The organism is Calothrix sp. NIES-3974, from assembly GCF_002368395.1.
Taxonomy (GTDB): Bacteria; Cyanobacteriota; Cyanobacteriia; order Cyanobacteriales; family Nostocaceae; genus NIES-3974.
In genome coordinates this window covers 5,478,788-5,536,458 of sequence record NZ_AP018254.1, presented here as the reverse complement: position 1 = coordinate 5,536,458, position 57,671 = coordinate 5,478,788, and the positions used below count along the sequence as shown (strand labels likewise).

Annotated in this window: 42 protein-coding genes and 1 pseudogene (2 of these 43 running past the window's edge); 17 read left to right on the top strand and 26 right to left on the bottom strand. The window is 40.9% G+C overall.

The window, feature by feature from the left end:
• Nucleotides 1–1,055, top strand: the end of a protein-coding gene (locus CDC37_RS22020; RefSeq protein ID WP_096625156.1) for a zinc-dependent metalloprotease. Its footprint begins 1,855 nt before the window's first position; 1,055 of the gene's 2,910 nt are visible here — the last part of the coding sequence; the start codon falls outside the window, past its left edge; its stop codon occupies nt 1,053–1,055.
• Between the two features lie 13 nt (nt 1,056–1,068).
• Here CDC37_RS22020 and CDC37_RS22015 read toward each other — a convergent pair.
• Nucleotides 1,069–2,636: pseudogene (locus CDC37_RS22015) on the bottom strand (phytoene desaturase family protein).
• 453 nt (nt 2,637–3,089) lie between these two features.
• A complete protein-coding gene (locus CDC37_RS22010) occupies nt 3,090–4,136 on the bottom strand; it encodes a dihydroorotate dehydrogenase-like protein (RefSeq protein WP_231943146.1) in 1,047 nt (348 codons plus the stop codon).
• A gap of 855 nt (nt 4,137–4,991) precedes the next feature.
• Here CDC37_RS22010 and CDC37_RS22005 point away from each other — a divergent pair.
• Nucleotides 4,992–5,708 carry an alpha/beta hydrolase family protein gene (locus tag CDC37_RS22005; RefSeq protein ID WP_096625152.1) on the top strand — a complete coding sequence of 239 codons (717 nt, stop codon included), beginning with the start codon at nt 4,992–4,994 and terminating at the stop codon, nt 5,706–5,708.
• Nucleotides 5,709–5,735: 27 nt separating this feature from the next.
• Here the strand turns inward: CDC37_RS22005 and CDC37_RS22000 are convergent, their stop codons facing one another.
• Nucleotides 5,736–6,332 (bottom strand): hypothetical protein, encoded by a 597-nt coding sequence (locus tag CDC37_RS22000; RefSeq protein WP_096625150.1) that lies wholly within the window; start codon nt 6,330–6,332, stop codon nt 5,736–5,738.
• A 424-nt stretch (nt 6,333–6,756) separates the two neighbouring features.
• Nucleotides 6,757–8,055: a hypothetical protein gene (locus tag CDC37_RS21995; RefSeq protein WP_096625148.1), complete on the bottom strand. Its 1,299-nt coding sequence runs from the start codon at nt 8,053–8,055 to the stop codon at nt 6,757–6,759.
• 846 nt (nt 8,056–8,901) lie between these two features.
• Here CDC37_RS21995 and CDC37_RS21990 point away from each other — a divergent pair.
• From CDC37_RS21990 to CDC37_RS21975, 4 genes are all read left to right on the top strand, one after another.
• Complete coding sequence (locus CDC37_RS21990) at nt 8,902–9,327, top strand: lysozyme inhibitor LprI family protein (protein ID WP_096625146.1); 426 nt, start codon at nt 8,902–8,904, stop codon at nt 9,325–9,327.
• A gap of 311 nt (nt 9,328–9,638) precedes the next feature.
• Nucleotides 9,639–10,544 carry a phosphate/phosphite/phosphonate ABC transporter substrate-binding protein gene (locus tag CDC37_RS21985; RefSeq protein WP_096625144.1) on the top strand — a complete coding sequence of 302 codons (906 nt, stop codon included), beginning with the start codon at nt 9,639–9,641 and terminating at the stop codon, nt 10,542–10,544.
• Complete coding sequence (locus CDC37_RS21980; RefSeq protein ID WP_096625142.1) at nt 10,541–12,730, top strand: ATP-binding protein; 2,190 nt, start codon at nt 10,541–10,543, stop codon at nt 12,728–12,730. Before CDC37_RS21985 ends, CDC37_RS21980 begins: the two co-directional genes overlap by 4 nt.
• Before the next feature lie 285 nt (nt 12,731–13,015).
• Complete coding sequence (locus CDC37_RS21975; protein WP_096625140.1) at nt 13,016–14,299, top strand: sensor histidine kinase; 1,284 nt, start codon at nt 13,016–13,018, stop codon at nt 14,297–14,299.
• A gap of 314 nt (nt 14,300–14,613) precedes the next feature.
• Here the strand turns inward: CDC37_RS21975 and menH are convergent, their stop codons facing one another.
• The 12 genes from menH to CDC37_RS21915 form a co-directional block, all read right to left on the bottom strand.
• Nucleotides 14,614–15,393 carry a 2-succinyl-6-hydroxy-2,4-cyclohexadiene-1-carboxylate synthase gene (gene menH, locus CDC37_RS21970; RefSeq protein WP_231943145.1) on the bottom strand — a complete coding sequence of 260 codons (780 nt, stop codon included), beginning with the start codon at nt 15,391–15,393 and terminating at the stop codon, nt 14,614–14,616.
• Nucleotides 15,394–15,511: 118 nt separating this feature from the next.
• Entirely contained in the window at nt 15,512–15,955 is a 444-nt protein-coding gene (locus CDC37_RS21965) for a hypothetical protein (protein ID WP_096625136.1), read from the bottom strand.
• Nucleotides 15,956–15,964: 9 nt separating this feature from the next.
• Complete coding sequence (locus CDC37_RS21960) at nt 15,965–16,717, bottom strand: HEAT repeat domain-containing protein (protein WP_096625134.1); 753 nt, start codon at nt 16,715–16,717, stop codon at nt 15,965–15,967.
• A gap of 103 nt (nt 16,718–16,820) precedes the next feature.
• Entirely contained in the window at nt 16,821–17,645 is an 825-nt protein-coding gene (locus CDC37_RS21955) for a HEAT repeat domain-containing protein (protein ID WP_096625132.1), read from the bottom strand.
• 415 nt (nt 17,646–18,060) lie between these two features.
• Nucleotides 18,061–18,285, bottom strand: a complete 225-nt coding sequence (locus CDC37_RS21950) for a phycobilisome linker polypeptide (RefSeq protein WP_096625130.1) — start codon at nt 18,283–18,285, stop codon at nt 18,061–18,063.
• A gap of 128 nt (nt 18,286–18,413) precedes the next feature.
• Nucleotides 18,414–19,283, bottom strand: a complete 870-nt coding sequence (locus CDC37_RS21945; RefSeq protein WP_096625128.1) for a phycobilisome linker polypeptide — start codon at nt 19,281–19,283, stop codon at nt 18,414–18,416.
• Between the two features lie 166 nt (nt 19,284–19,449).
• On the bottom strand, nt 19,450–20,265 hold the full coding sequence (locus CDC37_RS21940; protein WP_096625126.1) for a phycobilisome rod-core linker polypeptide: 816 nt from the start codon (nt 20,263–20,265) through the stop codon (nt 19,450–19,452).
• Between the two features lie 268 nt (nt 20,266–20,533).
• A complete protein-coding gene (gene cpcA / locus CDC37_RS21935; protein ID WP_096625124.1) occupies nt 20,534–21,022 on the bottom strand; it encodes a phycocyanin subunit alpha in 489 nt (162 codons plus the stop codon).
• A 122-nt stretch (nt 21,023–21,144) separates the two neighbouring features.
• Complete coding sequence (locus tag CDC37_RS21930) at nt 21,145–21,663, bottom strand: phycocyanin subunit beta (protein WP_096625122.1); 519 nt, start codon at nt 21,661–21,663, stop codon at nt 21,145–21,147.
• Nucleotides 21,664–22,367: 704 nt separating this feature from the next.
• Nucleotides 22,368–22,871 carry a CHAT domain-containing protein gene (locus tag CDC37_RS21925; RefSeq protein WP_330220851.1) on the bottom strand — a complete coding sequence of 168 codons (504 nt, stop codon included), beginning with the start codon at nt 22,869–22,871 and terminating at the stop codon, nt 22,368–22,370.
• 168 nt (nt 22,872–23,039) lie between these two features.
• Nucleotides 23,040–23,372, bottom strand: a complete 333-nt coding sequence (locus CDC37_RS21920) for a response regulator (RefSeq protein WP_096625118.1) — start codon at nt 23,370–23,372, stop codon at nt 23,040–23,042.
• Nucleotides 23,373–23,437: 65 nt separating this feature from the next.
• Entirely contained in the window at nt 23,438–24,592 is a 1,155-nt protein-coding gene (locus CDC37_RS21915) for a GAF domain-containing protein (protein WP_157780816.1), read from the bottom strand.
• Nucleotides 24,593–24,707: 115 nt separating this feature from the next.
• Between CDC37_RS21915 and CDC37_RS25045 the strand changes: the two genes are divergently transcribed.
• The 5 genes from CDC37_RS25045 (at nt 24,708) to CDC37_RS21890 (ending at nt 30,194) form a co-directional block, all read left to right on the top strand.
• Complete coding sequence (locus CDC37_RS25045; protein ID WP_096619923.1) at nt 24,708–25,100, top strand: helix-turn-helix domain-containing protein; 393 nt, start codon at nt 24,708–24,710, stop codon at nt 25,098–25,100.
• Nucleotides 24,998–25,654 carry an IS630 family transposase gene (locus CDC37_RS24585; protein WP_330220810.1) on the top strand — a complete coding sequence of 219 codons (657 nt, stop codon included), beginning with the start codon at nt 24,998–25,000 and terminating at the stop codon, nt 25,652–25,654. The genes CDC37_RS25045 and CDC37_RS24585 overlap by 103 nt, the downstream gene beginning before the upstream one ends.
• A 76-nt stretch (nt 25,655–25,730) precedes the next feature.
• Entirely contained in the window at nt 25,731–26,582 is an 852-nt protein-coding gene (locus CDC37_RS21900; RefSeq protein ID WP_096625114.1) for a class I SAM-dependent methyltransferase, read from the top strand.
• Between the two features lie 748 nt (nt 26,583–27,330).
• Complete coding sequence (locus CDC37_RS21895) at nt 27,331–29,118, top strand: variant leucine-rich repeat-containing protein (RefSeq protein WP_096625112.1); 1,788 nt, start codon at nt 27,331–27,333, stop codon at nt 29,116–29,118.
• Between the two features lie 71 nt (nt 29,119–29,189).
• On the top strand, nt 29,190–30,194 hold the full coding sequence (locus CDC37_RS21890; protein ID WP_096625111.1) for an ATP-binding protein: 1,005 nt from the start codon (nt 29,190–29,192) through the stop codon (nt 30,192–30,194).
• A gap of 246 nt (nt 30,195–30,440) precedes the next feature.
• Here CDC37_RS21890 and CDC37_RS21885 read toward each other — a convergent pair whose 3' ends face one another.
• From CDC37_RS21885 to CDC37_RS21845, 8 genes are all read right to left on the bottom strand, one after another.
• Nucleotides 30,441–32,063, bottom strand: coding sequence for a TrbI/VirB10 family protein (locus CDC37_RS21885; RefSeq protein WP_096625109.1), 1,623 nt, complete (start codon nt 32,061–32,063; stop codon nt 30,441–30,443).
• A 754-nt stretch (nt 32,064–32,817) separates the two neighbouring features.
• Entirely contained in the window at nt 32,818–33,483 is a 666-nt protein-coding gene (locus CDC37_RS21875; RefSeq protein ID WP_096625105.1) for a hypothetical protein, read from the bottom strand.
• Nucleotides 33,484–33,520: 37 nt separating this feature from the next.
• On the bottom strand, nt 33,521–34,318 hold the full coding sequence (locus CDC37_RS21870; protein ID WP_096625103.1) for a hypothetical protein: 798 nt from the start codon (nt 34,316–34,318) through the stop codon (nt 33,521–33,523).
• 245 nt (nt 34,319–34,563) lie between these two features.
• Entirely contained in the window at nt 34,564–35,547 is a 984-nt protein-coding gene (locus CDC37_RS21865; RefSeq protein ID WP_231943513.1) for a hypothetical protein, read from the bottom strand.
• Nucleotides 35,548–35,774: 227 nt separating this feature from the next.
• The gene (locus CDC37_RS21860; protein ID WP_096625099.1) at nt 35,775–36,725 is read right to left on the bottom strand and encodes a hypothetical protein; all 951 of its coding nucleotides are present in this window, start codon (nt 36,723–36,725) and stop codon (nt 35,775–35,777) included.
• A 1-nt stretch (nt 36,726) separates the two neighbouring features.
• Nucleotides 36,727–39,468: a hypothetical protein gene (locus CDC37_RS21855; protein ID WP_096625097.1), complete on the bottom strand. Its 2,742-nt coding sequence runs from the start codon at nt 39,466–39,468 to the stop codon at nt 36,727–36,729.
• Nucleotides 39,422–39,790, bottom strand: coding sequence for a hypothetical protein (locus CDC37_RS21850; RefSeq protein ID WP_096625095.1), 369 nt, complete (start codon nt 39,788–39,790; stop codon nt 39,422–39,424). Before CDC37_RS21850 ends, CDC37_RS21855 begins: the two co-directional genes overlap by 47 nt.
• Before the next feature lie 128 nt (nt 39,791–39,918).
• On the bottom strand, nt 39,919–40,428 hold the full coding sequence (locus CDC37_RS21845) for a hypothetical protein (protein WP_096625093.1): 510 nt from the start codon (nt 40,426–40,428) through the stop codon (nt 39,919–39,921).
• Between the two features lie 901 nt (nt 40,429–41,329).
• Between CDC37_RS21845 and CDC37_RS21840 the strand changes: the two genes are divergently transcribed.
• Nucleotides 41,330–43,489: a PhoX family protein gene (locus CDC37_RS21840; protein WP_096625091.1), complete on the top strand. Its 2,160-nt coding sequence runs from the start codon at nt 41,330–41,332 to the stop codon at nt 43,487–43,489.
• 469 nt (nt 43,490–43,958) lie between these two features.
• Nucleotides 43,959–48,113: a beta strand repeat-containing protein gene (locus tag CDC37_RS21835; protein ID WP_096625089.1), complete on the top strand. Its 4,155-nt coding sequence runs from the start codon at nt 43,959–43,961 to the stop codon at nt 48,111–48,113.
• A 468-nt stretch (nt 48,114–48,581) separates the two neighbouring features.
• Here CDC37_RS21835 and CDC37_RS21830 read toward each other — a convergent pair whose 3' ends face one another.
• Together CDC37_RS21830 and CDC37_RS21825 are read right to left on the bottom strand one after the other, a co-directional pair.
• On the bottom strand, nt 48,582–49,409 hold the full coding sequence (locus CDC37_RS21830; RefSeq protein ID WP_096625087.1) for a metallophosphoesterase: 828 nt from the start codon (nt 49,407–49,409) through the stop codon (nt 48,582–48,584).
• 50 nt (nt 49,410–49,459) lie between these two features.
• Nucleotides 49,460–51,646 carry a DEAD/DEAH box helicase gene (locus CDC37_RS21825; RefSeq protein ID WP_096625085.1) on the bottom strand — a complete coding sequence of 729 codons (2,187 nt, stop codon included), beginning with the start codon at nt 51,644–51,646 and terminating at the stop codon, nt 49,460–49,462.
• Nucleotides 51,647–53,659: 2,013 nt separating this feature from the next.
• Here CDC37_RS21825 and CDC37_RS25615 point away from each other — a divergent pair.
• The 4 genes from CDC37_RS25615 to CDC37_RS21810 form a co-directional block, all read left to right on the top strand.
• Entirely contained in the window at nt 53,660–53,794 is a 135-nt protein-coding gene (locus CDC37_RS25615) for a hypothetical protein (RefSeq protein WP_255408871.1), read from the top strand.
• A gap of 9 nt (nt 53,795–53,803) precedes the next feature.
• A complete protein-coding gene (locus CDC37_RS25610) occupies nt 53,804–53,938 on the top strand; it encodes a hypothetical protein (RefSeq protein WP_255408870.1) in 135 nt (44 codons plus the stop codon).
• 771 nt (nt 53,939–54,709) lie between these two features.
• The gene (gene hetF, locus CDC37_RS21815; protein ID WP_096626522.1) at nt 54,710–57,274 is read left to right on the top strand and encodes a cell division protein HetF; all 2,565 of its coding nucleotides are present in this window, start codon (nt 54,710–54,712) and stop codon (nt 57,272–57,274) included.
• Nucleotides 57,275–57,337: 63 nt separating this feature from the next.
• On the top strand, nt 57,338–57,671 hold the 5' portion of the coding sequence (locus tag CDC37_RS21810; protein WP_096625081.1) for a Uma2 family endonuclease. Its footprint extends 266 nt past the window's final position; only the first 334 of its 600 coding nucleotides appear in the window; its start codon is at nt 57,338–57,340; its stop codon lies off the right edge, out of view.

The window sequence follows — 57,671 nt, the reverse complement described above, 5'->3', positions numbered from 1 at the left end:
AAACTAGTCCCCAGGGTGAGTATTTTCCCCAGACAGTAGGTGTTTATGACGAATGGGCAATTAGATACGGATACACACCCATCCCCGCAGCTACAACCAAAGCCGAAAAACCCGCTTTAGAAAAAATAGCCAGCGAATCCTCTTCAAAACCCGAATTCAGTTATGCTACCGATGAAGATATCTATGACCTCGACCCGACGGTAAACGCTTGGGATAACAGCAGTAATGTCTTGCAATATTCCCAATGGCAATTAGATAATTCACGGCGGTTGTGGGAATTATTGAATAAAGGTTATCCTATCATCGGCGAAAGTTATAGTGATGTCAGCGATCGCTTTATTACTATTTTGCTTAATTACTTCCAAAACATTTACTTTGCCAGCAAATACATTGGTGGCCAATCTTTCTACCGTGTGCGTCCCGACCAAAACCAAACCAACCGATTACCCTTTGAAGCCGTACCCGTGGAAAAACAACGACAAGCACTGAAAGTATTGCACAAATACGTGTTTGCCGAAGATGCCTTAAACTTTCCTCCCGAATTATTAAATAAATTAGCCCCTTCCCGATGGCGACACTGGGGTGTAAATTTACGGGTGGGTAGACTGGATTATCCTATCCATGATCTAGTTCTGTTTTTGCAAGGTTCCGTCCTCTGGGATTTACTTTCCCCAGACCGTTTAACCCGTCTCCAGGATATGGAACTGAAAAACACCACCGCCAAATCCCTGACGATCCCCGAACTCTTTGATACCTTAGAAAGGGGAATTTGGACAGAAGTACTGCAAGCCAAAAATCGAGACATTAAAATTTCCAGTCTCCGACGAGGTTTACAACGACAGTACCTCGATGCATTAACGGTCATGGTGCTACGCAAAGAATCACCCTATGAAAGATTCCCGGAAGATGCCCGTACCATTGCTTGGTATAAACTCAGACATTTGAATGACAAATTGAAGGCAGTCACAGGTAAAGATGATTACACTAAAGCCCATATTTTAGAAACACGCGATCGCATTGATAAAATCCTCGATGCCCGATTACAGTCGAATTAAGCAGCAGGGATGTTCAAATCAACTCAATTTCCCTTAACATTTGTAAATGGTCATTTACAGATGCGAGGGTATTGGCTGTAATCATTCCACTAGCTGCTACTGCTGGTAAACCGATACCGGGGAAAGTGGAATCACCACAACAGAGTAAACCCCGTAGGGGGTTTTTCCGGTGGGAAATAAGCCTGTTTGGGCGGAAATTGCTGGCCCGTAACTGCCTCGATGACGACGTAGGAACCTTGCATGGGTTAATGGTGTTCCCACCAAACTTACTTCCGTGCGCTGCTGGATATCGGGAATTATTTTTGCGATCGCCTTCCACATCACCTCTGACCGAGCTTGTTTCTGTTGTTGGTATGCAGGGGTATGGCGTTTCATCCCTGACCAGAGGTGGTAGGGTTCGTTACCAGGTGTATAGGCATGAATTACGTGTTTACCCGGTGGTGCCAGGGATGGATCAAGGGTGGAAGGTATGGATAGAACTACGACGTTTTGGGGGGTGGTAATGCCTAAATTCCAGTCTTCCACAAAAATATAATGACATGCCAAATCAGCTGGTAATCCTTGGGCATCAATACCTAGGTGTAAATGCATAAAGCTGTCACATTCGGGTGTCGCTTCCCGTTGACGGCGATACTGGGGTGAAATTGCACCATCCGGAATTAGTTTTAAGGTGTCCCAAATGGAGGCATTGGAAATCACAGCCTTTTTGGCGTTGATCTCCATCCCATTCCGTAATTTTACACCCGATGCCCGTTTATTTTTAACCAGTATTTGCTCCACATGGGCATTGAGATATAGTTTTCCTCCGTGTTTCCGTAAACCCTGAACTAAGGCATCCACTAAAGCCGCACTACCTCCCAGAGGATAATCTAATTTAACCCCCGGTTTGTACCAATCTGCAAACATAAATGCCACTTCTGCGGCTGATGTATCCGTTGCTGGTAAACCGGAAAGCAAAAAACACAATAAATTCAACCAGTTATAGATAAATTCGTCCTGAACTACCCCTCGTAATAGGGGAGCAAAAGCCCCTGTCAATTTGCTCACATTCACCGCATGTTTGGCTAAATTACCCAAAAAAGGCATAATAGTGCGTATTGCACCCAAATCCCACCGTAAAGCCGCAGGTGGAATTGCTACCGATGCTTGGGAAAAGGGAGCCATCATTGCCTGTAGATTCTGCCATTCCTCCACAGCAGTTTCCCCCCGTAAATCCCGTAACACCTGACAAAACTGTTCTGCACCTACGGAAGCGGGAAAATATCCCTCCGGAACAAAACAGCCCCAAGTATCATAATTAACACATGGCAGTTCCACACCGATGATATCCAGAACTTGGCGCAGGGGATTGGGGGAAGGAGCAGATAAACCGGAATATAAAGAAGGACCAGAGTCAAATTGATATCCATCCCGTTCAAAACCGTGAGCTGCACCCCCAGGGATAGTATGACTTTCGCACACCACAACACGAAAACCATAATAGCCCAGCAATGCAGCCGCACTTAAGCCACCAATACCGCTACCAATCACAATAATATCGGTGTCGGTGGTGATAGTTTCTGTGGACACTTGCAACTCCAATCAAGGTTTGCTCGATTATACCAAGATAATTACTAATTCGTAATTTGTAATTCGTAATTCGTAATTCGTAATTCTTAATTTGTAATTAACAGGACTTAAGTGATACCAATTTAATGTAAAGTTGCACATAATTTGAACCCACTCCTTCACCTACGGAGAGGGAGAAATTCCGTCCCCTCGTCGTAGCAAGTTCCCGTAGGGTAATTGGGGAGGGTTCAGGTGGGGTTCTTTCTATGCGTCTTCATATTAAATTGGTATAATATGCATACTATTTTGAGGTCGTAGTGAGGACTTTAGTGCTTGCTGGAAAATAGGGAGTAGTAGAGAAAAACCACTTTCATTTGTTCTGGTGTCTGCATTGCATATTACGTAGCTTGCTTCCCGCGTAGCGGTTATTACGTAGACGCGTATCAGCTTACCGTAGGCTAATACAAATTACGAATTATTTTGATTTTAACCAAAATAATAGGATGTGTCGTGGGCTAAAGACCATTCTGGTTTAAAGGTTTTCAGGGATTGGATGTATTGAACGCGCTCAAAGGTTTGGGGATTGAGGTTATTTTGGTGACTCATTATTCCTTGAAATTGACTGATGGCGGAAAACTCATGTTGTTCCATCCATGCACATAATTCTAGTTCTATTTCCTTAATCTGTTTAATTCCATGCAACAGCAAGGTGGAGCATAGCATCGTGACATCTGCACCAACCATAATTAATTTCACTGCATCGTGTCCCCGATGAATACCACTGGTAGCACCTAAATTCGCAGCTATTTGTCCATATAGAATGGCTATCCAACGCATTGGTAATCGTTTTGCTTGGGGAGAACTTAAGAATACATTGGGTTCTACTTGGAGTTTATTTAAATTAATATCTGGTAAATAAAACCGATTGAATAAAACCAATGCATCTGCTCCCGCAAGGTCTAGTTTTTTGGCTAAATTTCCCACATTTGTGAGGAAAGGATTGAGTTTAACTGCAATGGGAATTTTCACCGCAGCTTTCACTGCTTGTAATATATCCAAATAATTTTGCTCAATTTCTCCGCTGGTTAAGTTAATGTCGGTGGGAACGATATAAATATTCAATTCTAATCCATCGGCACCAGCTTGTTCGATATAGCGAGCATAATTAATCCAATTACCCAGGGAGGTGCAATTCAAACTGGCAATAATTGGGATATCGACTTTTTGTTTTGCAGTGCGAATTAACTCGATATATTCATCTGGACGGGTACGAAAAGTTGGCGATTCGGGGGAATAAGCCAAAGAAAACATATGTTGTCCAGAGTTATACTTGGCTTGATAATTATCTTGTTTACTTGCTGCTGGGATTTGCTCTTCAAAGAGGGAATAAAGAACTACAGCTCCCGCTCCCGCATCCTCCATTCGCATAATATTACTAATATCTTCCGACAAGGGCGATGCACTTACAACTAAAGGCGATCGCAATGTCATTCCCATATAGGAAACTGATGTATCTACCCCATAATTCATCATGTCGTCTCCACCCAATTTTTCAGTATGATTTTGAATTTGCTTCTCCTACAAATATATAAATAAAGTTTGAGGATTTTGTGAGGATATCCATCAGGATAATCTCAGTCTGTAAATAGGAAAATTTATGGTTTTGATGAGGTCGTAGATCCGGGAGCAGGGAAAACTACTGTTATCTGTTTTTACTGTCAGCAGTACATCACAGCGACTCACTTGCGACTTCTACCATTTCCCAAAAATGTTTATACATTTTCTCCTCCTCCTTTTGTTGCTTCCCCTACTCCCCCTCTGAAGTAAATTGCAGGGATTTGCTTCAAATAACGTGAGTTCGATCAACCTCACCCCAACCCCTCTCCGCAGAACGGAGAGGGGCAGAAAATTCTGTGGTTTTAACCAAAAATCAATTTTTCCACAGCCTGTATCCATTTTGGAGAGAGGTTATTTGAATCTGTCGAATTCACGTTCAAATAGGGATGATTCCGGATTTCTGATTGAGGAATGGATTAATTATCCTTAATACTTCCTACTGACTATTCCCTACTTACCGTCGGTTTTAAGAATTTTTGAGAAATCTAGGTGATGAACTTTTATAAATAGATTACGGATATTAAAGCTCAAAGCTTAAGAGAAAGAGAAATTCAGTTTGATTCTCCGCAAATTAACTTAAGGTTAAAACTATAAAGAGAAATTATTTACTCGATTGCGCTAGTAGTCTAACAAGTCCACTTTACTGGGTAATATTATTTACTACTCCCTGTTCCCTACTCCCTATTCCCTGACTTCCACCCAGCATTTTGAGTTTGGTGGAGTATTAGAGTTTGCATCTACATTCATTCACCGCTTGAGAGGCGAAACACAATGTATCAAAAAAATATATTCGATGTTGAAGAACAAATTGTTCATGTTGACCTGGGTCGGCAGCAATTAGAGGGAGAATTAATTATACCTGTCAATGCGGAAGGGATGGTTGTGTTTGTGCATGGCAGTGGTCATAGCCGTTACAGCACTCGTAACCGTTATCTCGCCCATATTTTTCGTCAAGCAGGATTGGCAACCTTACTCATTGATTTATTGACGAAAGAAGAGGAAATTATTGACCAAAGAACTAAGCATTTTTACGGTAATGTAGCTCATTTTTCATCCCGATTAGTTACCGTTACCGATTGGCTAAAGGTAAATCCCTTCACACGCAACTTACAAATTGGTTATTTTGGCGATCGCAGTAGTGGGGTGACTGCTTTAATTGCTGCATCAGCACAGAAAAGCGCAGTCAAAGCTGTTGTCACCCGCGGTGTCAAAACCGATTTAGTTGGTATAAATATCGCCTCATTGCTTGCTCCAACTTTATTAATTGTTGATGGTCACGATTTACAAGCAATATCAGCCAATAAATATATTTTTGCCCAAATTCCCACACAGCAGAAACAATTGGAAATCATTGGTGATGGTAATCAATCCTGGGACGAAACCTCAATGTTGCGGGAAATCGGGAGACTCGCTAGCGGTTGGTTCCAGCAATATCTCACATCCACCACCAATGATGATTTTCATCTCTACGCCATGTCCTTGTTCTAAAGCAAGGGAGATGGGGAAAAGCTGATTTTAAAGACTTATGCACTCATTACTCTGAACACGAGTTGAACAGTTAACTGTACGTCGCAGTTTTTTCAAAACTTCGGCGACTTTTTTAAATTCCGCTAATTCACTCAGAGCAATTAGGTTACTATCACCAGTTTGACTGACAATCTGATTATAAATTTTAATTGCCGCATTCAGTTGATTAATATCCACGGATTGGGAGTTAAATAAAGCTTCCAATCTAGCGCTTAGTTCTGTTGTTAAATTAACATCGACTCCAACTTTGGTAAATGCGTCGATGACTTGCTGTTTTGCGAAGGTAATATTATCACCTCGAATCAAAGCGATCACCGTACTATCCTGATTTTGATTACTATTAAAAATCTCATTAATGCTTTTATTTAAACCTGACTGCACCTGGTCTGTCACAATGATGTTATCACCTTGAAATACAATTCCTGGATTCGGTGTGGCAATACCTGGATTTACTGGTGCAAAAGATGAATCTATTGCAGCTCCGCGAATAATTGTATCTCCAGCTAAGGAAACAGGAGCGAAGTTCAGTAAGGAGGAAATACTAACCAGTCCAAAACCAACTTGAAAAATGAATTTGTGACGCATATACCAAAACAAAAATTGAGGATAGAATTTAGTTGGAAGAGTGTGAGTGGGGAGTAATACCGTTTTACTTTAGAGTTGATACCTAACGGGGAGCAAGGATGTGGGAGAAGCGAGGGGAGAAACTGTATCAAAATTTTTGTAAAATGGTATCCGGCAAGAATTAACAGCTAAATCTGTGACTTCTAACCAAACTTTAAGGCTTGCTCAAAACCACTTTATGGAACAAGTTCAACAGCAAAATTGAAAATAAATTCATAATTTTTTTGACTTTTTACTTTCATATTTTTACTTTATAAACTGCTGTAATCCTGCATTTCTCATGGGTGAACCGTAAACGTTGAGTAATGACTTAATTTCCTTTCTCTTCCCTACTCCCTGAAAGTTTTAGGGTTTTGTGAGAAACCTGGGTGACAGAGTATGAGGATTAGAAACGGAAACCGGAACCAGCAATAATGGATAGACCTGATCCAAAATTCAAGTTATCGGTGACATCGGTGTAAATTGCATTAATCACCAGGGGAATATTTTTAATCGGGACAACGGAAACACCCAAATTCAAACGATTTCCTGTCCAACTACCAACCAGAGATGCTTGGGGGATTACCTGTAACCCAACACTACCAAAGACATTCGGAGTGTCTTGACCGTCTGCAAATGCACCCTTGGAACGAAATGCACCACTTCCAACACCAACTGAAACCGTGAGGGGTAATTGATGGTTCGGATTGTCAGGTTGGAGAGGAATTGATGTCGTCACAACTCCGTACAAAGTCGGACGGGTTCGATCCGTATCTCCCCAACGAATCGGATTAGACCAACCAAAAGCAACAGCAGTACCTCGACCAATGAAACGGTGTAATTTAAAGCCAATGGTTCCACTATCACCAAAATCAAAGTCATTTGCATCCCCGATACTGGTAATATTGAAATTGAATTCAATCCCCAGAGAATTTACCGGGTCTCCTTCTCCAAAACCAAAGGACAAGGAACCATCAGTGCGATCGCGTTTACCATCTAATGGAAAGCTGACACCACCCCCAATATAGGCTTGACGAGAACCAACTCCATACGCAGTCGGTGTTCCAGCACTGGAGGACGGTGATGCAACTGGTGGTTTTCCTCTGACAATGACTGGATCAATGGGGTCAATTAGTAATTGCTGACGGAGTTTATTTATCTCTCCAAAGGTATCTCCCACCACTCCGGAAGAATCTGATTGAGCAATGATTTGTTTTTGCTGACGGGATGTTTTTAACTTGGTAATTACATCATCCGTGGTTCCAGGGGATGGGTTTTCACCTTTAGTTACAGGGTCCATTTCCGGAATGGAAACGCGTTTTAATTTGGTGATTAAAGCTGTAGTTCTGGATTTAGTCAGTTCGGTCAAATCCGGTTTTTCCAATTCCGTGGTTAATTTTGGTGCTTGGACTTCACTTAAATCCCGCAAATCATGATTCGGGTGACTATTAGTGTTGGTTTGTAATCTTTGACTGATGGCTTCAGCTTGCAAACGGTGTTGTTTAATTTTAGTGGCAATATCTATCTGCTGGACTGGTAATTGCTCTGTAATTTGTGACTCCCTCCCAGATAGGTCGAAATCGGGAGAAACCGCTGCATCCGCATTTTCCCCAGGAATGGTAATGATTCCAGTGACACAAATTACACTAATTGCTAGCCATTCGGGACAATTAAATAGATAATTAGTATTAAGTTGTTGACTCAATTTGACTCTTCCTCACACTCTACTTACATACACTTAGCTTCCAGGTATTAGGTGTATGTTATGGTTAAAATCTCCGAAAATGTTCAGTATATACACTTAAAAAATCATTCTTTATTGAGAAAATAATTAATCTTTCAAGTAATTATTTTTTCGGCGGAAATGATTTGGTGATGACTGTATTTATGATGATGAAATTTTGATTTTTGTTACATTTGTTTGTTGAATATTGCTCGTGAAAATATTTTTACAAATTGACAAAGGGGAATAAAAGGCTGAGGTAAGGGTTGTAAAACATTGATTTGATTCGTGGCAAGATTTTCATCGATTTTGGGTAGCTTGGTGGGGGTCAATCATGGCATAATTTTTCACGAATGACAAGAGTCCCATACCAATTCATGTTACTTATACTTGGTGTACAAGCTACGTAATTGAAAAAGCTAGATATAGCAATAATTTCATCGATTATATCTGTTGTCTCTATACGGGACAAAACTCGGATTTCTCACAAATTCCTCAAACTTTCAGTGAGTAGGGAGTAGCAGGAAAATCAACCCAATACTCAAGGCTTATCACTCCCTCGTGAGAAATGCAGGAAAAGCTTGTAAAGCGTTATGGTTAGATTTTATTCGTTTTATTGTTCTCAATCTGGACTCAAAAACGGGTAATTTTATTTATGTCCCACAATTTTTGTCCTGTACTTAGAAAAACTTCAGGAACATATTAAAAATATGTGATTTTTTTAGCAACTATATTCAGTATTAGTCTGCAACTATTTGGGTAAGAGAACAAATAAATAAACAAAGTGCAGGAATATCTTCCGCGAAATCATAGAAGAGTAAAAAGAATATGCAACAAAATGTTAACTGGCGTATTAGCAGCATTATATCAGCATCAGCAATTGTAACTATATGTATTTTGTTTAACCTATTAATGGGGAAACAGCTTGAGGTAATAGCACAACAAACTAACTGTGCTAATCCCGGTAGTAACGTAGAATGGAAACTTTGTACTGCAAAAGCTTACCAAGCAGCAGACAGGAGGCTTAATCAGGTTTACAAAAGACTTTATAATCAAGTTAATGGTGATGAGCGTAAAGAATTAATTAAAGCTCAACAAAATTGGATTAAGTTTCGAGATACTAACTGCTTATTTGAAGTCTATAGCTCACGTCGGGGTTCCGGTTATAGCGGTTTTTTGAATAATTGTCTGGAGAGAATGACTAAAGAACGCACAACACAATTAGAACGATACATACAAGAGCGTTCCTTCTAGGTGGTTGAGAACTGTTCATACTGATGATTTAGACAATGATAAATTTATCATTCTTATACTAATTTTAGATGAAAGAGATATAACGCTTACAGGATATAGAGATGCATATAGAGATGCGATATATCGCGTCTTTACTATTTTTTAATAAGTCCTAAGTAGATGGGGGTAGAGAGTAGGGAAAAGCGCTTTTATGCGTTCTGGTGTACGCAGTATTCCCTGCTCCCTCCTCCCGATGCTTACCATTGTGATTTTTTGGATCAACTGGGGAACTATAGAAAGAAGAGTAAACCTGAAGAATTTAGATTAAATCCGTGCGATCGCTAATTTTATTCCCCTATCTCATTGCTGGGGTAATCCCGTTTTGGTTGGGTGCTTGTTCTCCTGCTCCTCCCCAATCTACCCAAAAGTCTACCCCATCATCCCCGGAAACTGTACTACGTATTAGTGTGCAACCGACTCAAGATCGAGTTGAACAGGAACGGATGATTGCACCCTTAGAAGCTCATTTGGAACAGGTGTTGGGACAACAGGTGGATTTTATCCTTGCTCAGGACTACCAAGAAAGTGTGGATATGGTAGTGGATGGACGAGCGAATGCTGTCTATGCTGGGGTTGTCTCCTATTTTGAAGCTGTGGAACGGGGAGCAAAAGTCAAACCCTTGGTAGCTCCCATCGATGCGGATACTGTACGTCCTTGGTATCGTTCCTGTTTTGTCGTAACTGCAAATAGCTCGATTAAAACTTTGCGAAACCTAAAGGGTAAACGGGTGGGTTTTGTTGATCCTTCTTCCACATCCGGTTATCTTGTACCTTTAGCTGCATTGCAACGGGAAGGAATTAACCCAGAGCAAGATTTTTCCCAGGTAGTTTTTGGGGGAACCCATGAGGGAACAGGGGAATTATTAGCAACTCATCAGGTGGATGCGATCGCGACTAATTTGGCTACCTATAATCAATTACGGGAGGAGGGTAAGGGGAAAAATCTGCGGATCATCTGGGAATCAGACCCCATTCCCCATGCTCCCATACTGGTTTCTCAAAACCTACCTCCAGATTTGATTCAGAAACTGAAAAAAGCTTTTTTGACTGCTCCTGAAGGGATTAAGGACTTGATGGGTGCGAAAACCATTGGATATACCTTGGTGGAAGACGAGGATTATGAGTCTATCGAGGAATTACGTCGTCAGGTGAACTTATCCGGGGGGAGCAGTCAATGAAGATAGCAACCAAGTTTATCGGACTGTCCCTGGGATTGGTAGGAGCGATCGCTTTGATTTCTGGTGTTAGTACTTTGTGGCGCAATCAAATCCAACACTCCAGCCACCAAAAGTATAGCCAGGCTCTGCGACGGATGCAAGCAACTACCCTGGTACAAAATCGTCTCTATGCGGAAATTCTCGAACTCAAAGACCATGTGTTGTTCCGCAATATCGATGAGGAGAAGGAGGAAGAGTTCGATCAGGGGATTGAGGGAGCGTTGGATTTGCTAGAATCCCTGGTATCCACACCAGAGGTTAAATATATCCGTGAGCGACAGAAACTTTTTGAGGAATTAGAAGAAAATGTGATTGAGGGAATTAACCGGGGATTAATTAAAACAGAAGCGGATATCAAGGCTGATTTTCGTGCTATCAACGGCTTTAAGCGAGATATTGACTTCTTTTTGACAGATTTAACCGAGGAAGCTCAACAACAAGCAGCAGCAGCAGAAACAGAATTACAACAAGCAAATGCGATCGCGACTAATGTTTCCTATGCCACTATTGTTCTGTTAATTGTGATGGTTTCAGGATTATTTTGGCTAGTTTTACACCCCATAATCCAATCCCTCAAACAACTCCAAGCAGGAGCAAATCAGGTTGGTACAGGGAATTTATCCCATCGCATAGCCATCTACACCCAGGATGAAATTGAGGAGCTATCCCAAGCTTTTAATCAGATGGCGGAAAGTTTGCAACAAAAGTTAAAAGAACTGGAAATTGCTCGCACTGCTGCGGAAGCTGCTAACCGAGCGAAAAGTCAGTTTCTTGCCAATATGAACCACGAACTACGAACTCCCCTTAATGGTATCCTGGGTTATGTGCAAATCCTAGAACGCGAACCCACCACCACCGAAAAACATATTAAGGGTTTTCGGGTGATTCACCAGTGTGCTTCCCATCTCCTCACCCTGATTAACGACATTTTAGATTTATCAAAATTGGAAGCGCAAAAAATGGAACTCTATCCCCAGGATTTCCACTTTGCCAATTTCCTTGCTTCCACTGCGGATATTTGTCGGATTAAGGCAGAGCAAAAAGGTGTGGAATTTAAGTTTCAACCAGGAGCCAATTTACCGACAGCAGTCCATGCTGATGATAAACGATTGCGACAGGTGTTACTAAATCTACTCAGCAATGCCGTCAAATTTACTGATGTTGGCTGCGTTTCCTTTCGGATAGAAGTTGTAGATGATACCTCGCTAGATTCGGAACGGATGCTTCGTATTCGCTTCCAAGTCAAAGATAGCGGGATTGGTATTGCCGAGGAAAAATTAGCTTCCATATTCCTCCCCTTCGAGCAAGCAGGGAAAAGAGAACGGAATATGGAAGGGACAGGATTAGGACTAGCCATCAGTCAGCAAATAATTCAGAAAATGGGAGGTGAAATTCACGTTGAAAGTGTTCTGGGTCAGGGAAGTTGCTTTTGGTTTGAACTCGACCTACCCCTTGCTTCCGAATGGATAACCACAGAAGCGATCGCGGATCAAATTGTAGTGGGTTATCAAGGGGAACGACGGAAAATTCTTGTGGTGGATGACCGGGAGGAAAATCGCTTAGTTACGATGAATATGCTGGAACCCTTGGGTTTTGAAGTTGCGGAAGCGGAAAACGGACAACAGGGTCTAGATATTGCTCAAAAAATACGTCCCGACCTAATTATTACCGATGTTCACATGGCTGTCATGGATGGTCTGGAAATGACCCGTCAATTGCGACAAATGGTCGATTTTGCTCAAACCCCCATCATCGCTTCCCCCGCAACCCTATCCCAGGTAGATATGCAGGATAGTGTGGATGCAGGATGTAGCAGTTTTTTCCCCAAGCCTCTGGATTTTAACGGATTACTGGCGGAAATCAAACGGTTGTTGAACTTGGAGTGGATTTGGGCAGAAAACCCTAATGTAGAGATTACGGAGGATGATAATTCCACTCAAACAGCAGAAATAGTCTTTCCACCCCCAGAGGAACTAGCAGCCCTTTATACCGCCGCCCAAGGTGGCTTTATGAGTGAGGTACAACAGGAAGCAAACCGTCTCAAACAATTAGCACCTAAATATATTCCCCTAGCCAATAAAATCCTGGAATTGAGTCAGCAATTTGATGATGAAGGGATTTTACAACTTTTAGAACCTTGGGTGTAGTCACCCCATGTTCCAATCCCCAATTATTTATCGGCTATTTCGTTTTATTTTCATCTTAAAATCGTGATTTACACTGAAAAACAAATCACTCCTCATAGATAAAAATATCTTCTTTAGGAATCATATTGGATTTTTGTTCCCCTAACCTGTACTCGTGTGGCAAAACCAAGTACATCTGTGTTCCTTACTTCCTGTTCCCTACCTACGTCAGTCATTTCCATATTCAAATCGGATTCCTATAAATGTTGAAAACTAAAACCCTCTTCAAAACACCAGGAGTAAAAAATGACCACCGAAGTGCCCGCTCAGGAAAATACAATTTTGGTCGTAGATGATACACCCACCAATTTACAGGTACTATTCGACCTCCTGAGTGCGCATGGTTATCGAGTTGCGATCGCCAAAAATGGGGAAACCGCTCTGCAACGCTTAGAAACTTCCCAACCTAGCCTAATTTTACTAGATGTGATGATGCCGGGAATCGATGGGTTTGAAACCTGTCAACGCATCAAAGCAAATCCTAACACCTGCGATATCCCGGTATTTTTTATGACAGCTTTATCTGACCCCGTAGATAAGGTGAAAGGATTTAGTTTAGGTGCTGTTGATTACATTACTAAACCGATTCAAAACGAGGAAGTATTAGCGCGGATTCAGGTACATCTGCAACTACGTAGTGCTAACCGCATTATGGAACAACGCACCCAGGAATTACAGCAGGCACTAGTAAATTTACAAAAGGCTCAGTTGCAATTAGTACAGGGTGAAAAAATGTCTGCCCTGGGTCAGTTAGTCGCGGGAATTGCCCACGAAATCAATAATCCCGTTAATTTTATCCATGCGAATATTACCCATGTCAGGGAATATGTTCAGAATTTACTAGATTTTCTCTGTCTCTATCAACACCATTATCCCCAACCTATTGCGGAAATCCAGGAACGAGCCGCAGAAATTGATGTGAAATTTTTACAGCAAGACCTGCTGAAAATACTTAAATCAATGGAAATTGGTAGCGATCGCATTCGGGATTTGGTGTTGTCTTTACGAAATTTTTCCCGTTTAGATGAAGCGGAATGTAAACAGGTGGATATCCACGAGGGTATCGAGAATACTTTACTAATCCTACAGCATCGCCTCAAAGCCAAACCTCATTTCCCGGCAATCCAGATAATTCGGGATTACGGTCAATTACCAGCAATTGAATGCTATCCCGGTCAACTGAACCAGGTATTCATGAATATTTTTAGTAATGCCATTGATGCTCTAGAGGAAGCAAAAATAGATTCTCCCACCATCACCATCCGCACATCGATGGTATCTGGATGGGTGACAATTTCTATCATCGATAATGGTGTCGGTATTCCTGAAAATATTCGCGACCAGCTTTTCAATCCCTTTTTCACTACTAAACCTGTCGGTAAGGGAACTGGTTTAGGATTATCCATCAGTTACCAAATTATCACAGAAAAACACGGTGGCAAAATTGACTGTTACTCCACTTTCGGAAAGGGAACAGAGTTTATAGTACAGATTCCAATTTCCCAAAGAACTTCTTTGTTCCCTCATTAGAAAATAACTTATTCCCCTTCCCTACTCACTCCTATGTATTTAGAAATACTTTTATCTGGACAGATTCTGCATTATCCAGTGGTTCCCTTTACAAATGCGATCGCGGTGGTTTCGCAACACAATACTAAATTTGGTAGTTACAATATACAGTTAAAAGATTTTTTTATTCCTGGTGTTTGAGCAAAATTTATATCCCAGATTTCTCACAAATTTCTCAAACTCTCAGGAAGTAGTAATTAATTTTAAAAAAAATAAACTTCTTGTTGAACGAGTGATTCAGGTATTTTAATTTCTGATTTATTGTTGTTGATGGTTTACATCAAACATGAACTGTTAACGAAAAAATCACGAATAATTTCGGCAAATTGCTGCGGTTGTTCCCAGTGGATATTATGACCACAATTTTTAATTATCTGAAGGGAAAATTTAGGATTAAAACTACACATTTTTTGGTTAATTTCGACGAACTTCCTATCTTGTTCACCAACGATTAATAGTACTGGTAATTGTAGATTAGCTAATTTATCCCACAAAGACGGTTGTACACCTATTCCCATATATTGCAGGGATTTAGCTAATTCCAAAGGGTGACACTGTAAGCGTTGCTGAAGCATTTGAGGAAAATCAGGATGATGACTAATTTGACCAAAAATGGGTTGTTGATACCAATTAATTAAAAACTGTTGAAAATCATTGGCTTGTAGACAACGATTTAATTTTCTGGCAATTCCTAAATCATTTTTTATCCTGGCTTCTCGTTCCTCAATCGTTGCTAATCCCGGAGAAGCTGATTCTAAAATTAAGTGGGAAAAACGATGGGGATAATTAATTCCTAAATATAAACCCAATCTGCCACCCATCGAATAACCTACAAGTAAACATTTGCAAATGTTTAAGCTATCTAAAAAATCGATTATTCCCTCAGCAACCTGAGACATACTATAGGGCTTTTCGTTCTCTAATTCTGTATCTAACAAGATATTTTTACCGTGTCCTGGTAAATCTATAGATACACAACAAAAATCAGTTTTTAAAAACCTAATTACAGGACTAAATTCTTCCCTATTCCCCATAAATCCATGCAAAAATAACATACATGGATTTTCTATTTGATTTACTAGAGAACTAGAAAAGTTAAAATTATATACCATGCATAGGAAGATGTTTTAAAAGTCGATGTTAATACTTAACAAGTGCGTTGTCAGTCCTGATTTATTTTTCCATCTCCTCTAAATACTCCTGAACAATAGCCGCAATCTTGGATTCTACCTCAGCTAATTTACCACTCTTATCTTTCTTATCTTTATAGTAACCATATTGATGGAGAATCCTAATTGCATTATCAGCCGCAAGTTGGGATAATTTGATTAACCTATTTTCTCTTATCTCTAACTCATCAACAACAGGTGATTCCTGATATTTTGTACCATCCCTAGCAATAATCTCCTCCGCTTTACTCACACTACATAAATAGGTTGCATCACCTAATGCACCAACTTCTCTACCTTGGTAGGTATACCGTGTTCCCGAAGAAACTGTAATTGTACCTGTTGATGATATGTGGGTAACGGTTTCAATCGTCGCCTTCCTACCACGCCAATCATCATAAAAAAATACACCGATTTTGTCACCAACTTTTAAATCGTGAATTTGCACTCCTACCCCCTAATTTCTCCTTCCTTCTCCCCGTTGTGCATAATCTTCTTCTTTTTCTTGTTTTGTGGATTGTTGGGAATTTAAGCGCAGTCTAGAAGCATTTTGATTCAGCTGATTGCTTTCAATTCTCAGTGTTTGTAATGCTAATTCTGCACGGGTTCTCAGAGAAACTTCCTCATCTTCTGCCATGACCTTCTCTAAGTCTGAAGTAATTTTGACAACTAGCTCCCCTTGCACTTTGAAGATTGCGATCGCTAGTCTTTCTAAACCAACTACTCCAGCATAGCGCACCACCCACTCCGGGTCTTGACATACCACTGTTAATACTTCATAGGCTCGCTGTTGAGCAATTTTCGCCTCTTCCAGGGGTAATTCCTGCCATTTTATTATCCCCAATCCCCTTGCAGCAGCTCTACGTACACTCAAGGCAAAGTCATTTTTAGCTGCGTCCAGCAAGGTTTCCAGTCCCCGTGGATCACCGATTCCCGCTAAAGCACGGACAGCCCAAGCCCTAGCTCCATAATTATAATTATCAATCAATTCCAATAACGGTGTCACTGCCGGTTTACCAATTTTTACCAACCCGTCAACGGCAGCAACGGCAGCACCTGGATTATTATACCCCAAAGCCGCAATCAAAGTAGGCACAGATTCTTCTAAACTGGCATCTGCTAAATTTTGTACCGCTTCCAATAGTGTTTTTGAGGAATCAGCTTCTTCTACTGCTTTAACTAATGTTTGACAAAGTTGGGAATTATTCATGATTTAATCTAAAAATGTTTATCCGGAAAATAAAGAGTCAAGAGTTAAGAGTTAGAAATAAACTGGAGTTCGTAACTCTTAACTCATAACTCTTGACTGGATTTTATAGTAGCGAGTCCATCAAGGTAATCACTCTTATAACATCCTCCGTTAAGGTGGGGGTGGGGGGTGAGACCTTTTTTACCTGATGTTCCAGTAATCCTTTGAGGGCAATTAATTTTAAACTGTTTTCTGCTAAAGTTTGGGAAATGGCTTCAGCTGCTGGTAAGTAACCAATGGCACCTAAATCCGTCAAGGCTGCACGACGTAATTGTAAATCATCCACACCTAAAGCCCTAACTAATATATCGCCATACTTTCCTTCATTGGTCAACTGATACATTGCCCTTGCTGCGGCATACTGTACCCGCGGTGTCGGATGCTGTAAGAATAATTCGATTTGGGGTATCAAATCAATGGCTTGTAAACTACCCAAGGCTTCAATAATCGCGTCGTAGGGATGGGTATTATCCGGTTGGGGTTGGATTAATCCTTCCCCCTCCACCCCACAGGATAACAAATTACCTAAAGCCGGAATCGCCGAACTATCCCCCAGCATTCCCAAGGACTCAGCAGCAGCTTCTCGCACGTAAAAATCTGCACATTCTAAAGCTTGAATTAATCCCTCTACTGCTGATAAATCACCTATTTTCCCCAAAGCACGGGCCGCATTGCGTCTTAATGGATACCCACCTTCCGGTGTGCGGTCATCCGTATCCTCCAGAGCGATAATTAATTCCCTGACTGCTTCTGGATTTTGCACCCGAAATCTTCCTAACCACCAAGCTGCATAAAAACGCAAACCTAAATCATTCCCGCGTAAATTTGCGATCACTTGTTCAATTGTCAGGGTTTCATTATCTTGATTTTGTTCAAAGTTGGCATCCATTTAACTATCAAAATTCTCGCTTGTAAATAGGGAGTGGGGAGCAGGGAGTAATTAGCTATTTTCTTGTTTGGTTGTCTCCAAAGGAAATGGGGGGACTGATTTGGATCGGATTGAGTAAGTCACAGAGAAAAAACTGATTTTGCAAGCGATTGATGCATCAAGAAGTATCCAGGATGCACTGTAGTTAGCGAAGTCACAAAGAAAAAACTGATTTTGCAAGCGATTGATGGGATTTTAGTCGCCAAAAGTGCCAACATATAGGTATGCAAGGCTTAAAAACCTGGCATTTTTAATTTTTTGGGTCTTATGAAAAGCGGAATAGTTGGGTTAAAACTATTCCTGTACACACGCGACATGTCGCATCTCTACTGACTCCCTGTTCCCTACCCTTAGGAAAAGACTTTTTCCGCATACCCTAGTTATTGTCGTGATTTTCAGTACTTTCTGCTGCGGACACAGGTTGGATACTCACAATTTTTCCACCCATCCGAGTAATCCGTCGCATTTCCGAGTTCATCCGGTTGTAGGGAACTGTAATAATTGTATTGGCACTACTACGAATTTGATAGCCCAAATTGTCAGTTTCATCACTTTGCTTAAGTCCAGCAACTTCGTAGCGAAATAGTTTTGTTCCCAGCATAATTTTATTCCTCTTCCATCTCAATAACTGGGAGATTGGAGCAGGGGAGTTAGGAGAGTAAGTCATAAATAACAAATAATAATAAATACTTATCTCCTGTCTCCTGTATCCTGTCTCCTACTCTCCTCCTAAACAGGTGTAATACTAGCGATTTTTCCACCCTGACGCTGAACACGCTGCATATAACCAGATAACTCCTCGTAGGGAATTACTACCGCTTGATTCACACGACGGGTTTTCGGATATCCAGCACCAAATACACCCGCAGTTTCCACCCGGTATAGTCTTCCTTCCTTACCAAAGGTTGCACCACCACCAAATCCGGTTGCTGGGGTGACACCCTTTGTCGGAGCTACATACGCAAATCCAGATTGAGTTCCCGAAGGTGATACAACTGCACTGGCATCATTCCGTCCCAGTTCATTCACCAAATGGGGTACACTTCCTTTTAATTGGGCGCGATCGCTGTTTGCATATCCCCGATATAATTGGAACATGCGGCTAAAACCAACGGTTTTTTGTCCTGTTTGGGTTTGGAAACCACGATAATAGGGAACAATATTCTCGCCAAAATTCGCTTCGTACTCTGGTGAATCGATGTAAGAATCGATATCTGCTTCAAATCCCGCGTTTTGATACAAATCTAAGTGAAAAATAATCTCCGACTCATCATAGGGTGCGCGACCTAGTAGGTGCTTATAATTTAACTCTATTGTCCGAGTTTGAAAGCAGTTATAGAAAAATTTCTTCTTGTAGAGTTCTGATTTGGCTACCTGACGCACAAAGTCACGCACGGTAATTTTACCATCACGTAATAATGATTCCGCACTGGTAAGTCTTTCTGCTTTCATCAAATAGTCATTACCTAATAACTGCCGATAAACAGCACTGATAATTAACTCTACTTCTTCCTTGGTTGTGCGGGGACGCATTTCTAAGGGTGCAGTCTGATCAAATGCTTCTGTTCCTAAACGAGAAGCTGCGGTAGTTATTGCCATAGTCTCAACACTATCTCCTTACTGTTCATATTTCCACGAGAGTGAGTTGCCATGCTGACCAACACGACAACTCCAACAAATCAATAACCCATTCCCAATTTTTCACCATCTGTGAATTTGTTAATGATTTGCAACTACTAGACAACGGGTTTACTACTGACTGAATTTATGAAGCCAATCCAATACTCATCACCCTGCAACCTTTACGGTTTAACTGTTGCAATTTACTTGACAATTGCTCAAAGGAAACCACTATTTCATTAGTGGAGCGTCTCACAACAGCCGCATTTGGTGATGCTGCTTGCATATAACGAATCCGATACACATCTCCCCGCGCACCTACTGCACCACCCACTAAAGCACCACTACTTGCTGGACGAATCGGTGAAGCCAGGTTTTTCGCAACTTCCCAAGTCAATTTACCTTGTTTTTGCCCTTGACTTGTGTCGCTATTGGCATATCCCCGATACAACTGGAACATCCGGCTAAAACCAATATTTTTCTGTCCCACCTGACTAGAAAAACCTCGGTAGTAGGGAACGATGTTATCTCCAAAGTTCTCTTGGTACTCCACAGAATCAATATAGGAATCGATATCTGCACTGTAACCTTGTGAACTATACAGGTCTACGTGGTAGGCGATTTCTGTCTCGTCCTGTGGCGCTCTCCCCAGCAAGTGTTTATAATTCAACTCAATAAACCGAGTTTGGGAATTACTGTAAAAAAACCTTTCGCGGTATAATTCGGATTGAGCAATCATCCGAATAAAATCACGCACGGTGATTTCACCACTGTGCAGCAATGATTCCGCACTGGTCAAACGCTGACCTTCCAGTAAGTAAGCATTCCCTAATACCTGCCGATATGCGCTGCGAATCACGTTCTCCACATCTTCTCGAACCGCATTACTCCGCAGTTCAACTATACCCGATTCCGCAAACGCACGAATTCCTAACTGGGCAGCTGCTCCTAATCCGGTCATAACTGTATACCCCGTTATTTGATGTTATCAAAAACAATTTTGTTATGTTGAGTCTACCTTTCAGTTATTTTTCTACCAACATAACAACTGTTCTGTGTTTTGCTTGTCTATCTCACCTTCATCCCATCACTACAGTGAACTATAGTGATGAAGCGATTCACTAATATGATTTTTTTATGCAAAGCCTAAAAAACTACCCGGAAAGCTTAACAACTCCTAGCACCATGCCAGCCGAGCCGCTACCGCTTTCCGGGCAAATTAACCCTAATTAGCTGAGGGCGTTAATAGCGTAATCAATGTATGAATTAGCTTCAACCGCAGGGTCGCCGCTTAATCCGTGGTTAGCTTTGATGTATTTGAGAGCTTCAACATACCAGCTAGGAGATAGGTCGAAGGTTTTGTTGATTTCAGCGATACCGGCAATCAAGTAATCATCCAATGGACCTGTACCACCAACAACTAGGCAGTAGGTAACCATGCGCAAGTAGTAACCGATGTCACGCACACATTTTGCTTTACCTGTGGAGGTAGATGCAAAGTTGGGTCCGGTCATCTGGGTGGTATAGGGGAATTTTTGATATACTGCGTTTGCCGCACCTTCAGCCAAGCTTTGAGCTTTGGCAGTTAATGCTTTTGCTGCTTCCAAGCTAGCTGTAGCTTGACGGAAACGACCAAAAGCAACTTGCACTTCTGTGCTGCTCAAGAAACGTCCTTGAGAATCTGCTGCTGCTACAGCTTCGGTGAGTGGTGTTTTCATCGGTTTGGTATCTCCCTTTTAAGCTTTTTAGAAATTTCTGTTTCAAAGCTATTTTCACGAACTGACTATCTGCATTTATTCCCACAACATAGTCAGCAAATAGCGCTTAGACTTATTTCAAATTATGCAACGGCTGCTGCTGCACGATCGAAGTAGCTTGCTACTTCAGACATTAATGCACTGCAATCACCTTGGGTGATACCGTTTCTGTCATTTGCGATCGCAATTGCTGCTTCTTTCATTTTTTGCACGCCAACTGCAACCGATGCACCGGGAGTACCCAATGCCAAGTAGGTTTCGCGCAATCCGTTCAAACAACGGTCGTCAAGTACACTTGCATCTCCAGCAAAGATTGCATAGGTCACGTAGCGCAAGATGATTTCCATATCGCGCAAGCAAGCTGCCATCCGACGGCTGGTGTAAGCGTTTCCACCTGGTGCAATCAATTGGGGCTGTTCTGCAAATAATGCACGCGCTGCGTTCGCAACGATTGCCGATGCATTGCTGGTAATCCGGTTAACGGTATCCATCCGTTTGTTACCGTCTTTTACCATGTTCATCAATGCATCTAATTGAGCAGTGCTGAGGTATTCACCACGGGCATCAGCCTGCGATACTACTTTGGCAAACGCATCTAACATTAATCTAATCTCCTATCCGTTAATTTTAGATTTGTCTTGTTTTTTGAACTTTATATCTAAAGTCCACATATCCTGTGACTCTGACGATAGATTGCAGTTCGCAACCCAGAAAGGTCAAACAGATATCCTTGATACAGTCTAATCTCTTCTTGGCTCCCATATTAAAACTTTTTTACAAAAGTTCATGAATAACTCAGATGAGCCAGGAACCAAGGGATAACTACGTTCAAGCAACCCCTCTCGACGTTTTACCCTTCCAAAATATATTTATACAACGACTTAGACCCTCTGTTCGTTAAAAATTATTGTTTTCTAGTTTCAAAGGCTTACAAAACTTAACTTATATTTCTCACAAATCCCTAAAATTTACAGGGAGTAGGGAGTAGAGAGTGGGGAATAGGTAGTAGGAGGAAGATCAAGCCGTTATACCGTTTTACTTGGGAGTTGATACCTGATGGGGAGCAGGGTTAGAAAATGTATTAGGCTGTTCCTAAAATAGTATTACTCAACGCTTGCCATGATTCTGAATGAGAAGTTTACTTCCTAACCTCAGCAAAAGCTCACATTCGCAACAATTATTTGCTGTTTGAGGATGTGAGATTCTAATAGGCTTTTTCCATCAGAGCGCAATCTCACTCTAGATATGGCTACTCCCCACTTCCCATCTTTGAATAGATGTTTTACGTCAGCGATCGCGATCGCACTCAATGTCGGTTACTCCCAATTTTTTGATAAAGTTTAGGGGTTAATTCTTCCGCAAGGTTATAAAGTTGAATTTCACCGCAACCTTGATGGTAAGCTTCAGGGATGGAAGCATGGTTAGCCAATGCTTTATAAAAACCCACGGCGAATTTCATGGCTGCTGCGTCACTGATGGCAATGTCCATCCCAATTACATAGGGTAAATGTGTTGCTAGGGCTTGAGCAAGGGGTGCAGAATGACAAGCATTGAGAATTAGACAGTGAATTGGTATTTGGGGTTGAATGCGAGCAAAATATCCAGCAAAATTGGTTGCAGATAGGGGTTGAATCTCACCGGATTCGTTTTCCAATAAAATCTCTCCGTTTTCTGTTCCATGTCCCGAAAAGTGAATAATCGCAGGTTTAAAGTCTAAAATTCCTTGACTAATATCACCAGGACGGACAGAGGTATAAGTTTCAACAGAAAAATTTTCCCGTACAGATCCGCGACGGAGGATTTCATAAATATCGCGAACCTCGCTACCAATGCGTAATTGGGTGGTGTTAATAGGATTTGCTCCCAGAAACAGAATTTTAATGGGAAATCCGAGTCCATGACGATTTAATAGAAGTTGTTTGACCCGATTGATAAAATCAACAGTATCAAAATCCCGCTTACTAAAAAAATCGGAAGCTTAGTATTGAACAAGGATATTGCGGACATCTTGGGTTGTCACCTTGATCGAACCACTAATTGCGATCGCGGGAATTTGGCGATCGCGTGCAAGTTCGATAAGTTGGATACCAAAACGCATAGATTCTTCAGTCGAATCACCTAGCGCAACGTCTGTCACCAGCAAATCCCAATGATTTTGACTCAGTTGATTATATGCGTCAGCAAAATTATCAACTAAATAAACCCGGTCTTGGGAGTGTCCGATTTGTTTGAAAGCTTGTCTGAGTTTTTCTTGCAGAATATGTTGCCAATTTTTATTATCTTCCACCAAAATCACTTTCAACTCATCCATGCTTTTTCCCCTGTCATCATGATTCTATTTATTTCGTCCCATCTTTGAACACATCACAGTAATAATTAGATTAAGTAGACAAGAAAGACCTTACCCACATTAGGGAAAAAAGCTCGATAACGCGAGTCTTTTGAAACATCATCAACCCGTTGAGGCATCCGATTTTTGGCTACCCAACCCGTAATTCCTTCATCAAAACTACTCAAGTATTTACCGGATGTGCGTGGACAGGAAGGGGGATAAATTGCACAGGTTTCTAGGGTTTGATTTACCTTATTTACTAATCTAATAGCTGCGAAATTAGCATTAGTGGCACTTGCAGCCCGTTCAACGATTTGGTGAAGTAATTCCTCCTGTTGATTGGCGGTAATAATTTTTAAATCAATATCATTTAAAGCCTCCACCCAATTACCTAGCCAACGCTGATTTTTGATAGCGATCGCAATTGATGAAGCCAGAGTTTCAATTAATGTGCGGACACTGTCGGAAAAGTAAAATTCTCGGCGATAATTAATGAATATTACACCAACTATTTCATCTTGAATTTTTAATAAAATTCCTGCTGCCGATTTAATTTGTTCTCGTTGGGAAAAGTCAGATTTTTGGAATACTGGGTCAGTTGCCAAATCATGGGAGTAGGTATTTACACCATAATCAATTAACTTTTGGGGAACGTTATTACTACTTACTTCACTTTTCATTTGTTCTACATAAATTAATCTCCCAGCAATATCTGGAGGAGTGATAAATTCCTGGGTTGTACGGTCGTATTCATAAATTACCACCACATCCGCAGCTAAAATATGTAATGTTTCCCAAGCTATTTGACTAAATAATTCCTTGGGGTCTGATAATTGGGTAAGGGATTCGGTAAAGCCATGTAAATTCGTTAATTGACTGGTTTGCACATTTTGTCTAGCATAGGTTGTGGCATACCAAATCGCGTGGGCTGCTCGCTGTAAATATAACTCTAACCAGCCATTTTGTTTCCGAATTAATGCCGATTTTCCCACACATTCAATTAAGATTAATCCTTGCATTTCTTCAAAATCATAGGGATAGGCAGCAATTGTCAGACTTTCAAGATTTTGCTGACCTTCCTCTACAAATTGGGGACTCACAGGATAACGTTTAACGTGGTGTTCATTTTTACGCAAAACTCGCTCACCTAAACGTTGTTTTTCTAGTTCTAAATCAACTCCATACTGACGATAATCCACATACCCAATACGACTTTCCCTACTCCCCAATGACCAATTATCCTGTTGAGGAAATAACTTACAGCACTTTCGAGGTAAATGAGGTACACTTGTTATTAGTGCATCAAAAATTAAAATGAAACCCTACTCAATCGATTTACGAGAAAAAATAGTAAGTGCTTACGAAAAGGGTGATACATCAATTCGAGGAGTAGCTGTGCAGTTTGGTATAGCAAAAAGCTATGTGCAGAAGCTAATCAGGCAAAAAAGATTGGAAGGGCATCTAGAACCCAAAAAGCAAGGTGGAGCAATGAAGGGTAAGCTAGATGATTACGGTAGCGAATTAGCAGAAATGGTTCAAAGTTACCCGGATTTAACTTTATTGGAATATTGCGAGTATTTTGGAGAAAAATATAACATTTGGGTGTGTGCAAGTGTGATGTGTTGTGCATTGCAAAAACAAGAATTAACTCGAAAAAAAAGACTTTACGTAGCAGCCAAGCGAAAACAGAAAGAGTCCAAAAACTGAGATTAGAATATTGGGAGAAAGTAAAACACATAGACCCAGAAAACCTTGTGTTTATAGACGAAATGGGTGTTTTGCTTGGTTTGACTAGAACTCATGCTCGAAGCGATCGCGGGAGTAGAGCTTATGATTTTAAACCATATTACCGAGGTGCAAAAATAAGTGTAATTGGAGGAATTAGCTTCAAAAAAGTCTTAGCTGTGATGACTTTAAATGGCTCAATGAATGGAGAAGCTTATAAAGTTTTTGTAGAGCATTTTTTACTTCCACAATTATGGGTTGGTGCAGTCGTTGTAATGGATAATCTGCCAGCACATAAAGTCGAAGAGATTAAGCCTTTGATTGAATCTGTAGGAGCAAGTGTTCTTTATCTATCTCCTTATTCCCCTGAATTTAATCCAATTGAACATTGGTGGTCACAATTAAAAGCGTTCTTAAAACAGTTTTCTCCTAAAAGTGCATCTGTAGTTGATGGTTTAATTAAAATTGCACTGACATTAGTTGATCCAAAGCATCTAAAAAATTGGTTTACTAATTGTTGCTACTGTACCTCATAAACCTCGAATCTGCTGTATATTCTCACAGCAATTGATCGGCAAATAATTTACTGTATTCAGGGAGCAATCATTTTATATGCCAACAAGTGTAAATACCACAACTTATAAACAACAAATTATCAAAGACTTTAATTCCCGCACAAACTACGATAATGGTCGTTTTCACGTATCAGTTGGTCAGCGATTAGTAGAGTTAGTAAATCTTCAACCAGGACAGTCAATTTTAGATATGGCTACTGGTACGGGTAATGTGACGATCGCCGCAGCAAAAATTGTGGGTGCGCAGGGTCGTGTGATTGGTGTGGATATGTCTGTGGGAATGTTGCAGACCGCGAGGGAAAAGTTGTTTAAATTAGGTTTAACAAATGTGGAATTTATTGAGGCTGATGTGGAGGAAATTAGCGAAGAGCAACAGCAAAATTATTGGACGGAAAATAGTTTTGACATGGTTTTTTGTTCACTAGCCGTTGCTTATTTAGCAGATATACCGAAATTTTTGCGGCAATGTCATCGTTTGTTAAAACCGGGTGGAACTTTAGCATTTAATGCATGGGAAGAAAAGGCTTTTCCCCCATCCATAATTTTTCGGGAGGTAGCTGCTAGTTACGGAGTAGAAATACCCAATCCCAATGAATTACTGGGTTCCCCCCAAAAGTGCTACGCTCATGTATATCAGTCTGGATTTCAGGATATTAAAATTATTTGTGAAGATTTTGGTTGGTATTTTACTCCCACTCTTGAATATGCAGAAGGAATGTGGCAAATCAATAGTCAAAATGCTTTTGGTTATCAAGTGAATTTCCTATCGGAAGTGAAAATTCAAGAGTGTAAATCCAAGTATATAGAAGCAATTCAAGGGATAGAAACATCGGCAAATCAAGCTTGGTGTAATGCACTATTAAATTTTGTGATTGCCAGAAAAATTTAATTGTAATACTGTTGATTATCTCGCTGATAAATAGGAAATGGGAAGTTATCATGTACAAAGTTGATTTTTCCCATTCCCGACTGACTTTACAAGTCAGAAATGAAGTATCTAGATACTTTGTGCTGAAGCTGACACTGCTTGTTTAGTTGTGTGTAAACGTTTTCATTTTCATCGGTAACTAGCTTCACCAATAAATATGAGGACTTATATTTGATTGTAAAAATAATTCAGGATACCTCTGTTAAAAGTTCCCCATTCCTGTATTTATTACGAGGAAGCAATGAGGGCTGAGTAATGGGTTGATTTTCCCCCTAATCCCTAAAAGTTTTACAAGTTTGTGAGAAATCTGGGTATTCTTTGTTCCCTTTTATATAAGTTTTTGTAGCGTAGCTTTCCTTAATTCCTGACTGAATATTAGGGGATAGAAATTCCGTTGATGATTTTACAGGATTTAGTATTTTTACTTTTCTGATGGAAATACTCTTTGCCTGTATTTTTTACAAGTAAGTTGTAAGTATGGAGTTACAGGTTGATTATCTTAATACATTCTGAAAGTGTGAGGGATTTGTGAGAAATGTGGGTTTTGTAATACATTCAACATTAGTCAAAATTTTTATTTAATTTGTATCCCCACGATTATTCTTTCGGTCAATATTTATTTGATATTTTTTAAAATTATATTATCTTAATTAGCGGTTTATACCTATATGTATAAACCATATCGAAAATACGGATTAAGCAATTACCTATGTCGCAACTTCCCCACGAACAAGCTGAAGATGAAAATACTCCGACGGAGATTTTAAGTCAACTTGCCCATGAAAGTATTGAACTGGCTATCATTGTTGCCAAAAATCCCAGTGCGACACCAGAATTACTCAGAGAATTATCATTTATTAATAATATAAAAATTCGTGAAAATTTAGTCAAAAATCCCAATACACCCAAGGATATTCTCTTTGAGTTAGCGGGGGAATTTCCGCAAGAATTTATTGCGAATCCAATTCTTGATTTACTATTACTAGAAAACCCCCAATTACCTCTTGATATATCCTATTGGACATTACGTAAACTACTGACTTTAAAAGAAGTCCCCAGTTGGTTATTAACAGGTGCAGCAGTGCATCCCAATTCCGAAATTGTTTATTTTGTAGCCCGTCATCCCCAAACTAGTATTGAAATTTTACACCAAATTATTCCCCGTAGTCATGATGATGTACGGATTGGCATTTGTATTTCCCAAAGGGGAGATGTCACCCTGGAAATACTAGAAGTTTTGGCCAAAGATAGTCCGATACCAGTTAAATTACACCTAGCCAAACAAGATAATACACCCCCATCGGTCTTGACGATACTTGCTGATTCTACCGATAAAAATTGGAATGTTTGTCTTGAATTACACGTTTCCGTTGCAAAGCATCCCCATACACCCATTGCAGTCCTGTCCCAATTATTAGCTAGTGGTGAATTCAAAATTAAACGGGCGATCGCGATGCGAGAAAATCTACCTAAACCCCTGTTTGTGGCTTTAGCAATGGATTATCGCATCTATGCAATGAATATCCTCCCCCAAAATCACAGTATTTCTGCCACTTTACTCACCGAACTATCTACCCACCCGGAACTGCATATCAGACAAATAGTTGCAGCTCATCCCAATACCCCCACCCCCATTCTGGAACAAGCTGTTAATGAGCAAGCTTTACATGATTTTCTCGCTCAAAACCCCAAGGTACCCATCCCCGTTCTGGAACAAATTCTGATCGATGCATCTACCAAAATCAAAAATGCGATCGCGCAAAATCCTGTAACCCCTTCCCACCTCCTAGACCAACTCGCACAAACCCATGATCATGACCTACTAATTCTCATTGCTCGTCATCATCACACGGACAATAGCACCCTTGAGCGTATTCTCCAACGTTTAGCTTTTGATACCCGTCTTTCCGTCCATAAGTTTGTCGCTAAACACCCCCACACCCCCGTAGATATACTGAGGAACTGGGCGGAAAAACACCCCCAACTTCGTCCCTGGATTGCACAAAACCCCAATTTACCCCCAGATATTTTGGCTAATTTAGCCAAAGATCCTTCCTATCTGGTTCGTTGCGAAGTTGCGAAAAACCATAACACCGACCCCAAAGTTCTCACCGACCTAGCTCAAGACCCAGAACCAGAAATTCGTCAAGCGATCGCCAAAAATCCTCACGCTCCTCCAGCAGCTTTAAATCTGTTGGTGTTGGATTGGTATTGCGTTTCTTTGGTTGCTCGTCATCCCAACACACCTGCTCAAGCTTTAGCTCATCTTGCTCGTTTAGGAGGATATGAATGGTTAGTAGTGCGTCATTTGAATACATCTCCCGTCATCCGCACCCAAATTCTCAATCAATTAGCCAGAAGTTACAACGTTTCTGACCGACTTTATGCTGCTCAAAATCCCCATACCCACTCAGCGACTTTGGAAGAATTAGCCAAAGATCACGATATCAAAGTCAGTCAAGCTGCTTTGCATAATCTGCAAAATCGTAGTGAATAAGTAGTCTAAATCACCAAATAAACCATCTAATTTTCACCTTTTCTATTCACCATTAATTACTAATTACAACCATGACACCATCTGAACTCAAAGCCTATCTCAACCAAATTATTCAGAATCGTCTTTACCTGAGTATAATGATTTGGGGCGCTCCCGGAATTGGTAAATCCAGCATTGTTCAGCAAGTTGCAAATGACAATCAACTGGAATTTATTGATATTCGTCTTTCCCAACTTGCACCAACCGATTTACGCGGTTTACCCGTTGCGGAAGCAGGTATCTCTAAATGGTTTCCTCCCGAATTCTTACCTCATCATGGTCAGGGTATTTTATTTCTGGATGAATTGAATATGTCTCCACCCGCGATGCAAGGTGTAGCCCAACAGTTAATTTTAGACCGTCGTGTAGGTAGTTATACAGTACCGCCTAACTGGTTTATTTGGGCAGCTGGAAACCGCAAAGAAGACCGAGCCGCCGTTTTTGATATGCCTTCCCCCCTTGCCAATCGCTTTTTACATTTAGAAGTAAGTGCCGATTTTGACAGCTTTAAAGCCTATGCCCTCGCGGCAAATCTCCATGAAGAAATCATCGCTTTTCTCTCTTTCCGCACCAGCTTACTACACGCTCAAGACAGCAATACCCAACAGGTAGCTTTCCCGACTCCCCGTACCTGGGAAATGGCCAGCAAACTCCATACAGCAGGGTTAGACATTTCACCAGCAGTTGGAAAGGGAGCTGCTGCTGAATTTAGAACCTTTCTCGAATTGTATGAAAATTTACCAAATCTCACCCCAATTTTGGCTGGAGAAGGAGAAAATATTCCCTTTCCCAAAGAACCCAGTGCTAGGTATGCAACCACAATTGGTTTGAGTGTCAGAATCGAAAATATTACCCAAGCTCAAAATGTTTTCCTGTGGTTAAGTAAGGTTGCATCCCCGGAATGGGTGCAATTATTTGCTACCGATTTATTTCAAGTTATGCGTAAAAAAGGACAACTGGGACAATTGGCTAATTTGTTGAAACAAAATAGTGATTTACAGAAATTTTTTCAAGAGTTTCAAGAGTTAATTGCCTAAAATTACGTGAGTTCGATGAACCTCACCCCAACCCTGATCTCGTCCCTATGCTCCGCGTAGGGACGCATTCCACGAGGTTCTTTCTACCTCTTCACCCAACCTACCCAATAATCAGGCTTTTAAGTCTAACTGAACTGTATTGGGATATGGGGATTGAATCGTTGGAAAATAGGGAGTCGGGAATCGGAAGGATATGGAGGATTTACGAAAGGACTTTCCCTACATGATGGCTATTCCCCAACTAATTCAAAACTGTAATTGTTGATTCACAAAAACTTCCACCCTTGTACCCGCAGGCATAAACCAAATATTACCACGTCTACTCATTTCCGCGATCGCTTGTTGATTGCGGGCGGTGATTTGGGGTACAATGGCATTCATCCCTCCTTCTAAAGCTCCTGTCAAAATATTAGTGCGGGGATTGTTCTGACTCACAATATTTCCCCCTGCGGTGGTAATAATTTGGGAATCGGTACGGTTGGATAACTCAGCAATTTTACCGATTCCTCCCAGTACAAATAATCCTGCATCCATTCCCGCGATCGCTCTCCCCCGTTTAGGATACTGTTCTGCAATTAATGGTTTCCCTTGGGGTGCGCTTACCCGGATTGCACCTTCTGGTAAGTTAATCATCCGACTTTCATTATTTTGGTTGATAATTACCGATTTCCCTTGCAACTGTACCATCCCTCCATCCGTAATATTACTAATTTGGGCAAGTAATTCGGTATTTGTTGGTAAAGCGATACTGCCATCCCCGTTTTTCAAAGGTTCCGTGAGACGAATTACGAAGGTGTGGTCATTATTACCTCTTGCTGTCGGAGATTTTTGGGATTCACCGAAAAGCGCGATCGCCAAAACTCCTCTAGCACTGGTACCAATAGCAACGCTTCTACGAGTATTGGAAGCAGTTTGAAGTGGGGAAGGGGTTCTGGGAGTATTATTATTGGCAAAATTATCTTGAACTGGAGTGGGTGGGGTTTCTGGGGAGGTTGTATCCAGGTCGTCCTCGGGGTTTAAAATTCTGTTAGCATTTGGGGTCGTTGGTCTAGGTATATTCGCTATTGGTGTGTTAGCGATAATAGGTGTCGGTGTCGATGTCGGTGTTGGTGTTGATGTTGGTGTGGGGGAGATGCTGGTAATTTGCGATTGGGGGGGTGATATTCGTGGTTGGGTAGGGACTTGTTGAGGAACCTGGACAATTCTTTCCTTTTCAACGGTGACGATTCTGGGTACGTAGACAGTTTGTGTTGGTGTGGGAACCCGTTGGACAATTACCCGTGGAGGTGTTTGGGGTTGGGTGGTTGTGGGGGTGGAGGTCGGTCTATTATTTTGGTTATTGTTGATATTATTTGTGGTTGCAGGTTGGGGTGGAGATTGCAAGGTTCTGAGTTGCATTTGGGCTGATTTTACAGCTTTTGCTTGTTCAGATAAGGCTAATTTGGTTTTTAAAACCTCTATTTCTGCTTGGGGATTGAGGGGAGTAATTTGTGGTTCTGGAATTGGTGTAGTTAAGGGATTGGGGAGGGAGGATTTGTTATCACCACCTCCCATAATTTGGGACAGAAATATACCCATTATCATCACTGCAATCAGAGTTCCTCCACCGACAACAGCAATTTTTGCTAGGGGATTTGCTGCTAGGGATTTGGATGATTTGGGGGAGTTATTGACATCTTCGTCGGGGGTAGAATTCAGGGGAACCAGATGACTGTGATTGTGGCTTGTTATTTCTAAGTTATCATTAACATCATCTAAGTCATCTTCAAAACCGACTAAATTAGCGAGGTGTTTTTGCCAATCTTCGGGGGTATATTCAGATTCTAAATTGGTCTGGGAAGGGTTGGGGGATGTGGATAAATTATTCATAATCTTTGGGTTTTATCTTGTGATTATCGGTTTGAGGTCAGGGTATTTTTGGCAAAATCATTGTGTCGTCAGTGAATTTTATTTCATTAAGATTACTGTTTCCATAGTGTTAGTTATAAAGGTATTTTTAAAAACTTATCTGACTCATCGGGTTTTGGACGAGATTATTTTAGAAACTTCTCTCAAAAATCTCAAATACCTAACTTCTCACCAAGTGATTTAAACAAGACTTACGTAACTAGTACAGGTTGGCGGAAATAAACCTAGTATTAAGTTAGTCACAACTTTTATCTAGTGACTATACTCTGCGTGGTCACTCAGTCAGCGAGGGCTATACTGCCTTCATTCACGAGGTAGGAGCTTCGTAGATTCCGCATCTACTCGGAGCATGGGTACGAGGGAAAAGGTAGGCGTATTTACGCCGCGTGGTACTAGCATATTATTCTAAATTCGTAGTCAGGACTTTAATCGTTAAATTCAGCGCTATAGGAGCTTTATAAAAACCAAAAATCAGAATTTTTGTGACATATGGGACACCTGGATTTCTCACGAGTAAGTTGTAAGCCTTTAGTAACGGATTGATGTTCCTTCTACGGACTATCCCTATGATTTTTTCTCCAAATATCCTGGATTGATAGCGAGTAATTTATAAACCTTGATTGACAGATTGATTTTCCTTCTATTTTATTATCACGACTTCCTACTCCCTTTAATTTTAAGGAATTAGCTTGAAATACAGGCTTTGTTTTTTTACTTAATTTAGCATACAATTTTTATCTCCAACCTCACAAATATTCACAATGCTCAATTGCATTTTACTCAACTCATGGACGGCTTGGTGTAAAGAATTTACAGGTTTAGTTAATGGAATGGGTGAACTCTCCACAACTTCAACTATGACATTTTTTTGCCAATTTTGACTTTCGCCATTTTTATCTTGATTTAAAAAAATAATTCTTCTCCCCTTTACAGTTAATTGCCATACACCCGTCTTCATTTCCTGGGGTTGAGAAATACTTTGAATGAGAAAAACACTTTCGATATTATCACCCCTACCTTCGGGACTAATTTCTGACAGGAGTCGATTGTGTAAATTCTGTGCTAATAATCCCAAACTAAAATTCAAGACTGTTTGTGGAGGATGGTTTTTTGACCAGGTAAACATTAAGGTTAAAGTTTCACCAACAAAGCGACGAATACTTTCCGGATGTCTTTGACTATGGGGTTGGGGTGCAAGGGTAATTCCCCTTCCGTCAGCAAGTTGTCCTAATACTTGAGGTAATCTACTGGTAATTCGATTTAACATGGAAGCATTAAAAATTAATAATGTTAATGCTAGTAAATTAACGCCAAATATCAATACCGTAAATAGGGGAAGGATATTTGATTTAGATGTTTGTGGTTGGTGAATTAGACGCATAGTCAGGGATATAGGGGTGATTTAAATAAGGTGCTCATTAATTTGTAAATTGATGATTATTGAGTAAACCTTGACAGCGATTTGAGACATCATTTAAACATAAATTTGTAATTTCGTAGATTTCTAACTTCTGCGATCGCAGTTTATATATGGCTTGTTGTAAGGGTGTAATTTCTGTTGCTAAAGGATGTTCAAAACTATCCACTGCACGCACTAAAAAATCTTTATTAAAAGGGGTAAGAATTTTCTGCTTATCACTTCTTTGTTGAACAATATTCGCAACCATTCCCACGCGCCAATTTCCCGGTGCAATGTTTTCGGGAGGATAAACACGTTGAATTACTAATTGTGCAGTAACCCCTTGATGGGAACCGCGACTAAAAATTTCCGCAGGTGTCATATCCGCTATTTGTGCTAAAAAACCCTGACGAAAATCTTCACTTAAACCAAAGCTTGCAACCCAACTGCTTGTCGCTATTTTTTTATTATATCCTTGGGGTGTTTTTACTGTAATTCCGGAATCTGGTTGGGGATTTGTGACATCTTCAATGGTTTGGGGTGGTAAATTTCCTGTCCAGTTAAATACTGCGGTCATGGTGGTACTCACAAATTGACGAATTGCTTCCGGGTTTCGCTGTAATTGATGATTTGATGTCCCTGGTTGACCGTTAATGAGTTCAATAAATGTCGGTGGTTTTTGGTTGGTGATATTGCGAATTATCAGTCCTTGATACAGAATGATGAGCAGGGTGAATATATTTAGACCCAGGGTAATTAGGGCAAAGATTTGCAGAAAGTTAATTTGTGGTTTGTGTTTGGGAAGTATTCCTGTCATATTTATTTTCTGTCAATATATATTTCTTGATTTTTTGTATAGAGCTTTTAGTTATCAGATATGTAACCTAAATAAAAAGACATTTTGGTAATTGGGAAAATCAACTTTTTATAAATTAATCGAAACTCATCTTTAAATTGGTAAGCTTTGATATCATCAAAATGAATTTTTATTATCTACCGAAAATCATAATTCTCTCTTCCATCTTCTTTTTACCTTCTGTCTTCTGTATTATATCCCCCCATTCAAATCCTTTGTTTAATCCAAGTTGTCGAATAACTAATAGCATTAAATGTGGCGATTCCTCCTAAAGCTGCAATCACTAATGATAAAATGGGAGCTAGAAGACCAATACAAATTAAAAACCAAGTTAAATCCATATTCTCATTCACACTTTGGGCTGATGTATTCACCACAACTGTCGCTGTAATTAGAGTAATAATATTAAAAGAAATTTTGGCGATCGCAACTGCAAAAAATCCAGTTATCCAAGCAAAAATGGGTTTTCCTGCTACTGGTAAGAGGGACGCACCTAGAGCAATGGGTCCAAGAACCGCAATTAGTAGCATTGTCGCTTCCATCAGGTTCTGGAAAGCAAATTGACTGGAGATTAACAGGTTTTTAATACTTACTTGTAAACCCGAACCCAACAAGGCATTAAATTCCAGTTCTGAAACTGGAGAGGTATTAAAAACGATTTGATTTACTTGGGTTTCTAAACGATTAATCCAGGGTTGAGTTCCATATTGATTACGATAACTTTGCCACAGGGGATCGATTTTTTCCTTGGCTTTAGTTAAACATTGATTTTGTAGTTCTCCATTCAAGGATTGACAGGGACGCAGGAATGCACCCACCACATCCTCCGCAATACTCAGATTAATCGCTTGTTGATATATTTGGTTATTATTGGTACTAGTAATAACTTGTTGATTAATGGTATTTAAAAAGTTGCGCACTCCCAGAGTTAAGTTAGAAAGAGCTGTTCCATTCCCTGGATTCGCAAGGAATAATACAACTATTAATGGCATAATTAGGGAGGATATGGGACGAGAATATTCGTTTTCTAAGACATCTCGCAACCATTGAGCCATGAATATCAAAAATGTCCCCACTGCCAAAAAAATTCCTAATCTGGTTAATGCGCCATAGATATTATTATTTGTATTCGTTTGCAATAATTCTAACCATTGTTTATCCCAATTAGCTGCTAAATTTTGGACTGTCATGGAGCCATTTTCTAGCAGGTTGTCTGCTGCTGTTTGAGCTAAAATAATATAATTAATCTCCACTCCTGACTCCCTACTTCCTTCTACAATCCTAATATCTTTAGTTAATATCTTCTCAAGCTAAATTTTTTCACAAGTAAGTCATAATCTGTATTTCTCACAAGTGAGTGATTAGCTTGGAGTCATGGGTGGTTTTTCCTACTACTCCAGTCACGGACTGTTCCCTATTACCTACTTCCTACTCCCTGCAAATTTTCCGGATTTTCTCCTTGTATATTCTCCCCTGATTGTAATAAACTTGACTGACTAGCAGCCCTTAATAATCTAGCAGCAGCAGTCGCATTTTCAATCCGGCGATCGCGATTCATATCTTCCACTTCAGTAGAGATATTTACTAAATTTAAATTGGTATATTGTAAATCCTGCTGTATCTGTTTATTTATCCCCAAATTAGCTGCCATAATTTTAGTTTGTTCCTGTTGAATATTCAAATTTTGTAATTCTAAATCTGCCAATCCTTCCCAGGTCAACTGAGCTAATCTTGCTTGGTTATTTAATAGCAATGAAAAAGCCGAACCAGCCGGATTTAGGTTGTCTAAATTCAATCCCCCAAGAGAATTAGCTGCTGCTTGAATTTCTAACTGTTTTTGTTGTTTATTAGTAGTAGCTGTTTCTACTCCTAAATTCACTTTTTGTACGGAATTTTGCGTATTTTCTAAAACATTGCGACTACGAGCTTGTCCACCACTCCCCAAGGTCCCCTCCATTCTTCCTCTGGTCATTTCCCTATCGAGAATCCCATTGATTTTATGCGCTCTTAAAACCGGATTATTTTCATATTTATCCATGATAGGATATTGACTCACCTGATTGATGACTTCTTGGTTAGTTGTATTGGGATTCGGTACTCTTAGTTCCCCCGATGCACTATTGATAGTTGTATTGATAGTAGACTGAAATGGGTTAAATTTGCTATTTACCTGATTGCTCAAATAGTTCCTGAAATCATTCCCATAGGATTGAAATTCGATCCACACATTTCCTAAATTTCCCCAACTAGGAAGAGCAGACATCAATCCGAAAATTGGTAAAAATAAAATCGGCCAAAAATATCTCACATATTTCCGTTTATCCCCACCATCCTGACTCAAAGAGCGAAAATTTAATTTACCCTTCATCTTAACCTCCGCGAATTTTCATGACTAAATTCTGAGCAAATCGGGAAATAGCCTCATACTTATCGGAATACTGCTGCATGAATTTCTGACGCTGACTTTGTTCGTCTGGATTATTTGCAACTACCGCTAATTGTTCATAACCCGGATAATAACGACAGTAGGTATAAACTCCATTATCATCTAACAACCATTGACTATAAATCTCTTCCTTTCTGGGGAAAAAACTTTCCGAAGCATTTTGATTGATCACCTCACGGGGATAGCGCAAAATATTAATAAAACTATCCACCGCAACAGGTTGAATGCGTCCTATTAACCGCGTCGTCAAATTTTGTAAAATCTTCGATGCTGCACTTGATTTTGCAATCGTATCCGGGTCTTGAGCAGATAAAATCACCCTCACCCCTGCTTTTGCACCATTTGCACATAATCTTCCGACCAAATTCGAGATTTGCGGAAATTCAAATAAAATCGGAGCTTCATCAATAAAAAATATGGAAGCAGGACTACTCAAAGCGCGACGTAATGCAGCAGCATATGCACTTAAAGATAACAAAGCTGCATCCTCACTATCCAATAAATTCCGCAGTGCAAACACTAATAATTGCGCATCCGTGGGAAAACTCGACGGTGCAGAAATTGATTGTCCCACCCGACTTTGTAACCAAAATCGCAAGCGTAAATTAATCACTTCTAAAGCTTCATCAACCCGCTTTCCCGTACTATGTAAATGCAACTGTTCGCGGGAACAAAAGGGTAAAAAATCCTTTAAGGTCGGGGTCTTATCCCACTCCGGTGAACCAAAACCTTTTTCGATGGCGATCGCATATCTCGATTGTATACCTTCGTCGGCAAAAAATTCCGTCAATCCCAGGTTAATCAAAGAACGCACCGTTTGCGATAGTAACTGGCTTTCACTGGTATTTCCTAATACCATCGTCATCAAAGCCGATTCCAAAAAAGCGAAAAAATCCTGAAAGCGATCGCGTTGTGCTTCAGGGGATAATAATCTTAAATCAGGGGCTTCAAATAGATTATTGGCTTGATTGGAAATATCAAAATATGCACCGTATTCTGACAAAAATTGGGTGTAATCGGTAAAGGTGGATGTTCCATCCGGTTTCGGGAAATCTAAAGCCACCACGGGGATATTATAGGCTAAGGCTTGGGTGAGAATTCCTGATACTAATACGGACTTTCCCGCACGAGTAGTAGCAAATAATGCCAAATTTTTGTGTTGATTAAATAAATCAATATGAATGGGACTTCCCCCCTCATCCGCAATCAATTCAAATCCCCGTTTATCTCCAGCACGGGTGGTAACTAAAGGAATCAATCCCCAAACTTCATTTGTTAAATATAACTGTCGTCGATTAAAGGGCTTTGCTAATAAACTTTCCCAGACAATTGGCAAAGTTTGTAACCAAATTTTCCATGCATATTCTGTTTCCCGAATCACCCTTGCAGGTCGTTGAAAACAGTTTTCAATATATCGACAAGCCTCATCCAATTTTTCTATATTAGGACGATGCACCAAAATCGCAATTCCTGTATAAATGGGAATTGCACCCTCATAGATTTTTTCCTGTGCAGCAATCGACTTTTGTAACTTTAACTGCGCACCCACATCAATCGTATTACTTTTTTCCTTGGCAATTTTTGCCGTCATATTCGATTGTTTCAAAACCCGTTGTAAAGTCGCTTTCACAATTGCTGGATTTGCCGGAGTTAACTCACAAAATATCTCCGTATCCACCACTGCATCCCTAGCTAATAATTCCCATAAATACCGTAATTGGGAAGTTTTGTTCGCCCATCCCCCCGGCTTTTCTAAAAACGTCATTACCCCCACATAATTACCCTTAACCCGTACCCATTTCCTCTCTGCCACTGGAACGCTAGATTCAGTTAAAAAAGTCGTACTATGGGTATTTTCCAACAGTAATTTACTACTAGCTAACTCTGAATAAATTTGTTCCCGCAACCCATTTTCATCCCAAATCAATAACTGGGGAATCTCCATCACTGGAGTGGGATTAAACCTGCACCAAATCTCTTTCCATAACTCCTGTGCAGTTAGGGGACGAATATCCAAACCCATTTTATTTGCTAATACCTGTTCCCAACGTCGAAACCCCTCATTATAGGCATTCGTCACAATCGTTTCGATGCGTTGAGTTTCCCTTTCTAAACTTTCCCCCTTAAAATTTAACCACCAATTCTCTGCTTTTGCTATGATTTTCTCAATCCAATCATCACTCGCACCACTATCTGGTTCTACTGTATAAGTGACATAAATCCGTAAAAATTTCGGCTTGCGAATACCCTCCCGCGTCAAACTTCTCACCCGCGCTCTTTCGGAAGTTAATAAATACTGAATATCCCGCGATCGCGTATTTTTTACTAGTTCCCCCAATTCCCGCTGACGCTGCATATCCCCAGCAAAGGAACCCAAATGAAAAGTAATTCGTTCCTCCCCCGGTAAATCCTTTAAACCCGCTTCAATTTGTTGACAAATCTGATTAATTTGCTCTGCTCTTAAAGTCGTATGGATTCCTCGACAATCAAACCCAAACACAAAACACAACTTATCATTTTGGGCATTTTTATTTAAAATATACGCACCAATATCACGACCATGCATAGCAATTTGTAACATCGTCGCCAAATGCAATCCATCCTCAAAGGGTGTTAATCTACCTTCTGCGGGATTGACGCTTTGTTTTCCGATTTTTTCCTTCATGATAAAAGCCTAGAAAACTCCGATACCTCGCCATTCCTCGCGTCCATTTGGGGACACCCACAAACTTACTTAAAAACCGCCAACTCCTTCCCCCACTTAATATCCACCAAGTCGCCATTCCCCAACCCGCAATCAAAAAAGTCCACAGCCATTTTTGCCATTCACTACTAAATAATCCCCCCAAAAATCCATTAATAATAAAATAGGAGCCTAAACCAATTAATGTCCAAGGAATAATTTGATTCGCAGGAATTGGTCCGAGGGAAGGCTGAGTTCCCAAAATTTGATTCACAGGTCGAAATTCTTTATCGTCGTCTTGCATGTTTTTTAATTAGGAGTAAGGAATCGGGAATCGGGTGGTAGAGATAACCCGACGGGTCGTCTCTACGGGAATGTAAATATCTCCCCATCCTTTCCTCCTGTCTCCTATCAACCGTATTCTCAACTATCCTACCCAATCACAAAACCCGTCAACACATCTGCAATTGTCACAGCAATAACTACTAGTAAAGGAGTTCGAGCAACCACTTGCCAATCTTCATCCTGTCGCACCGCATTAATCACCCCAATTAAAGCCACTGCAATATACAGTAAATACAATCCTCGCAACACATTAAAAATTAAACTCACCGCACCACTAGCATCCCCCTGAGAACCCTGGGTCAAGGTGTTTTTAAAAAATGTTTCCGCTTTACCAAAAAATTGTGCATCTGCACTCAAGCTGAAATAATCCAACCAGAAAAAGCTAAACACACCAGCAATCACGATGGTCTGAGCAATCACTATGGTTTGACGAGAGCATTGAATCTGTTCACCACATACCTGAATAATTACACTCAGCAAACAACCAATTAATAAGTAAAAAGCAAAACTCAAACCATGACTGGCGATCGCAATCACAAAAATGGCACAGGTTAACAGGAAAAAGCCTGACGATAGGTAGTTGGATCTGAATTTCATAATGTTTTAATATCTAAATTCTCTATTTCTTTTTCAAAATCATCACGATATCAGCTTCATTCAATTCACCGCTTCTCTTCCCATTCCCAGATAGGTAGATGGGTACAATTATAATATTTTTTTCCCAGGGCTACTTTTCCATTATCCTAACCCAAACTCATGATTAAGTTTTGATTCCACAAAATTTGATTATGTAAATTAACCTAAAGTCATACATTTACAGGGGGAGATTAAATATAGGTTAACAGGAGGTGAAACTCTGGATAATATTTACTCCCATATCCTGAATTTATTTCCAGGAACTTTCTATTGTGTGGGCTAGTTTCTTTAATATTTTTAATATTTGTGGAGAGAAAGCTAAGTCGCTCTTCTCCCTGTCAGCAGTAATTTATCAGCTTTAAGTCACCCATTATGATTTCCTTCTAATTCCGACTCACTACTCCCTAATCCCCGAAAATTATAGGGATTTGCTCTCAATTCAGGATATCTTGAATTGCCCCTTACTCTCATCCAAGCCACAAATATACTATCCAGAGACGTAGATATTTTAAACAACACAAATAAACAATAATCTTGCCTTAATCAATTTAGCAGATATGAAATAAAAATCTAATTTGTTAATAGCTACATTACTTTTTCTTAATCTCTGGGTCTTAGATTGGCATTGTTATTGCTATCAGCAATGATGCTAAGTAAAAGGTGTATTCATCTGTGACACTTGCAGACCCCCATACATCGAAATAGTCTTTATAAAATGATTACGGTTCTCATCCAGTGTCAGTGAATTTAATCAGCAAGTAATTAACTCACGTAAAATTTGTCACTTTTATTGTCCAAATTACCCAGTTAAATTGAGAACCAGATCGCAAATCTGTAAACCTGAAAGAGAGGAATAATTGGAATGAAAGGTCGTTTTCACCCCAAGAATGACGTATCGCTCAATAATTCTGGTAACGAATCCATCCGCGACGTGATTGAACGGATGGGGATGAATCGTCGTCGCTTTATCATGACTGCTGTGGGAACTTCCGTATTAACGGCTTTAGGAGATGTGACAGTTGGTGGTTTCCTCCAAACCGTTGAAGCTGCTCCCATCCCCCCCAGTCAAGGATTCCAAGGCATTGGTTTTGAAAGTATTAAACCGAATCTCCTCAATCCAGCTACAGGTAAATTAGAAAAAGACCTGGTTAGCGTCCCCAACGGTTACAAAGCCGAAGTGTTGATTGCTTGGGGAGACCCCATTATGCCTGGTGCTCCCGATTGGTTAGCGGATGCAACCCAAGATGCTGCTGCACAGGAAAAACAGTACGGTATGCACTCTGACGGGATGCATTTCTTCCCCCTTCAAGGAGGACGGGAACTCACCGGTAGAACTGCACGACGGGTTGGAAATCAAGGACCAACAGTTAATAGGGGTATACTCTGTGTCAACCATGAGTATACCCATGAACAGATTATGCACGGTTCTGAAGGTTTAAATCCAGTCACCATTGCCAAAGTCCGCAAATCCCAAGCTGCTCATGGTGTCTCCATTTTTGAAGTATCCAAAACCAGATTTGGTAATCGCTGGACTGTGGAACGCAATTCCCAATATGGTCGCCGTCTCACTGCGAATACAGAAATGCGGATTTCTGGACCAGCAGCAGGTAGTAATTTATTAAAATCCAAGAAATTTAACATCACCCCCACCGGTTCCATCGAAATTGGTGTCAATGACGGTTTTACCGCCTACGGAACCCTAAACAACTGTGCCAATGGTTACACCCCTTGGGGAACTTACCTCACCTGTGAAGAAAACTGGAATGGTTATTTTGGTCATAATGGTGAAACATTGGTTTCCACTCCAGGAATTCCCGATGCGGAAATACTCGCAGGACAAGCTCGTTATGGTGTCACCCAGAACGGATTTGGCTATCAATGGCATAGGGTTGATCCCCGCTTCAATAACCGTACCAATCCCCTTGAACCCCATTTATTTGGTTGGGTAGTCGAGGTTGACCCTTACGACCCCCAAAGCAAACCAGTAAAACGGACTGCCCTCGGAAGAACCAAACACGAAAGCGCTCAGTACGTGGTGGATGCTCAAAACCGCATTGCGATTTACATGGGTTGTGACGAGCGTAACGAGTATATTTATAAATTTGTTTGTTCCCGTCCCTACAACCCCAGAGCAAGGTCCGCAAACCGTGACTTATTAGATGACGGTATCCTCTACGTAGCTAAGTTCAATGCTGATGGTACAGGTCAGTGGCTACCCCTGGTTCACGGACAAAATGGTCTAACTGCAGAAAACGGCTTCAGAGACCAAGCAGAAGTACTAATTAAAACCAGACAAGCTGCAGACCGCGTGGGTGCAACCATGATGGATCGTCCAGAATGGACTGCTGCTCGTCCCCGGATCAACGGATTCCAGGAAATTGAAGTTTATTGTACCCTGACCAATAACAGCCGTCGCGGTACAGATCCTGCTTCTGTAAATAATCCTAATGGTACAACAGCTGGTGGTTCTGCACGTCCTCCTGTGGATGCGGCTAACCCCCGTCCTGATAACCGTTATGGTCACATCATCCGTTGGCGGGAAAATGGACGTACCGTCACCGCAACCAGCTTTACCTGGGATATTTTCGTTCAAGCTGGTGACAAAACAAGAAGTGAAGCCAACCTCAAAGGTAATGTTCAAGGTGATGACTTTAGCTCACCCGATGGTTTGTGGTTTGATGACTTTGGTCGTCTCTGGATTCAGACTGACCACGCAGGAGATGGTGCAGGTGATTTGGCTAACATTGGTAGCAATATGATGTTGTGTGCTGACCCCAATACCAAACAAGTAAGACTGTTTTTAACCAGTCCAATGGACTGCGAAGTCACTGGTGTCACCTCTACCCCCGATGGTAGAACCATGTTCATCAATATTCAACACCCCGGTGAAGGCTCTGGTCCAGAGAATCCAACTGCAACCAGCAATTGGCCCCATAGTCAAGGTTATGGTCCATCCGGTCGTCCCCGTTCGGCAACGGTGGTAATTACCCGTAATGATGGTGGTATTATCGGTGGACTGTAATTTCTGGTTTTTGGGTATCTAAAAAAACGTAGAGACGCGATATATCCGCACCATGAGACGCAATATTATTGATTGATATATCGCACCATGAGACGCAATATATTGCGTCTCTACAAACAAAAAACAAAAAAAATAATTCGTCTGGCTCTATCCAGCAGATATTGGGTCATGCTGACGGATGTAACGTGAGTAATCGTCTGCTATAGTCAAGGATAAAATATCCTTGTAAATTTTGTTGCAAACCTGTTTAGTGGTCAGAGGGTATTTGTTGGTTTGAAGACATAGTACGCCCACAATAATAGTAGTCTATCACACAAAGTGTTATTTTTTGAATTTGTTCAGAAAATAATTCTTGCGAAAATTTCCTCAACCGCGATCGCAATGAATTAATTCAAAACGTGGGACTTCACAATACTGTAAATCATCAAGTTGGTGCATTTGGTGTGAGATTTTTATTTACATTGATGTCATGAATAAGTTTTCCAAAGTTGCCTATTTAACTGCCGTTTGGCTATTGGCATTGACAGCATCTGCTATGGCTGAAGAAACCAAATCCCAGGAAACTGCCGTTGTTTCACCTCGGTTTGGGATTCAGTACACAACTGAAGGAGCTGGTTTTGAATCCTTGGGTAGTGTAGATTTGTTGATTCCCCTATTTCAGAATCCTGGGAATAACGTCACCTTTGTTCAGGGTCGTCTGTTCTTGGATAGTGATTCCAAGATGGGTGGACATGGGTTGGTAGGACACCGGGTTTATGACCAAAAAAATGACCGGATTGTCGGTGTCTATATTGGTTACGATGCTCGTGATACAGCAAACAGTTATTTTAAACAGTTAGGTGTTGGTTTTGAAACTTTAGGTAAATGGGATTTCCGCACCAATGCCTATATCCCCCTAGGGGATAGTCGTCAACAAGTTGGTAGTGCAATACCAGTGTTTACTGGTAATAGCGTTTTTGCTCAACGGGTGTTTGAATTGGGTTTACATGGAGTTGATGCGGAAATTGGTACGAAAATTGCCAATTTGGGTAGCGGTGATGTACGCGGTTATGCAGGTGCTTACTATTTTTCGGCAGCTGGTAGGGAAGCTTTTGGTTGGAAAGCTCGTGTAGAAGCGCGTCCGACAAGTTTTGTGGGGGTAAATTTATCCTTGCAGAATGATGCTTTGTTCGATACTAGAGCAGTTTTGAGTGTGGGTGTGAGTTTCCCCGGTAGTGGTACAACCAAAGGGAAACAGCAGGGTGAAAATTGGTCACGGATGGGTAATTTCCTGGAAAGACGCACTGCGATCGCAACCACAACAAAAGTCAGTAGAACAGCTTTAATTAATCCCGAAACCAATCAACCTTGGAATATCATTTACGTTGCTGACAATGGCAATAGTAATGGTACCAAGGAGTCTCCCTATAGTTTTGGGGATTTCCAGAAAGCTGTGGGTGATGCACAACGTAGACCTGGTAGTTTAATCTATATTCGCTCCAATAGCCCTGATAGCACTGTACCTCGCTTCACCATACCCACAGATACTGAAGTTGCTTCCACTATCGGTAGAATCGGAATAGAAACTACAGATAGAGAACTTCCTGTAGTCCCCTTACCTTTTGTTGGTCAGGGAGTTCAACCAACAATTGCAGGTGATGTCACCCTTGGGAATAACACCTCCTTAGTAGGGTTTACCGTCAATGGTCGGGTACGAGGTGAGAATGTTAGCAACGTGAATATTATCAATAACCAGATTCAAAAAGCTGAAGGAATTGACCTATTCAATGCAACTGGTGAGGTAAATATCCTTGGTAATACCCTTAACGGTGCTGGTAGCAATTCCATTATTATTAACAACGATTCTGGTATTGCCGACATTGCGATCGCTGGTAACTCGCTGGAAAATAGTACTGCTGGAATTCAAGTTAGTGCTTCCGGTAGTGCAGAGATGAATGCGGGTATTCTGGGTAATACCGTCAACAATGCACTTCAATTGGGTATTGGTGTTGAATTTAGCGACGCAAGTAAAGGTTCGGTCTTAATTGTTGGCAATACCGTTAGTAATGTCCAGTTAGATGAGTTATCCGATGGCATTTACGTCGGAGCGTACAATACAGCTGCACTCAGTGAAGTTGATATCTTATTCAATACCGTTGCTAATACTAGTGGACGGGGTATCAGTGTTGGTAGTTATCCTGACAGTAATAATAATTCAACTAACACAGATGTAAGTATTATTGGTAATAGCGTTGACCAAGCGGGTGCTGAAGGGATTGTTGTTGAAGGGATAAGTGGAACTACTAATATTATTGGCAATGGAGTAACTAAAGGAGCCAATATTGGTGTCAGTGTATCTGATCCCAACGGTAATGTCAGCATCGTCAACAATCTTGTCAGTGATAACAAAGGTAGCGCCATTAATATCGCTCAGGAATCTGGTGATGCCAACATCATTGCGATCGCTGATAACCTGCTTGAAAATAACCTTAATGGTGTGAAATTAGACTTAACTGGGAACGCAACAGCGAAGAAGGTTCTCATCTCAGGTAACGAAATCACAGGAAAGGGTGTTGCGGTTAATGTCAATGCTGCCAACAACTCCTCGTTAGATGATTTAACAATCAAAGAAAATACAATCACTGGTAGCCTTGAAGATATTTCCCAAGGTATACAAGTAGGTTTATTCAACAAGGCTCAAGTTAATACTGAGATTAGCAACAATAGTATCGAGAAAGTCTCCTTGGCGGGTATTGGGATAGAATTTAACCAAGATAGCCAAGGTTCTGTGGATATTACAAATAACACCATCAATAATGTCCAAGCAGATGAATTATCTGATGGTATTTACGTAGACTTACAGGATAATGCCAAAACCAGTGGTATTAACATCTCCAATAACACAATTACGACAACTTCTGGACGGGGTGTCCATGTTGGTAATTATACTGAAAATTCAGGCATTGCCCTGGCGATAAATGGTAATACCGTAGAGCAAACAGATGTTGAAGGTATTGCGGTCGAAGGTGTGAATGGCACTACTAACATCAGTAATAATACTGTCAAAAACACTTCCGGAGATGGTGTTAGTCTTGTTGATACCACTGGTAGTGTCAATCTTAATGGCAATACCATCAGTGATAGTCAAGGGAAGGGTATTGCTGTTGAAGATGTGAACGGCACTACCAGCATTAATAACAATAGCGTCAAAAATACTTTTGGAGACGGTATTAATCTGCTTGATACCACTGGTAGTGTCAATCTTAATGGCAATACCATCAGTGATAGTCAAGGGAACGGTATTGCTGTTGAAGGTGTGAACGGCAGCGCTAATATTAGCAATAATATTGTCAAAAATGCCTCTGAAGACGGTATTAACCTGGTTGATACCACTGGTAGTGTCAATCTCAATAGCAATACCATCAGTGACAATCAAGGAAACGGTATTACTATTAGCAATGAATCTGGAAATACAGAAATTGCGATCGCCAATAACCAAATCAGCAATAATTCCGTTGGTGTAGAAGTTAAAGTTTTTGAGAATGCGTCTGTAAATACCAATATCACCGGTAATACCATCAGTGATACCCCATTAGCGGGTATTGGTGTTGAATTTAACCAAACCAGTCAAGGTCGGGTTAACATTGCCAATAACACCATTAGCAATGTGCAATTGGATGAATTATCCGATGGAATTTATGTAGAACTATTTAATCGTGCTACTACAAGCGGTATTTCCATCTCCGATAACACGATTAGCAACACCACCGGAAGGGGAATCAGTATTAGTAATTATGCTGATAATGCTGGTATGAATATTGGAATTATCGGTAACAATATCAATCAAACTGCAGCGGAAGGTATCGCTGTCGAAGGTGTGAATGGCACTACTAATATCAGTAATAATACTGTGAAAAATGCCTCCAGCGATGGTGTGATCCTTGTTGATACCACTGGTAGGGTAAATCTGAATAGCAATACCATCAGCGATAATCAAGGGAAAGGTATTGTCATTAGTAACGAATCTGGGAATACGGAAATTGCGATCGCCAATAACCAAATCAGCAATAATTCCAGTGGTGCGTTGATTGAGTTAACAGGTAATGCAAGCGCGAATGCTCAAGCGAACAATAATACCGTTAATGGTGGGGATTTTGGAGTTGAAGTTAGCCTGACAGATAATTCCCAGTTAAACAATTTGATTATTACGGGTAATACCATTCAGGATACTTCCTTAGCAGGGGTGGGAATCGAATTGAACGACAATAGCAGAGGTCGATTGAATATTGTTAATAACCAGATTACGAATGTCCGATTTGATGATTTCTCCGACGGTATTTATATCGAACTATTTGATAACTCCAGCACTGGTGGTATTTCCATCCTGGGTAACACCATCATGAATACCAGCGGACGGGGTATCAGTGTGGGTAATTATGCCGAAAATACCGGAACAAATGTGGAAATTACTGGGAATAGGATCAACACCACAGATGCTCAAGGTATCGGTGTTGAAGGTGTAAATGGGAGAACTACCATTAGAAATAACACCATTAACAACGCCGTTGGTGAGGGTATTTACGTAGAAGGACAAACCGGTCCAGAAGATATTTCTGGAAATGCCATCACTAATACCCGTCCCTAGTAGTCTATTAACGTGAATTCGACAGATACAAAGAATCCCTCTCCAAAGCTCTTTTTCTTGGGAACAGAGGTTTTGAAAGAATTGATTCTTGATTGAAAACTACGGATTTTCTGTCCCTCTGTGAAGTCGGAGAGGGGTTGGGGTGAGGTTCATCGAACTCACGTTCTATGAAGCGAAAGTTGATACTATTTTTGATTGGGAACCCTTTTTCAAATTGGTGTTAGGTGACAGGGAAAAATGGGGAAGCAGGAGAATAGAGAACTTTTGCTTCCACCATTGAATCTGCTTTCTCTGGACTTGGTGTATGCAGTTATTTATTGCTAATCTACGGAAACGCTACGCGTATGCCTAGATGTAGACGCGTAGCGCAGTTTCCCTTCGAGAGTACAGACGCGACATGTCACGTCTCTCCCTCTTCCCTTTACAGACGACCCGTCGGGTCGTCTGTACTCCCTACTCACTCAATCATCAAGTTAAAGTAATCACAGTGACTTCCGGTGTACAAAAAAACCGTCCCGGTGGATAGGTTCCTAAACCACGATTAACGTAGAGTTGATTTTTACCGATGCGATGAAATCCTTGAGCCCATTCCCAATGACGCACCACCTTCGAGGAATTTACCCGCAAACAAGGTATTCTGGCGCGGACTTTTTTTGGTAGTTGACGGGTAAATTGATGATAGTATAATACAATGGGGCCAAATCCTGGCAACACAAATTGTCCACCGTGGGTGTGTCCAGAAAGTTGTAAATCGACCCGCCATTTACTGAGAATTTCCGCAGTATCAGGATTGTGGGAGAGAACAATACGGGGAGTACGGTCTGATAACTGTTCCATTACAGGTGCAGGTCTAAACTCCCGTGACCAATAGTCTGCAAGTCCCACAATCGGTAATTGTTCCCCAAAGGGATAGGCGATTTGGTTCCACAGAACTTGAATGCCGATACTTGTTAAGGCTTGGGTGATGATAGATTGGGAATGCTTGTAGTAGATGTCATGGTTTCCCAACACAGCAAAAACCCCGACACGTGCTTCCAGATACTTTAAACGTCGAACTAGGTGATAAATCGGGGATGGGTCGTCAGTGACATAATCTCCCGTGAGGACAATTAAATCTGGTTCTGACTCGTTGGTGATTGCGATCGCATCTGCTAACATTTGTTCAGATAATCGTAGTCCGTCATAGTGTAGGTCAGATAAATGGACAATTTTCGTTCCAGACAATGACTTCGGTAAATCTGCAATCCTCACGTTCAATCTTTCCACGGATAAAGGACCAGACAACAATTTGTGCATACGCTGACATGACTCCTCATCAAGAGCGATTCCAGCTTATCAGACGATTGTTAAGGTTTGTTTGTCAGGGGTATACATCCCAACCCTTCCCACACTTGTTGCAAATCCAAATAATCATGGATAAAGGCTTTACGAAGTAGGGGGAAAGGAATAAATTCGTCATATTTTTCCATTTGTGGAGCTTCGGAATCGCTAACTAGGTGTTCGGGGATAATCTGGAGGTGAGGAAGGTTCAAAATCTCCTGATAGAGGGGTTCGAGGTTTTCCTGGGGCATTCTTAATTGTAAATAGTAGGGATTTCTCCCTGTAATCCGTTTAATTCTGTAGGTCTCACGAAAAAACACCTCAATTAATCGCTCTAAAGTACGATAACCAATAGTACCCATCCAGGGAAAAATCAGACATTTATCTGCTTCTAAATGGAGAAAATTACGTTGGTCTAAATTTTGAGAATAGAATAATTGGCGAGCAGTTCTTAAACGTGCGATCGCATTTTTTTGTAAATAACTATATTCTGTTTCTTCACACAAGACTTGACGCATTCTCTGGAGGATTTTACTATGAATTATCCCACTGCCACCACGCCAATAAATACTCGCTTGTCCGGGAACTTGTTTAACTTGAATTACTTTTTTCTGAGTATTGATTTCTAATACTTCCCAGGTTCGTCCCGCCAACCCAAATTGACTACCAACCTTGGGAATAATGGCAACACTACCAATTTCTTGAGTATCCTGTTTCACTTGATATTCTCGTACTTCCGGAAATACCGCATAAAACTGATATTTATTCACAATTTTTTCCCCAGCCAAACCTAGGAATAAATTACCTGTATCGGTGCGTTGAATATGATTAATCTCAATTAAATATTGCAGCAACATTCGGTAATCATCAAAAGTAATATATTGAAATACCGATAAACTCAAAACTTGTTTTGCTAAATCTTTCGGCGCAATTTCACCCGCCGCCACCAACACACTCATCGTTTGATGATACAGCAACGATAACGGGTATTTTAACGGTTTAAATGGCTCCACCCAACGCTCTTCCAAATACAGTTGAATAATCGCGATACTTTGTAATAATTGCCAAGGAATTTGTTCCGGAAATGGTGCATCCTGAACAGTTATATCTTCCGCACAAATAAACCGCATATCAGCGGCTTCCCCCCTTCTTCCCGTCCGTCCTAACCTTTGTAAAAAACTCGCCACAGAAGTAGGTGCTTCCAGTTGAATCACCCTTTCTAAATTACCAATGTCCACACCGACTTCCAGAGTTAAAGTAGCTGCGGTGACTGCTGGTTTACCCTTTTCTTGCATTGCAACTTCTGCTGCTTGTCGTAAACTCGCCGCAATACTACCATGATGTACATGATAAATATCTGGTTCCCCCTTGTGTTGAGCAATTTGTCGCAGGGAGGCAATTATTGCTTCCGTTTGTGATTTATTATTGGCAAAAATTAAACTTTTACTTCCCTGAGTTAAATTAAAAATATACTCATGATAATCCCCTTGATTTTTTGAGCTTAAATCCTCTGTTTCCGAAACAAAAAAATGTTCCACAGACAGTTTCAAATTTCGCTTTCCCCCATCCACCTTTGGTGTGATTACTTGACGACAAGTATCGGACGCTAACCATGTTTCTGCTAATACATAATCCCCCAAAGTCGCAGACAAACCAATTCGTCGATGTTGACGGTTAGTCAAATATGCTAACCTTGCCAATTGACACAAAATTTGACAACCACGTTCAGTCCCCATAAAAGCATGAACTTCGTCAATAATCACAAACCGTAAATCACCAAATAATCGCTGTAAATCACTATGTTTATTAATTAAAAAACTTTCCAATGATTCCGGTGTAATTTGCAAAACCCCACGAGGATTTTTCATCGCCTTATTTTTGTAACTTTGGGAAACATCCCCATGCCAAGGAAATACCGGAATATCCGCTTCCTTGAGTAATTCATTTAATCGCTCGAATTGATCGTTAATTAAAGCCTTAATTGGTCCAATATAAATCGCCCCAATCGATTGTGGTTGAATTGTATATAATTCACTCAAAACCGGTAAAAATGCCGCCTCCGTCTTTCCAGCAGCAGTTCCAGCCGCCACCAAGAGATGGGCATCCGTATCAAAAATCACCTCACATGCAGCAACCTGTACCGGACGCAACTCATTCCAATTATGCCGGTAAATATATTCTTGGATAAACGGAGCAAGTCGAGAAAACACCATATGAGGAGAATACAGGATACAGAATATAGAATACAGGAGAAAAACCCGGCTTCTTCGCAACTTATACCGTTTTACTTTGGAGTTGATACCCGACGGAGAGCTTTCGGAAGCAGGAGAAGAAAATTTATCACAATTTGAGTGAATTTGAGTGAAATAGTATTAGGCGATCGCTTCGGCTAATCAAAAATGCAGAACATGTAGGCTACTCCCTGTACAGACAAGCCAACTGGTCGTCTCTACGGACTATCCCTAATCCCCACTCCCTTTAATAATAGATACAAATTTTACTTTCCAGCGGACTGAAAAAGTGATACCATATAGTTATGTTGCCCAAATCCAGTCAAACAGTTTCTGTAAGATTATAAATGTATCCTCCTCCCTAGATTTGAATGATATTCAGGTTTCTCAGGAGGGAAAAGCAGAAATTCTTACACCACAACTGTTGAAGAGTGTCAAGAGTCGCATCAACCCCTACATTTTCAAATCAAGCGAAAATAAAGCCTTGGCAAGTGATTTTCCTCTGATTAAATCTTATTTTTCACGTCAGGAGATACTGTACTTAGGGAATCTAGATGAAATAAAATGCATTCATGGGGGTGCTGTTAGCGTAGCGTACCATTGAATACTTGTCCGGAATTACAAATTATTGTTACAGGTTCAACGCCAGCTAGAAAATTTAATGTGCTAGCGTTGTTCTTAAACAAGCCTTCACCTTACCTGTGTAAGTAGGTAGGTGCAATTAAACATAAAACCACAATGTAACCAATCATTCGGCGTAGAGACGACCCGACGGGTCATCTCTACTCCCTGATCTGAACGACAATTTTCACCACCCACCGACTTAAAAGCAATCTTTAACTGGAGGAGTTGGGAAAAAAATCCCCTAGTTAATGGCAGTCAACTAGGGGGAATGAGTTATCAGGGTGCATCTACCAATAATTTGTTCTATAGATAGCCAGTTGCTTCCGGAAAAAATTGCTATACTCACTGTCATTTATGTAAAGTTATCGGATTTTTGATCCTTTTTCCCGGCATCCGTGTTATAACAAAAATCCCCTAGTTAATTGGAAATTAACCAGAGGAGTAGGTTATCAGGGTGCATCTACCAATTACTTGTTCGTGACTCAATCAATGAAGTCCGGATAAAAAAGCAAAATTATCTTGGTCGCTTGTTAAAAAAAATCCCCTAGTCGATGGCAGTCAACCAGGGGAGTGAGTTATCAGGGTGCATCTACCAATTACTTGTTCTCAATCTTACCAATCCTATCCGGATGATTTTTTAGTTTATACTTGGTTTTTCTCAGTGATTGAGGGTCAAAAATGACAGAAATCCCCCAGTCAATGGCAGTTAACTAGGGGAAGTGAGTTATCAGGGTGCATCTACCACATCTCTTTTCTGACGATAACTTATACTTTCCGGATAAATCTTTCATGCAAATTTACCAATCGAGACAAATACTGCCTTATTTCCGAATATTCCTCGTGAATATCTCCCATCGGTTCAAACTAATCCAAAAATCCCCAAATCAAGGTCAGTTCATCGGGGAGTGAGTTATCCACTTCTACCATCTAGTTATTCTATAAATTGTGGTGTATCGCTATTTTTAGTTGAGTGTGGAGAACTTCCAAGCAGTTGATTCAGGATGTGTAACTATTTGCCATTGTGAAAGTTTCAAATATTACAATCTCTGTGGGGTTTTGTTCTTCAGTATTTTTGATATAGTTCTCCGACATTTGCACAAGATGTCGGAGTTCTCATCATTTTGAGTTGATTTGTATTGATTGCTCTTTTGTTCTGAATTTCAATCAATCAGAAAAATACAAAAACCCCCGAAAGATGGCAGTCCTTCGGAGGAGTGAGTTATCAGGGTGCATCTACCACTTAACTATTCCCTGACTCTCAACTCACTTCCGGATAAATTGGCGACAGAATTATTTTAGTTACGTACATCAGCAAATTTACAACAAAAACCCCCGAAAGATGGCAGTCCTTCGGGGGAGTGAGTTATCAGGGTGCATCTACCACTTAACTATTCCCTGACTCTCGATTCGTTTCCGGATAAATTGGTGACAGAATTATTTTGGTTACGTACATCAGCAAATTTACAACAAAAACCCCCGAAAGATGGCAGTCCTTCGGGGGAGTGAGTTATCAGGGTGCATCTACCACTTAACTATTCCCTGACTCTCAATTCGTTTCCGGATAAATTGGTGACAGAATTATTTTGGTTACGTACATCAGCAAATTTACAACAAAAACCCCCGAAAGATGGCAGTCCTTCGGGGGAGTGAGTTATCAGGGTGCATCTACCACTTAACTATTCCCTGACTCTCGATTCGTTTCCGGATCAAACTAGTAAATTTTGGAATTTAAATTAACTTGCATCAGTATTATTGCTTATAGCATTTGAGGTTTTGGGGAAAATTGGCAAGACACTTATTCTTCCCCGAAGCTATTCCAGACGGATTGCAAAAGCATATACAGCAAAACTTTCCCATCTCTATCCGCCATATTCATGTTACGAGGTTGAACTGCTCCCAGAAAATGCGTGTATCATTAATAACACAAAGATTAAATAGGGTATGATAAACCTAGGAAATAACAATCATGTAAAAAGTGGATTTTAAAGCTTCTAGGGGGGACATTAGCCAGCCATTGCTTTGATGATGTATTTTCGATTGCAAAAGTAAATTATTGAACATGGGGGTGAAATGTGAGATTGTTAGTGGGGAATTTTTTTTGTAGAAATAATTTTACAAATACTGTTTGGATGAATCTCAGAGTCAAAATTAGTGGCTAGACATGCCATCGGCAAAAGACTTGAAGAGGTTGTTTGTGGGGGGCTTTAGCTATTTTGCTTCTATGGAAACCCTAAAAAGAGGGAGTAAAATTGGTGAAAATCAGATTAAAGTTGTAGAAATATAGATATGGCTAAATGCAATCTTGAGTATTTTTGAGAAACAAACAAAATCAGAGATGCATCTAAAGTATAGGAAGGAGCAAAACATGGATTTGGAGCGTTGGTGTTTCAAATCAATTTTAGGAGGCGAACAGGAGAAGTTGTGACCCAGGAATTTCACATTTCCGTAACTCCAGTAGGACAAAACGACTACTTGGTGCGGACGGAACAAGTCGCACCTGGGGTGCCATTGGCAGAAGAACTCGTTAAATGGCCCGTGGCTGATTGGTTGACGGGTGTGGGTAATTTGATGAACGATCCATTAACCTCCGTGTTGCAGGGTGAAGCCATTGCACGCAACTCGGTCAACTTGGTGGCTTTGGGTCAGCAATTATACAATGAATTATTTCAGGGCACTCTTAGGGATAGTTGGATTACGGCACAGGGTATAGCTCAGAACCATCAACAGGTGCTGCGGTTGCGTTTAGGTATTAAAGATTCGCGATTGGCTAGATTACCGTGGGAGGTGATGCACGCAGGTGATCGCCCCATTGCCACTGGTCCCTATATTGCTTTTTCGCGCTATCAAGCAGGTATGGGAGCGGGTTCGCGGTTAGCAACAAATATGCCTGTCCCTTTGGATGAGGGGGGGATTCACGTGTTGATGGTGATTGCTTCGCCAACGGATTTGGTACGTTTGGATTTGCTCAAGCAGGAAGCGGTAAAATTACAGGCGGAGTTAGAGCGCCAAAATACCTATAGTATTGAAGGTGGTTATGCTCTACCCCAGATCGAATTGACGGTGCTGGAGCAACCAGGACGGGAGGAGTTAACCCAAACCCTGGAGCAGGGGCGATTCCATATTTTGCATTATTCTGGCCATAGTAATACTGGGGTCAATGGGGGGGAAATTTACCTGGTTAATCGCCGTACCGGATTGACGGAAACCCTGACTGGTGATGATTTGGCGGGAATACTTGTTAATAATAATATCCAAGTGGCGGTGTTTAATTCCTGTTTTGGAGCCTATGGGGGAAATGGGGATGGAAGTACGGAAACGGGAGAGCGAAATTTAACTGATAGTTTAATTAAACGGGGAATTCGCAGTGTTTTGGCAATGTCGGAGCGGATTCCCGATGAGGTGGCGTTAACTTTAACACAATTGTTCTATCGGAATTTGAGCCAGGGATATCCGATTGATTTATGTGTTAGTCGAATGCGTCAGGGTTTAGTGACAGCCTACGGAGCGCACCAGATGTATTGGGCGTTACCAGTTCTCTATTTGCAAGCGGAATTTGATGGTTATTTAAATCCCGGCGATCGCATTCCTCCTAGTCCCGAATTGATGAATGATTATGGTGGGGGAAGTGTGGCTGCGGATTTTGCAGGGATTCCTGACCAGTCGGAGATGGCATTGCCGATTGATGGTATTATGGTTCCGGAATTGGGTGATGATGGTTCGGAATTAGGTTGGCTGGGGGATAGTACCTGGGATGATTTGATGGATGACATCGATGAGTACGATGATTCCAGCTATGTGGAAGATTCGGCCATCGTTTCCGATTTATTTCGTCAACTCGACCGGGAAAAAGGGATTGAAAGTACGGCGATGGGTGCGGAATTGATTTCCGAACCTTCGGGGGAAGAAATTCCTGGGGTTGAGGTAGCTAGCGATTTATCTGCCCTTGACCGGGAGGTGGAAAAATGGCGCGAAGCTCGTAATGAACGAGTTGCCAAGGAAAGTGGGGGAGAGTTATCGACCGTGTTCGGTAATCAACCTGCATTGAAGGGAGCCACCCAGACTACTACCTTAGCAAATCAGGAGGGAAGTTGGAATCATTCCAACCCATCGGCAGAAACCTGCGCAAATGACGAAGTGGTCAGCCCAATCCCACGACGACGGGGAATGTCCTTGTTACCAATTGGAGCGATGATCGGTGTCGGTGCGATCGCGTTAGCGATTGGCTTAAATTGGTGGAATTCCCAACAAATGAACAGCATCCCCGAAATTCCCCAGGTCAACACATCTCCATCGAACCGGGTAATTGATGTTGTCAAGGAACCAACCGGAATTGTCACCGAATATGCTATGGAGAAATTGAGTGCAGGGGACTTAGAACGGGGTTTGGATGCGGTAGATGCACTTTTAAACCGTAATGCCCTATCTTCGGCTGAAGCGGCTTTAAGGGTGATTCCTTCCCCACAGAATCAAGACCCCAGGGTAAATTTTTATTGGGGACGTTTGGCTTGGCAAGCAGTACAAACAGGTGATAAAAAATACAGTTACGACGATGCGCGGCGTTATTGGGAAAGTGCAGTTAAAAGTAAACCAGATTCAATAATGTATGTAAATGCCTTGGCTTTTGCCTACTATGCTGAAGGTAAAATTAATAATGCCAATAATTACTGGTTCCAAGCCTTGAGTATTGCTGCCAAAGAAAGTCCAGCCAGTCCAGTGAGTAACAATGCAACTGCGATCGCTACAACCGTAAATCCCAAGGATGCATTGACAGCCTACGCGGGATTAGCATTAGGTTTGTATAAATCCTCCCAAGGGGAAGGTGCAGCGAAACGGGAACAGTATCTCAATGAAGCCGTAAAACTACGCCGTAAAGTCATTCAAGACGACCCTGAAAGTTTCCACCCCAAGTCATTAGCACAAAATTGGCTCTGGACTGAAAGTGCTATCCAAGATTGGCGATCGCTGTTACAAATTGGCTCTCGTTGATTGTTGACAGCTGACTGTTAACAGTTAATAGTCAACTTTAATCACAGAGGACTCGATCAACCTATGGCAAATAATATCTTAGTTAAGCGCTTTTCCCTAGAAGAGTATCACAAATTAACAGAGTTAGGTTTTTTCCATGAGGATGAGCATTTAGAGTTAATTCGGGGAGAAATTCTGCAAATGTCAGCAAAAGGTAGAGCGCATGAAACCTGTCTGCGAAATTTGCTGCGAGAGCTTCCCAGATTAATTGGAGAGCGAGCAACATTGCAATCACAAGCACCAATCACCTTACTGACAAATAGCGAACCAGAGCCAGATTTTGCGATCATCTACAACCGAGATGACAACTATTTATCAGCCCATCCCACAAGTCGCGATATTTTACTTCTGATGGAAG

Coding starts and splice junctions, on each gene's coding strand:
- CDC37_RS22010 (WP_231943146.1), bottom strand. CDS start 4,136: ATGATGAATTATGGGGTAGATACATCAGTTTCCTATATGGGAATGACA.
- CDC37_RS22005 (WP_096625152.1), top strand. CDS start 4,992: ATGTATCAAAAAAATATATTCGATGTTGAAGAACAAATTGTTCATGTT.
- CDC37_RS22000 (WP_096625150.1), bottom strand. CDS start 6,332: ATGCGTCACAAATTCATTTTTCAAGTTGGTTTTGGACTGGTTAGTATT.
- CDC37_RS21990 (WP_096625146.1), top strand. CDS start 8,902: ATGCAACAAAATGTTAACTGGCGTATTAGCAGCATTATATCAGCATCA.
- CDC37_RS21980 (WP_096625142.1), top strand. CDS start 10,541: ATGAAGATAGCAACCAAGTTTATCGGACTGTCCCTGGGATTGGTAGGA.
- CDC37_RS21975 (WP_096625140.1), top strand. CDS start 13,016: ATGACCACCGAAGTGCCCGCTCAGGAAAATACAATTTTGGTCGTAGAT.
- menH (WP_231943145.1), bottom strand. CDS start 15,393: ATGTTATTTTTGCATGGATTTATGGGGAATAGGGAAGAATTTAGTCCT.
- CDC37_RS21960 (WP_096625134.1), bottom strand. CDS start 16,717: ATGAATAATTCCCAACTTTGTCAAACATTAGTTAAAGCAGTAGAAGAA.
- CDC37_RS21955 (WP_096625132.1), bottom strand. CDS start 17,645: ATGGATGCCAACTTTGAACAAAATCAAGATAATGAAACCCTGACAATT.
- CDC37_RS21950 (WP_096625130.1), bottom strand. CDS start 18,285: ATGCTGGGAACAAAACTATTTCGCTACGAAGTTGCTGGACTTAAGCAA.
- CDC37_RS21945 (WP_096625128.1), bottom strand. CDS start 19,283: ATGGCAATAACTACCGCAGCTTCTCGTTTAGGAACAGAAGCATTTGAT.
- CDC37_RS21940 (WP_096625126.1), bottom strand. CDS start 20,265: ATGACCGGATTAGGAGCAGCTGCCCAGTTAGGAATTCGTGCGTTTGCG.
- cpcA (WP_096625124.1), bottom strand. CDS start 21,022: ATGAAAACACCACTCACCGAAGCTGTAGCAGCAGCAGATTCTCAAGGA.
- CDC37_RS21930 (WP_096625122.1), bottom strand. CDS start 21,663: ATGTTAGATGCGTTTGCCAAAGTAGTATCGCAGGCTGATGCCCGTGGT.
- CDC37_RS21920 (WP_096625118.1), bottom strand. CDS start 23,372: ATGGATGAGTTGAAAGTGATTTTGGTGGAAGATAATAAAAATTGGCAA.
- CDC37_RS25045 (WP_096619923.1), top strand. CDS start 24,708: ATGAAACCCTACTCAATCGATTTACGAGAAAAAATAGTAAGTGCTTAC.
- CDC37_RS21900 (WP_096625114.1), top strand. CDS start 25,731: ATGCCAACAAGTGTAAATACCACAACTTATAAACAACAAATTATCAAA.
- CDC37_RS21895 (WP_096625112.1), top strand. CDS start 27,331: ATGTCGCAACTTCCCCACGAACAAGCTGAAGATGAAAATACTCCGACG.
- CDC37_RS21890 (WP_096625111.1), top strand. CDS start 29,190: ATGACACCATCTGAACTCAAAGCCTATCTCAACCAAATTATTCAGAAT.
- CDC37_RS21885 (WP_096625109.1), bottom strand. CDS start 32,063: ATGAATAATTTATCCACATCCCCCAACCCTTCCCAGACCAATTTAGAA.
- CDC37_RS21875 (WP_096625105.1), bottom strand. CDS start 33,483: ATGCGTCTAATTCACCAACCACAAACATCTAAATCAAATATCCTTCCC.
- CDC37_RS21870 (WP_096625103.1), bottom strand. CDS start 34,318: ATGACAGGAATACTTCCCAAACACAAACCACAAATTAACTTTCTGCAA.
- CDC37_RS21865 (WP_231943513.1), bottom strand. CDS start 35,547: ATGACAGTCCAAAATTTAGCAGCTAATTGGGATAAACAATGGTTAGAA.
- CDC37_RS21860 (WP_096625099.1), bottom strand. CDS start 36,725: ATGAAGGGTAAATTAAATTTTCGCTCTTTGAGTCAGGATGGTGGGGAT.
- CDC37_RS21855 (WP_096625097.1), bottom strand. CDS start 39,468: ATGAAGGAAAAAATCGGAAAACAAAGCGTCAATCCCGCAGAAGGTAGA.
- CDC37_RS21850 (WP_096625095.1), bottom strand. CDS start 39,790: ATGCAAGACGACGATAAAGAATTTCGACCTGTGAATCAAATTTTGGGA.
- CDC37_RS21845 (WP_096625093.1), bottom strand. CDS start 40,428: ATGAAATTCAGATCCAACTACCTATCGTCAGGCTTTTTCCTGTTAACC.
- CDC37_RS21840 (WP_096625091.1), top strand. CDS start 41,330: ATGAAAGGTCGTTTTCACCCCAAGAATGACGTATCGCTCAATAATTCT.
- CDC37_RS21835 (WP_096625089.1), top strand. CDS start 43,959: ATGAATAAGTTTTCCAAAGTTGCCTATTTAACTGCCGTTTGGCTATTG.
- CDC37_RS21830 (WP_096625087.1), bottom strand. CDS start 49,409: ATGCACAAATTGTTGTCTGGTCCTTTATCCGTGGAAAGATTGAACGTG.
- CDC37_RS21825 (WP_096625085.1), bottom strand. CDS start 51,646: ATGGTGTTTTCTCGACTTGCTCCGTTTATCCAAGAATATATTTACCGG.